The sequence below is a fragment of the Holdemanella sp. DFI.5.55 genome, assembly GCF_020593575.1.
Taxonomy (GTDB): Bacteria; Bacillota_I; Bacilli_A; order Erysipelotrichales; family Erysipelotrichaceae; genus Holdemanella; species Holdemanella hominis.
Window position 1 is genome coordinate 1 of the sequence record NZ_JAJDMK010000002.1, and the last position, 57,010, is coordinate 57,010.

63 protein-coding genes (1 of these 63 cut by a window edge) are annotated in these 57,010 nt (G+C 58.6%); 32 read left to right on the top strand and 31 right to left on the bottom strand.

Annotated features, from left to right (window positions below):
• Positions 1 to 234: 234 nt before the first annotated feature.
• The 4 genes from LJE08_RS00635 to LJE08_RS00650 form a co-directional block, all read right to left on the bottom strand.
• Complete coding sequence (locus LJE08_RS00635; protein WP_227402112.1) at positions 235 to 1,428, bottom strand: site-specific integrase; 1,194 nt, start codon at positions 1,426 to 1,428, stop codon at positions 235 to 237.
• Positions 1,429 to 1,508: 80 nt separating this feature from the next.
• Positions 1,509 to 1,712 carry an excisionase gene (locus LJE08_RS00640; RefSeq protein ID WP_227402113.1) on the bottom strand — a complete coding sequence of 68 codons (204 nt, stop codon included), beginning with the start codon at positions 1,710 to 1,712 and terminating at the stop codon, positions 1,509 to 1,511.
• A gap of 15 nt (positions 1,713 to 1,727) precedes the next feature.
• A complete protein-coding gene (locus LJE08_RS00645; protein ID WP_156684572.1) occupies positions 1,728 to 1,937 on the bottom strand; it encodes a helix-turn-helix domain-containing protein in 210 nt (69 codons plus the stop codon).
• Positions 1,924 to 2,358, bottom strand: a complete 435-nt coding sequence (locus LJE08_RS00650; protein ID WP_227402114.1) for an RNA polymerase sigma factor — start codon at positions 2,356 to 2,358, stop codon at positions 1,924 to 1,926. The genes LJE08_RS00645 and LJE08_RS00650 overlap by 14 nt, the downstream gene beginning before the upstream one ends.
• 345 nt (positions 2,359 to 2,703) lie before the next feature.
• Here LJE08_RS00650 and LJE08_RS00655 point away from each other — a divergent pair, with 345 nt between their 5' ends.
• From LJE08_RS00655 to LJE08_RS00810, 32 genes are all read left to right on the top strand, one after another.
• A complete protein-coding gene (locus tag LJE08_RS00655; protein ID WP_227402115.1) occupies positions 2,704 to 4,350 on the top strand; it encodes a hypothetical protein in 1,647 nt (548 codons plus the stop codon).
• Between the two features lie 13 nt (positions 4,351 to 4,363).
• Positions 4,364 to 4,903, top strand: a complete 540-nt coding sequence (locus LJE08_RS00660) for a hypothetical protein (protein WP_227402116.1) — start codon at positions 4,364 to 4,366, stop codon at positions 4,901 to 4,903.
• Positions 4,904 to 4,918: 15 nt separating this feature from the next.
• Positions 4,919 to 6,901 (top strand): VirD4-like conjugal transfer protein, CD1115 family, encoded by a 1,983-nt coding sequence (locus LJE08_RS00665; RefSeq protein WP_227402117.1) that lies wholly within the window; start codon positions 4,919 to 4,921, stop codon positions 6,899 to 6,901.
• 118 nt (positions 6,902 to 7,019) lie between these two features.
• Positions 7,020 to 7,223: a hypothetical protein gene (locus tag LJE08_RS00670; protein WP_227402118.1), complete on the top strand. Its 204-nt coding sequence runs from the start codon at positions 7,020 to 7,022 to the stop codon at positions 7,221 to 7,223.
• 52 nt (positions 7,224 to 7,275) lie between these two features.
• Positions 7,276 to 7,500, top strand: coding sequence for a hypothetical protein (locus tag LJE08_RS00675; protein ID WP_021420613.1), 225 nt, complete (start codon positions 7,276 to 7,278; stop codon positions 7,498 to 7,500).
• A gap of 18 nt (positions 7,501 to 7,518) precedes the next feature.
• A complete protein-coding gene (locus LJE08_RS00680; protein ID WP_227402119.1) occupies positions 7,519 to 7,959 on the top strand; it encodes a PrgI family protein in 441 nt (146 codons plus the stop codon).
• Positions 7,880 to 10,645, top strand: coding sequence for a VirB4-like conjugal transfer ATPase, CD1110 family (locus LJE08_RS00685; protein WP_227402120.1), 2,766 nt, complete (start codon positions 7,880 to 7,882; stop codon positions 10,643 to 10,645). Before LJE08_RS00680 ends, LJE08_RS00685 begins: the two co-directional genes overlap by 80 nt.
• Before the next feature lie 24 nt (positions 10,646 to 10,669).
• Positions 10,670 to 12,520, top strand: coding sequence for a phage tail tip lysozyme (locus LJE08_RS00690; RefSeq protein ID WP_227402121.1), 1,851 nt, complete (start codon positions 10,670 to 10,672; stop codon positions 12,518 to 12,520).
• 20 nt (positions 12,521 to 12,540) lie between these two features.
• A complete protein-coding gene (locus LJE08_RS00695) occupies positions 12,541 to 13,395 on the top strand; it encodes a hypothetical protein (RefSeq protein ID WP_227402122.1) in 855 nt (284 codons plus the stop codon).
• A 31-nt stretch (positions 13,396 to 13,426) separates the two neighbouring features.
• On the top strand, positions 13,427 to 14,434 hold the full coding sequence (locus LJE08_RS00700; RefSeq protein WP_227402123.1) for a hypothetical protein: 1,008 nt from the start codon (positions 13,427 to 13,429) through the stop codon (positions 14,432 to 14,434).
• A gap of 113 nt (positions 14,435 to 14,547) precedes the next feature.
• Positions 14,548 to 15,825 (top strand): hypothetical protein, encoded by a 1,278-nt coding sequence (locus tag LJE08_RS00705; RefSeq protein WP_227402124.1) that lies wholly within the window; start codon positions 14,548 to 14,550, stop codon positions 15,823 to 15,825.
• 68 nt (positions 15,826 to 15,893) lie between these two features.
• Complete coding sequence (locus LJE08_RS00710) at positions 15,894 to 17,024, top strand: hypothetical protein (RefSeq protein ID WP_227402125.1); 1,131 nt, start codon at positions 15,894 to 15,896, stop codon at positions 17,022 to 17,024.
• 8 nt (positions 17,025 to 17,032) lie between these two features.
• A complete protein-coding gene (locus LJE08_RS00715; RefSeq protein ID WP_227402126.1) occupies positions 17,033 to 18,319 on the top strand; it encodes a hypothetical protein in 1,287 nt (428 codons plus the stop codon).
• Positions 18,320 to 18,335: 16 nt separating this feature from the next.
• Positions 18,336 to 19,445 (top strand): hypothetical protein, encoded by a 1,110-nt coding sequence (locus tag LJE08_RS00720; protein ID WP_227402127.1) that lies wholly within the window; start codon positions 18,336 to 18,338, stop codon positions 19,443 to 19,445.
• 16 nt (positions 19,446 to 19,461) lie between these two features.
• Positions 19,462 to 20,040 carry a DUF3846 domain-containing protein gene (locus tag LJE08_RS00725; RefSeq protein ID WP_227402128.1) on the top strand — a complete coding sequence of 193 codons (579 nt, stop codon included), beginning with the start codon at positions 19,462 to 19,464 and terminating at the stop codon, positions 20,038 to 20,040.
• 41 nt (positions 20,041 to 20,081) lie between these two features.
• Entirely contained in the window at positions 20,082 to 21,515 is a 1,434-nt protein-coding gene (locus LJE08_RS00730) for a hypothetical protein (RefSeq protein ID WP_227402129.1), read from the top strand.
• 3 nt (positions 21,516 to 21,518) lie between these two features.
• A complete protein-coding gene (locus LJE08_RS00735; protein WP_227402130.1) occupies positions 21,519 to 22,115 on the top strand; it encodes a hypothetical protein in 597 nt (198 codons plus the stop codon).
• 122 nt (positions 22,116 to 22,237) lie between these two features.
• The gene (locus tag LJE08_RS00740) at positions 22,238 to 23,122 is read left to right on the top strand and encodes a hypothetical protein (RefSeq protein ID WP_227402131.1); all 885 of its coding nucleotides are present in this window, start codon (positions 22,238 to 22,240) and stop codon (positions 23,120 to 23,122) included.
• Position 23,123: 1 nt separating this feature from the next.
• Entirely contained in the window at positions 23,124 to 23,747 is a 624-nt protein-coding gene (locus LJE08_RS00745; RefSeq protein WP_227402132.1) for a hypothetical protein, read from the top strand.
• A 12-nt stretch (positions 23,748 to 23,759) separates the two neighbouring features.
• Positions 23,760 to 25,949, top strand: coding sequence for a type IA DNA topoisomerase (locus LJE08_RS00750; protein ID WP_227402133.1), 2,190 nt, complete (start codon positions 23,760 to 23,762; stop codon positions 25,947 to 25,949).
• 3 nt (positions 25,950 to 25,952) lie between these two features.
• On the top strand, positions 25,953 to 26,993 hold the full coding sequence (locus LJE08_RS00755; protein WP_227402134.1) for a hypothetical protein: 1,041 nt from the start codon (positions 25,953 to 25,955) through the stop codon (positions 26,991 to 26,993).
• Between the two features lie 83 nt (positions 26,994 to 27,076).
• Entirely contained in the window at positions 27,077 to 27,787 is a 711-nt protein-coding gene (locus LJE08_RS00760) for a hypothetical protein (protein ID WP_227402135.1), read from the top strand.
• Between the two features lie 19 nt (positions 27,788 to 27,806).
• On the top strand, positions 27,807 to 29,267 hold the full coding sequence (locus LJE08_RS00765) for a hypothetical protein (protein WP_227402136.1): 1,461 nt from the start codon (positions 27,807 to 27,809) through the stop codon (positions 29,265 to 29,267).
• Between the two features lie 13 nt (positions 29,268 to 29,280).
• Entirely contained in the window at positions 29,281 to 29,577 is a 297-nt protein-coding gene (locus LJE08_RS00770; RefSeq protein ID WP_227402137.1) for a hypothetical protein, read from the top strand.
• Between the two features lie 79 nt (positions 29,578 to 29,656).
• Positions 29,657 to 30,511 carry a hypothetical protein gene (locus tag LJE08_RS00775; RefSeq protein WP_227402138.1) on the top strand — a complete coding sequence of 285 codons (855 nt, stop codon included), beginning with the start codon at positions 29,657 to 29,659 and terminating at the stop codon, positions 30,509 to 30,511.
• 26 nt (positions 30,512 to 30,537) lie between these two features.
• Positions 30,538 to 31,170 carry a hypothetical protein gene (locus LJE08_RS00780; protein ID WP_156556555.1) on the top strand — a complete coding sequence of 211 codons (633 nt, stop codon included), beginning with the start codon at positions 30,538 to 30,540 and terminating at the stop codon, positions 31,168 to 31,170.
• 47 nt (positions 31,171 to 31,217) lie between these two features.
• Positions 31,218 to 38,921: a VaFE repeat-containing surface-anchored protein gene (locus LJE08_RS00785; protein ID WP_227402139.1), complete on the top strand. Its 7,704-nt coding sequence runs from the start codon at positions 31,218 to 31,220 to the stop codon at positions 38,919 to 38,921.
• Positions 38,922 to 38,996: 75 nt separating this feature from the next.
• Complete coding sequence (locus tag LJE08_RS00790) at positions 38,997 to 39,551, top strand: hypothetical protein (RefSeq protein ID WP_021420636.1); 555 nt, start codon at positions 38,997 to 38,999, stop codon at positions 39,549 to 39,551.
• Between the two features lie 120 nt (positions 39,552 to 39,671).
• Positions 39,672 to 40,460: a class B sortase gene (locus LJE08_RS00795; RefSeq protein ID WP_227402140.1), complete on the top strand. Its 789-nt coding sequence runs from the start codon at positions 39,672 to 39,674 to the stop codon at positions 40,458 to 40,460.
• 181 nt (positions 40,461 to 40,641) lie between these two features.
• Positions 40,642 to 41,694 (top strand): ArdC family protein, encoded by a 1,053-nt coding sequence (locus tag LJE08_RS00800; protein ID WP_227402141.1) that lies wholly within the window; start codon positions 40,642 to 40,644, stop codon positions 41,692 to 41,694.
• A 522-nt stretch (positions 41,695 to 42,216) separates the two neighbouring features.
• Positions 42,217 to 42,546, top strand: a complete 330-nt coding sequence (locus LJE08_RS00805; protein ID WP_227402142.1) for a hypothetical protein — start codon at positions 42,217 to 42,219, stop codon at positions 42,544 to 42,546.
• Between the two features lie 10 nt (positions 42,547 to 42,556).
• Complete coding sequence (locus LJE08_RS00810) at positions 42,557 to 43,003, top strand: hypothetical protein (protein ID WP_227402143.1); 447 nt, start codon at positions 42,557 to 42,559, stop codon at positions 43,001 to 43,003.
• Between the two features lie 346 nt (positions 43,004 to 43,349).
• Here LJE08_RS00810 and LJE08_RS00815 read toward each other — a convergent pair whose 3' ends face one another.
• From LJE08_RS00815 to LJE08_RS00945, 27 genes are all read right to left on the bottom strand, one after another.
• The gene (locus LJE08_RS00815; protein ID WP_227402144.1) at positions 43,350 to 44,237 is read right to left on the bottom strand and encodes a YecA family protein; all 888 of its coding nucleotides are present in this window, start codon (positions 44,235 to 44,237) and stop codon (positions 43,350 to 43,352) included.
• 112 nt (positions 44,238 to 44,349) lie between these two features.
• Positions 44,350 to 45,558, bottom strand: a complete 1,209-nt coding sequence (locus LJE08_RS00820; protein ID WP_227402145.1) for a hypothetical protein — start codon at positions 45,556 to 45,558, stop codon at positions 44,350 to 44,352.
• Positions 45,559 to 45,659: 101 nt separating this feature from the next.
• Positions 45,660 to 46,262, bottom strand: coding sequence for a hypothetical protein (locus tag LJE08_RS00825; protein ID WP_227402146.1), 603 nt, complete (start codon positions 46,260 to 46,262; stop codon positions 45,660 to 45,662).
• A 4-nt stretch (positions 46,263 to 46,266) separates the two neighbouring features.
• Positions 46,267 to 46,482, bottom strand: a complete 216-nt coding sequence (locus tag LJE08_RS00830) for a hypothetical protein (protein ID WP_227402147.1) — start codon at positions 46,480 to 46,482, stop codon at positions 46,267 to 46,269.
• On the bottom strand, positions 46,475 to 46,636 hold the full coding sequence (locus LJE08_RS00835) for a hypothetical protein (protein ID WP_227402148.1): 162 nt from the start codon (positions 46,634 to 46,636) through the stop codon (positions 46,475 to 46,477). Before LJE08_RS00835 ends, LJE08_RS00830 begins: the two co-directional genes overlap by 8 nt.
• A gap of 51 nt (positions 46,637 to 46,687) precedes the next feature.
• Positions 46,688 to 46,885, bottom strand: a complete 198-nt coding sequence (locus tag LJE08_RS00840) for a hypothetical protein (RefSeq protein ID WP_227402149.1) — start codon at positions 46,883 to 46,885, stop codon at positions 46,688 to 46,690.
• A complete protein-coding gene (locus LJE08_RS00845) occupies positions 46,878 to 47,138 on the bottom strand; it encodes a hypothetical protein (RefSeq protein WP_227402150.1) in 261 nt (86 codons plus the stop codon). The genes LJE08_RS00840 and LJE08_RS00845 overlap by 8 nt, the downstream gene beginning before the upstream one ends.
• Positions 47,139 to 47,391: 253 nt before the next feature.
• The gene (locus LJE08_RS00850) at positions 47,392 to 47,865 is read right to left on the bottom strand and encodes a Lar family restriction alleviation protein (RefSeq protein WP_227402151.1); all 474 of its coding nucleotides are present in this window, start codon (positions 47,863 to 47,865) and stop codon (positions 47,392 to 47,394) included.
• Between the two features lie 17 nt (positions 47,866 to 47,882).
• The gene (locus LJE08_RS00855) at positions 47,883 to 48,179 is read right to left on the bottom strand and encodes a hypothetical protein (protein ID WP_227402152.1); all 297 of its coding nucleotides are present in this window, start codon (positions 48,177 to 48,179) and stop codon (positions 47,883 to 47,885) included.
• 95 nt (positions 48,180 to 48,274) lie between these two features.
• Entirely contained in the window at positions 48,275 to 49,546 is a 1,272-nt protein-coding gene (locus LJE08_RS00860; RefSeq protein ID WP_227402153.1) for a relaxase/mobilization nuclease domain-containing protein, read from the bottom strand.
• A 3-nt stretch (positions 49,547 to 49,549) separates the two neighbouring features.
• On the bottom strand, positions 49,550 to 50,164 hold the full coding sequence (locus LJE08_RS00865) for an NUMOD1 domain-containing DNA-binding protein (protein ID WP_227032121.1): 615 nt from the start codon (positions 50,162 to 50,164) through the stop codon (positions 49,550 to 49,552).
• Complete coding sequence (locus tag LJE08_RS00870; protein WP_227402154.1) at positions 50,142 to 50,819, bottom strand: relaxase/mobilization nuclease domain-containing protein; 678 nt, start codon at positions 50,817 to 50,819, stop codon at positions 50,142 to 50,144. Before LJE08_RS00870 ends, LJE08_RS00865 begins: the two co-directional genes overlap by 23 nt.
• Positions 50,812 to 51,240 carry a helix-turn-helix domain-containing protein gene (locus tag LJE08_RS00875; protein WP_195190776.1) on the bottom strand — a complete coding sequence of 143 codons (429 nt, stop codon included), beginning with the start codon at positions 51,238 to 51,240 and terminating at the stop codon, positions 50,812 to 50,814. The genes LJE08_RS00870 and LJE08_RS00875 overlap by 8 nt, the downstream gene beginning before the upstream one ends.
• A complete protein-coding gene (locus LJE08_RS00880) occupies positions 51,227 to 51,643 on the bottom strand; it encodes a hypothetical protein (protein WP_195190775.1) in 417 nt (138 codons plus the stop codon). The genes LJE08_RS00875 and LJE08_RS00880 overlap by 14 nt, the downstream gene beginning before the upstream one ends.
• 372 nt (positions 51,644 to 52,015) lie before the next feature.
• The gene (locus tag LJE08_RS00885; protein ID WP_227402155.1) at positions 52,016 to 52,357 is read right to left on the bottom strand and encodes a hypothetical protein; all 342 of its coding nucleotides are present in this window, start codon (positions 52,355 to 52,357) and stop codon (positions 52,016 to 52,018) included.
• A 10-nt stretch (positions 52,358 to 52,367) separates the two neighbouring features.
• Positions 52,368 to 52,853: a hypothetical protein gene (locus LJE08_RS00890; protein WP_227402156.1), complete on the bottom strand. Its 486-nt coding sequence runs from the start codon at positions 52,851 to 52,853 to the stop codon at positions 52,368 to 52,370.
• A gap of 65 nt (positions 52,854 to 52,918) precedes the next feature.
• Entirely contained in the window at positions 52,919 to 53,239 is a 321-nt protein-coding gene (mihF, locus tag LJE08_RS00895) for an integration host factor, actinobacterial type (protein ID WP_227402157.1), read from the bottom strand.
• A 10-nt stretch (positions 53,240 to 53,249) separates the two neighbouring features.
• Positions 53,250 to 53,492 carry a hypothetical protein gene (locus LJE08_RS00900; protein ID WP_227402158.1) on the bottom strand — a complete coding sequence of 81 codons (243 nt, stop codon included), beginning with the start codon at positions 53,490 to 53,492 and terminating at the stop codon, positions 53,250 to 53,252.
• Between the two features lie 45 nt (positions 53,493 to 53,537).
• On the bottom strand, positions 53,538 to 54,305 hold the full coding sequence (locus LJE08_RS00905) for a DnaB-like helicase C-terminal domain-containing protein (RefSeq protein ID WP_227402159.1): 768 nt from the start codon (positions 54,303 to 54,305) through the stop codon (positions 53,538 to 53,540).
• 2 nt (positions 54,306 to 54,307) lie between these two features.
• Positions 54,308 to 54,802, bottom strand: a complete 495-nt coding sequence (locus LJE08_RS00910) for a hypothetical protein (protein WP_173786324.1) — start codon at positions 54,800 to 54,802, stop codon at positions 54,308 to 54,310.
• Positions 54,786 to 55,070, bottom strand: a complete 285-nt coding sequence (locus LJE08_RS00915) for a hypothetical protein (RefSeq protein ID WP_129980604.1) — start codon at positions 55,068 to 55,070, stop codon at positions 54,786 to 54,788. The genes LJE08_RS00910 and LJE08_RS00915 overlap by 17 nt, the downstream gene beginning before the upstream one ends.
• Positions 55,071 to 55,080: 10 nt before the next feature.
• A complete protein-coding gene (locus LJE08_RS00920; RefSeq protein WP_155234626.1) occupies positions 55,081 to 55,296 on the bottom strand; it encodes a hypothetical protein in 216 nt (71 codons plus the stop codon).
• Positions 55,289 to 55,891 (bottom strand): ParA family protein, encoded by a 603-nt coding sequence (locus LJE08_RS00925; protein ID WP_227402160.1) that lies wholly within the window; start codon positions 55,889 to 55,891, stop codon positions 55,289 to 55,291. The genes LJE08_RS00920 and LJE08_RS00925 overlap by 8 nt, the downstream gene beginning before the upstream one ends.
• 7 nt (positions 55,892 to 55,898) lie before the next feature.
• Entirely contained in the window at positions 55,899 to 56,141 is a 243-nt protein-coding gene (locus tag LJE08_RS00930; RefSeq protein WP_227402161.1) for a hypothetical protein, read from the bottom strand.
• A gap of 5 nt (positions 56,142 to 56,146) precedes the next feature.
• The gene (locus tag LJE08_RS00935) at positions 56,147 to 56,374 is read right to left on the bottom strand and encodes a hypothetical protein (protein WP_227402162.1); all 228 of its coding nucleotides are present in this window, start codon (positions 56,372 to 56,374) and stop codon (positions 56,147 to 56,149) included.
• A 21-nt stretch (positions 56,375 to 56,395) separates the two neighbouring features.
• A complete protein-coding gene (locus LJE08_RS00940) occupies positions 56,396 to 56,545 on the bottom strand; it encodes a hypothetical protein (protein ID WP_227402163.1) in 150 nt (49 codons plus the stop codon).
• Positions 56,546 to 56,592: 47 nt separating this feature from the next.
• On the bottom strand, positions 56,593 to 57,010 hold the 3' portion of the coding sequence (locus tag LJE08_RS00945; protein ID WP_227402164.1) for a single-stranded DNA-binding protein. 17 nt of this gene lie beyond the right edge of the window; only the last 418 of its 435 coding nucleotides appear in the window; its start codon lies off the right edge, out of view; it ends in the stop codon at positions 56,593 to 56,595.

The following is a 57,010-nucleotide window of genomic DNA, read 5'->3' on the forward strand; positions in this document are numbered from 1 at the left end:
TTTAAGTTTTCTTAACCTAATACGGAAACCCTACAATAATTTAAAGCCGGTATTTGATGCGAAATCAACGCGACATTTTCCAGCATGTTCCCATAACTTCCCGAAAGCCGGTGATGCCCGATTCCAAGGGCGTTCCCGGCTTTTTTGCCTTTTGGGGCAGTTCCCGTATCTTGGCGAATCCCGGCGCATCTTGATGGCCGTGAGTAGTAAAACGAGTAGTAAAACGCGTTTTTACTACATCGCGACGCGTCGCATCTCCTCCGCAGCCGTGCAGCCGTCCATATGGGCGTAGTACCCGAGCGTCATCTTGATGTCCTTGTGGCCCATGATGTATTGCAGCGCCTTCGGGTTCATGCCCGCTTTCGCCATCTCCGTGCAGAACGTGTGGCGCAGCGTGTGCGGTGTCATGTCCTCGGGAAGCGGCGCTCCCCCGCCCTTCGCGTACTTGCGCCTCAGCCCCCTGAACGCCCGGTCGTAATCGCCGCCGACCCTCGGCAGCCCGTCCCTGTTGAGGAAGATGAAGCCCGTTCGCCCATCGACGCTCAGGGGCTTCCCCTTCGGCCTCGATGCCATGACATGCTCGAACGCGGCCATCACCTCGTCGGTCATGTAGATGTAGCGCCTGCCGCTCTCCGTCTTAGGCTCATCGACCCGGTATCCCCCGCCGACCGCGCGGGCGAGCTGGTGGTCCACGAAAATCACCCTGTTCGTCAGGTCGATGTCCGCCTCGGTCAGCCCGCACATCTCCGATATGCGCAGCCCCGTCCCGAGGAGGATGACCACCTCGTCGATGTACCTGTGGTAGACGGCATCCGACCGCATGAAACCGAGCAGCGCGTCCACCTGTTCCCGACTCAGCGGCTCCCTCTCCGTCACGTCCCTCTTGATGACGGTCGCGAGCTTGAAATCGAACGGGTTCTTGCGTATGCAGTCATCGGCTATCGCCAAGTAGAACGCCGCCTTGAGCGAACGCTTGTGGTTGGAGATGGTGGAGTAGGCGAAGCCCTTGGACTTCATGCGCTGCGCCCATTCCTTCGCGTCGGACGGCTTCACGCCGCCTATCTCCCGCGAGCCTATCGCATCCTCGAAGAGGAGTCGCTTGAGCTGCGCCCTCGACCTCTCCGTCCCCTCGCGCACGTCGAGGCGGCATCTCGTGAACTTCGCGTAGAGCTGGCTGACCGTCATCTTCTTGCCGATGGGGTCTATCCCGTCCTCAAGGTCACGGCGTATCTCGTGCTCCTTCTCGCGCAGCGGCTTGCACGGCCTCTTACCGGCAGGGAGCCTGTCGGTCTCCACCAGCCGCCATGAGTAGACGAACTTCGGTTTTTTGTCCCTGTCGATGTATTTGAAGACGTAGAGTCCGTTGGTCCTCTGGCTCTCGCCGGTGTTCAGTACCCTATTCCTGTTGTCCCGTCTTTTCTGTGACATCCATATATCGCTCCTTCCATATGGAAAGAGCCTTGGTATGCTACTTCTATTATAGCATATCCAAGGCTCTTTTTCATCCTCTAAATCACGTCCGTCGAGTCGATGAACCGCTCGAACGCCTTGCGTTTGACCTGAACGCGATTGCCGTTCATCACCACCCAGTCAGGCGTCGGCAACTCCGAGGCAAGGCGGCGCAGCTTGCCCTCGCCTATGCGGAAGTACCGGGCCGCTTCCTCGATGGTGAGCGTGTACTTCTCCCATACGGGTATGTCCTTCGCGCCCATGCGCCCACCTCCTCATCACGGCTCGAACCGCAGCATCGCGGCGAGCAGCTTTCCTTGGAGCTGCGTCTTTCTCAGGGTATCGACCCCGTACTCGACGCGCCCGGACTCATCGAGGAAGGCGTGCGTGCAGAGCTGGTCCATGTAACCGTCGAAGTAGGCGAGGACCTTCTGCATGGCAACGGGGTCGCCTGAGACCGCCGCGACCATCACCTCATAGCTCATCATCGCCAATCACCTCCTCTAAACGCGTCCTCAGCGCGAGGAGCGCCTTCGAGCGCCTGAATTGGACCGTGGAGCGAGGGCACCCAAGCTCCTCGGCGATGCGCCTGTCCGTCCACTCCGCGAAGTAGTAGAGCAGGACGATGGCTTGGTCGCCTTTGGAGAGGCCATGGATGGCATCGGCGAGAACGGTGTCCATCACCACGACCTCCCGACCGACCACCTCGAACACGACCTCCTCCGATATGAGGTCATCGGGTGAGGCCAGCCTGTTCAGCTCGCTCTCGTGCATGTCGGAGAACACGGTCTCCCATCGCGCCTCCCGCGCCTGCTTGCGAATGATGTCCGTCCTCGCGTTGCGAAGCGTCCTTCTGCAATAGGCGCAGAACATCTTGACTACCGCCAGTTTCTCTTCTTCTGAAATCATCGTGATTCCTCCTTTCCACAAGGAACACGATACGCCGCCGGTCGTTTGCCGGGGAAAAAGGTTCTAAGAAGGAGAGATGTGTAGAAGACGTGAAGATGCTTTACTTTCAGGCACCGTACTGGACTGAAAAAAATGAGCGATGATTACCGTAGATTACCTCTGATGGCGTTAGATGACATCAGATGCACACCATCTGCCCTCTTCCACCTCCCACATTGGCAACCCTCCGCCCCGCCTGCGTGTATGGGATGTGGGGCACCGACGTGGTGCTCGGATATAATGCAGCGAAAGGGGTGTCGGGACATCCGTCCCCCGATGCGTCCACGAGTAGAAAGGAAGAAGACCATGGCGCAAGATTTTGGAGACGACATAGGCGAGATGCTGTTCACAGGATTCAAACGCTCCTTAGAACGCGCGATTTACGACTTCTGGCGCGATTCACGCAACAACAATAGGGATGAGGAGTGGTATAGGAATAAGTTTATGAAGGAGGGCATGAGCGAGGAAGATGCAGAAGCCGCCGCCAAAGACATGGCGGCTCGCAAGCAGGCCTGTGTCCCCTTCGGCGATAAAAACGATGCCGCTTACTTCGCGAAAGTTTGTCAAGAGAACGGCATTCTCGTCTCTGCCCTCACGGATTCCGATGGAAAGGGCTATGTCCGGTTCGCCAAGGACGACGGCGAGCTTGTCGGCAGTTGCATAGGTCGATATGCAGAAGTGTCAACCCTGCTCAAATGTAAGGAAATTAACGACAGATTCGAGAACGCCCCTTCCGTGACGAAGGAAAAATTCAATACCTTAAAGGAAATCAACGACCTCCCAACCTTGCCCACCTTTGATGACTCGAAAGACGTCACGCTCTTTCCCGTTCAAGTCGAACGTGACGGTAGGAACGAACTGTGGACGTTCGCCGAGCAAGACACGAAAGGCTTCGACATCGACGCGCAGGTGAATGTATCAAGTCAGAGCCTTGAACTCATGAAAAAGATGGTTGGTAAGGAGTTGTCAGGCGTCACCATCCGCTCCGTCGGGGAACCGTACCATGTCAAGGCGATGAAGGTTCATGAAGATGCCGCCAAAGAGCAATCCGCCAAGGAAAAATCCGTCATGGGTCGCGACGGGCGGCAAGGCCATGACCTCGCCAACGACCCGTACAACCACACCACCCTCATTCGAGACAAGGTGCTCGCAGCACGTGAGCAGTGCCGCGACTTGGAGGATTTCAAGGCGATACTCGCCGAAAACGGCATAGGTACCCGCCTCAATGATGACGGAGAGTTGCAGTTCTATGAGGGCCGTCAAGGCAAGGACGGCGAAATGCTCAAGTTCGATAAGGACATGGACTGGCCCGTCAATGCAAAGACCCTCGCGGGTGAGAAGTACCAGTGCGATGCCACCCTCGATTGGTTCGAGAAGAACACTCCCAAGGAGCCGAGTGGCATAGACTCGCTCAACCACGCTCATTCGCCCATCCCACCGCAGAAGGACCTGAACCTCATCTGCAACTCCGTGCGCAGCGACCTTGAGGAGCGCGGTATCCAGACACTTGACCGCGCGGACGGCAAGATGGGGTTCGTCGTTGACCAGAAGTACAAGCAAGATGTCATCAAGGCAGTGGAGGCGCGATTCCCCGGTCTCACGCCGGAGGAACTGGGTATCGAGTTCGATGATGGGCGCAACGACCCGCCGAACCCGCCAACTCCCCCGGCAATCGACGGCTCCCTCGACACGGACGGCAGGACCCCCTCGCTCGACCAGAACATCAAATCGCATGATGGCATGGATACCGACACCAAGACGTTGAAGCTGGAACGCGAGCAAAACGGCACTGACATTTCCCCATCCATGGTGCGTGGCCAATCCGACCGGAGCCGGGAGAGCTACAACCTCAAATCCAAGGCCGATGAGAATCGCGCCGCGAGCAAGCAGCTCTCGCAGACCAACGACTCCCCCGACCGCGACATCTCCGACAAGTTCCAGCAAGAGCGCTAGAAGGGAGCCTGATATGACCCACATGAACGAGTATCTGCCGGAGCGCCTTGCGGCGAACCCCTTGCAGGCCATGGAGTCCGACAGCGACATCGAGGCCATCGCCGATGCGGTGATAAGCGCCAGCGTCCTGCGCGATGAGTGCGACGGGGACGCGGCTTTCAAGAACAGCGCGAGGCAGCTCCTCTACGCCTGTCTCGGCTACCTGCGCGATTGGTGCTCATATGAGCAGCGGACGGTCGGAAACCTCAAGGCGCTCCTCGACGCGGCCTGCCCCTCCGCCCCCGGGTCCACTGCCAACGACCTCGGGGACCTGTTCTACGAGATAGAGTCGGGCTGCAAGCGCGTCATCAGCGCGGACGGCATCACCATGAGTTGGGAGCCGACGGCTCTTGAGCGCAACGACGGCACCTGCCCCCGCGACACCAACGGCATCCGACCCGAGGAGGATTTCTGCCTCGGCTGCTACAAGCGCTTCGCGCAGGGCACCGCGCCGACCACCCGCGCCTCCATCGCCGTCTCGCTCTCCCGTGCCCTGCCGGGTCGCGAGGGTTAGGAAGGAGGGTCGCTTATGGCTCAAAGCAAGGGAAACCCTGAAATCAACAAGAAGGTCGCGACCTCGGCTTTGGTGACGCTGTTGGTCTCCGTCGTAGGTTTCTATCTTGGAAATCGCTATTGGGAGGCGGTGGCGTCCCTCGGCGGGCAGTTCTTCGAGCACTGGGGAGATGGCTTCGCCCTCATGTGGCCCCTCATCGCCGATACACCCACCCATCTCGACATGTCCCCCAACGCCATGCTGGCGGGCCTGACCATGTGCATCATCGTATGGCTCTTCTGGCTGCGCTACCTCGCCTTCGTGGGCAACTTCCGCGCCGGTGAGGAGAGCGGTTCGGCACGCTGGGGCACGCTCAAAGAGGGCAAGCAGTTCCGAGACCTCACCACGGAGGACAACAACCTCATCTTCACGCAGAACTTCGGCCTCGCCCTGCACCGCCCCAAGTTCAACCCAGAACTCGACCGCAACCTGAACGTGCTGGTCGTGGGCGGCTCCGGCTCCGGCAAGACGTTCAACTACGTCACCCCGAACATCTGCCAGCTCAACACGAGCTACTTCATCACCGACCCCAAGGGCACGCTCCTCAAGGACGCTGGGTTCCTGTTCACGGACAACGGCTACAAGGTGAAGTCGTTCAACACCATCAACCTCGATGAGTCCATGCACTACAACCCGCTCAAGTACGTGAAGACGGACACCGACATCCTCTCCTTCGTCAACTGCTACATCATGAACACCAACGGCGACGGCAAGGCGGGAGACCCCTTCTGGGAGAACTCGGAGAAGATGCTGTACACCTCGCTTATCGCCCTCTTGCGCGACTGGTTCCCGCCGGAGGACTACAACCTGTCGAACCTGCTGACGCTGCTCTCCATGGCCGAGGCCCGAGAGAACGATGAGAACTTCAAGTCCCCGCTCGACCTGCTGTTCCTCCAAATCGAGGAGGGCAAGCGCTACATCCCGAGCGAAGGCGGTGCCCCCGCGCCGTCGATGGGCGTCTCCGGCCTCTCCCGCAGCTTCGGCACGGGCAACGCGACCGGAGACTCGGATTGGTCGTGGGAGCCGACCAACCTCAAGCGCAACTCCGACGGCGTGCGCCCCGCCGACTGCGGCGGCCTGTCGCCCGATGAGGACTTCGCCCTCATGAACTACAAGAACTTCAAGGTCGCGGCGGGAAAGACCCTCAAGTCCATCATCATCTCCTGCAACGTGCGCCTCGCCCCCATCGCCACCGCCGGTGTGCGCAGCCTGCTCGAATACGATGAGATGGAGCTGGACACCCTCGGCGACCCGGATGCGAAGGTGGCGGTCTTCGGCATCCTCTCGGATACCGACAAGACGCTCTCCTTCCTGTTCGCCATCATGATGTGGCAGTGCATCGACCAGCTCTGCCGCAAGGCGCTCACCGACTACGGCGGCAAGCTGCCGACACCGGTCCATTTCATCTTCGACGAGTTCGCGAACATCGGGACCATCCCGCAGATTGAGGAGACCATCGCCGTCACGCGCTCCCGCAACATCGGCATCACCATCATCCTGCAATCCATGTCCCAGCTCGAATCGAAGTACGACAAGAAGGCGCAGACCATCGTGGACTGCTGCGACTCCACCCTGTTCCTCGGCGGCAAGTCGAACTCCACCAACAAGGAAATCGCGGAGATGATTGGCAAGCAGACCATCAACCAGATGACCTATGGGGAAAGTACAGGGCAGTCAGGCTCGGCATCTAAGAACTTGCAGATACAGGGTCGCGACCTCATCGACGCGGCGGAAATCGGCAAGATGAGCCGCAGGAAGGCCATCCTGCTCATCGCTGGCACCAACCCGCTCATGGACGACAAGTTCGACCCGCACACCCACAAGCGCTACTGCTACATCGTGGACAAGCGCAACCCGAAGCGCCTGCATGACAAGCCATTCGACTTCAAGCGCTACTTGGAGGGCGGATGCGAGCCGTATGACGACCATGATGACGGCGATACCGGCGAGAAGCGGTGATTTTCCGAGCCGCCCTTGCAAACGGTTATAATCTACGTGACTCGGCGGCGCATCCGCTTCCTGCGGTGCGCCGCGCATGCGGCTCACAGGCAAGAAAGGAGAGGACGGTGAAAGGACATTGGAAGAACTCGTCAGGCTCGCCGCGCAGCCCATCGCCTACATTGGCTGCACGGTCATCTTCCTCGGCATCCTTTACCTCGGGATGAATCTGAGGGACGGGGCGCGAGCGGGAGGCGGCGAACTGCGGAAGGCCATCGCCATGATTGCCGCCGGTGCCGCCGTGACCGGGTTCGCAGCCATCTACGGCTTCACGGGCTTCTGAGCCGCGTGGGGACCCACCATCAATCAACCAATCCAGAAAGGAAGTAAATACTATGCTCGATAACGCAGTGAACATGCTCACGCAGGGCGTGACGTTCCTCGGCGGCGTGCTCGTCGTCTTCGGCCTCATCAACCTCGGCATGACCATCAAGGACGGCATGCAGGGCGGTGGCGGCCAGCTCTCCGGTGCCATCGCCATGATTGTCGGCGGTGCCATCGTCGTGGGTGCCGCCATCTACTTCGGCCAGCTCAACACCGGTTGGGCGGGCGGACTCTAGGAAAGGGGCGGTGCCTATATGCTATCCGTAGCGGTACATAAGGACATCGCCGAGTACCAGCCCAAGGTCGTGGGCAAGATGACCGGGCGCACCCTCGCGTCAATCGCGGGGGCGCTCGGTTGCTCCGTCCTCACCGGCCTCTACATCTACTTCGTGTTGGGCTGGAACGTCGGCGACAACATGATGCTCATCTACGCCGTGAGCCTCCCGTTCTGGTGCTGCGGCTTCATCCGCCCGAAGGGGATGCCCTTCGAGCAGTTCGCCGCACTCTGGCTCAAGGCGAACTTCGGCGTGGAGCGCATCTTCTACGTCCCCTCTATGCAACTCAGCGGTCTCATCGGCTCGCCCGATGGGAAGAACGTCAAGAAAGGAAGGGTCTATGGGAAACACTATCGAAAGCAATGCAGCCTCAAGGGAATCGAAGCCTACTCCCCCCGTGCCGGACGTGTCATCGACTGACACCGAGGCGAACTTCGACATCGAGCAGTTCGTCCACACCTCCGGTGAGGGGTTCGGCAACGACCGCCCCATGGATGCCGATAACGGCTCGGTCGATGTGGCGGCACTCGGCTCCGTCGCCGGTACCCCCACCGTGGCTGGCAAGAAGATGTCCCGCAAGGAGAAGAAGCAGGCCAAACGGGAGGTCGCACGCCTCAAGAAGGAGGCGAAGCTGGCCGAGAAGAAGGCCCGCAAGAGCTACACGTCCGTGAAGTCCCAGCTCAAGGACCGCGACAAGGAACTCACCTCGAAGACGGCGGACGCACGCCGCAAACGCGAGGGCGCGAAGGACGTGGTGAGCTACATCGGCTACAACCGCATGTACCAAGACGGCATCTGCGAGGTCGAGGAGGGCCTGTTCTCCTCCTCCATCTCCTTCGGCGACACCAGCTACCACTCCGTGCGCGACGAGCAGCAGAAATCCATGTTCTCCGCGCTCACGCGCCTGTACGACCAGTTCGGCGCGAACACGCTGGTCCAGATGAGCGTCATCAACACGCCGCTGCTCAAGGAGGAGGTCGGCAACCGCAAGTTCTTCGACGTTTCCCGTCAGGGAAACGACGCCGCCCGCAACGACGCGCAGGTGTTCAACGACATCCTGAACGACAAGGTGCGCGAGGGCGTGTCCAACATTCGCCGCAACCGCTACCTGACCTATTCGGTCACCGCCGAGACGGCGGACGACGCGGCACGCCAGCTCTCCCGCATCGAGACGGAATCCTGCCGCATCTTCAACTCCATGGGGTCGAAGGCCAACCTGATGAACGGCACCCAGCGGTTGTCGGTCATCCATTCGCTCCTGAACCCCTACAAGCCGTTCTACTTCGACTACCAGAAGGACATCTCCGCCAAGCGCGTGCAGACCACCAAGGACTGCATCGCCCCGACGCAGATTGACTGGCGACCGGACGGCATGTTCAACGACTGCTTCAAGCTGGATAACGGCGTGTACGGTCAAGTCCTCGTGATGAAGAAGTTCGGCTCCGAGCTTTCCGACCGGGCACTTGCCGACATCGTTGACCTGCCGCTCCCCATGGCGGTCACGTGGTTCGTGCAGCCCATGGACAAGTCCAAGGCCATCAACTTCGTCCGCACTCGAAGCGCATGGATTGACAAGGAGATTATCGAGGAGCAGCGCAGCGCCGTGAACAAGGGCTACGACTTCTCCATCCTGCCGCAGGAGCTTAAATACTCCAAGGAGGAGACGGAAGACGTTCTCGACCACTTGCAGAACAAGAACCAGCGCCTCTACGTCTTCACCGGCCTTATCTACACCTACGCGGAGAGCAAACAGCAGCTCGACGCTCAGGTCATGCGCATCATCTCCACCGCGCGGCAAAACTCCATCGAGGTGGACACCTACGACTACCGACAGCGCCGGGGCCTCAACTCCGTGCTGCCCCTCGGCCACAACCATGTCGAAATCAGCCGCATGTTCACCACTGCGCAGGTCGCCATCCTCGTGCCCTTCGCGACGCAGGAGCTTGACGATGCCGGTGGAAACTACTACGGCCAGAACAAGCACTCCCGCAACCTCGTCATGTGCAACCGCAAGAAGCTGACCAGCCCCATGGGCTTCGTCTGCGGCAAGACGGGTTCTGGCAAGGGGATGTTCACCAAGACCGAGATGACGGGCACCATCTTCTCCAACCCCACGGATGAGATTTACGTCATCGACCGCGCCGGTGAGTACACGGCCATCGCCGAGCGCTACGGCGGCACCACCTACCACTTCGGCGTGGGCACGAATACGTTCCTGAACCCCTTCGACACGGTGTCCGTTGAGCACATGCCCCGCACCGAGCAGATAGCGTTCAAAATCGACGCGATGCTGGCGCAGGCGGGTGCTTCCGCCGCCGAGTCCGGGCAGTCCCTCTCCGAGGTGGACCAGTCCATCATCCAGCGCTGCGTGGAGCTTGCGTTCCAGCGGGCCGAGGAGCGCGGGGACGGGCTTCCCCCGACCTTGCAGGACTTCTACGACATCGCCCTTGAGCAGCCCGAGCATCAGGCGCAGACCATCGCCCTTCGCTACGAGCGCTTCGTCAAGGGTTCCATGGACTTCTTCAACCGCCAGTCCAACGTGGACTTCAACACCCGCATCGTGGACTTCAACTTGAAGGACCTGCCGGACTCCATGCTGGTCTTCGCCCTCATCAACGTCTGCGAGGCCGTGCGAAACCGCATGTACTTCAACGCGAAGCGCAACGTCCGTACATGGCTCTACGTCGAGGAGATGCAGTCGCTCTTCGCCTATCCGACGGTGCTCAACTACTTCTCGCGCTTCTCCAACGAGGGGCGTAAGTTCGGCCTGCTGCTGACTGGCATCACCCAGAACGCGGTGGCGATGCTCAACAACGAGGCGGCTCAGAACATCGTACTCAACGCCGACTTCATCATGCTCCTCAAGCAGTCCCCGCTCGACCGTATGCGCTGGGTGGAACTGCTGAACCTCTCCGAGCAGGAGGAGGAATGCATTGACGAATCCGCCGAGGCGGGCGACGGCCTGCTCATCGCGGGCAACGCGCGAGTCCCGATTCGCGGCAAGTTCCCGTCGGGCAACGTGCTCTACGACCTGTTCAGCACTAACCCCAACGAGACCAAGGAACTGAATATCGGTTCCAAGAAGAAGGACGGCAAGGTCATCTAAGCCGGGAAAGGACGGTGAACGTCAATGAAGCCATCTGATTTCGTATCGACATCCGGCCAGAAGCAGGACATGTCGCAATCCGTTTTGCAGACGGAGCTGACGGATGCCGTCAACTCCGGCATCGTGGGACGCGCTGACAAGAGCGAGAAATCGTTGAAGAGTCCGCTCTACTCGGTCGGTAAACGCTCCTCGACGGGCGGTGCCGCCAGCGCCGCCCTCGCCGCCGTCACCAACGGCAGAAAAGGCGAAAAGACCGGCTCCGCAGATGGCGGGGCATCCCCAAAAAGCAAAGCCGGAAAGGCCGGTGCCGCCGCATTGGCTAATAGAGCCATTCACGGCGTTCTAAAAGATTCGGAACTCGAAGATGTCGATGACGCCTACCACGCCGTAAAAGGGGCCAGCCGCGCGGCACGGGCCATCGGAAGACGCCTGAGCGGTGGCGAATCTCCCAAACTGAGAGATTCCCTGAAATCGGCTGGTAAGGTCGCTGGTAGAGGAGCGGTGAACAGCGCTCTAGAAGGTTCAGAACTTGAAGGAATAGATACCTTCTATGATGCTGGTAAGACCGCATATCACGCCGTTCGAGGCGCAAAAAAGCGTTTGAGAGGCAACGATGCCCTTTCGTCCGATAAGACTCTGGGTAAGCTCTCGGAGAAGAAATCAGCGAAAAAAAACACAAGCATAGTCGAATCTAAACGTAAAGCGCAAGCGACTGGTTATTTCAAGCGAACCGTGTACTCGTCCGCCGCGAAAGCAAGAACAGCCGCATCGACCGCGAAGAGCGGAGCATCCGTCATCAGGGGAGCAGTCCAAGGGCTGATGGCACCATTCTGCGCAATCGCAGCGCCAATACTCGGATTCATCATGGTCTTCGTCTTGGCATTCGTTCTAATCACCTCTGCAATCTCTGGTGACGATGAGAATAACAACAGCTTCGGAACTCTAAGCGGCGTGCAATTGGAGGTCGCCCAAGCTCTTTCCGATGCGGGTTTTGGAAATGTCCAAATAGCAGCCATCATGGGCAACATCTCGGGCGAATCGTCTGATTGGAATCCAACCTCCGAGTACCATGGGGAAAATGGCGAATACGGATTCGGCTTATTCCAATTCACCGACGCCCCATCGCAGGGCGTCTACAATTACACCGACTTCGCGAATTGGTGCTCAGCCAACGGTAAAGACAAGAACACCGCCGGTGCCCAAACCGAATACCTCATAAGAGGGCTTTCCTCCTCTTGGAGAACCGGCCTCCACTACTCCGGTTATTATTACGCCGCCGCGCCGCAATATAACGGGATGGATGCAAGCTATGATGCTTGGCTGAATACGAACGACGTCGGTTTCGCCACATACTGCTTCATGGCGTGCTATGAACGACCCGCAGCATGGGCCGCGAAGACATCATTTCCGAACAAGCGCCTGCCCGCCGCCCAATCGTTCTATGAACAGCTCACCAGCGGTGGTGGACAGGATTACAACGCCTCTGATGCCACCCAGAAGGCCATCGTGGATGCTGCCAAGCGCACCCCGTCTCCCGGTGCAGGTTACTGCGCCGCATGGGTATCGAACGTCTACGAGAACGCAGGACTTCCCCGCCCCGGTGGGAATGCCTGTTGCCAATACCTGAGCTTCTGCACCAGCACCGACCGCAGCCAACTGAAAGTCGGCATGGTCATCGGCGTCCAGCGTTCCCCGACCAGCAATAGCAACTGGTGCGGCGGGCATCTCGGGTACGGGCATGTCGGAATCTACATAGGAGACGGCAAGGTCATGGAGAACGTCGGCCACATCGCGACCACCGACTTGGATAGTTGGATTGCCTATAACGGCCAGCTCAGCCAGCCCCGATGGGGTTTCCCACCGGGTGTCCACTAACAGCAGAAAGGATGACGCATATGGATAAGATTAAGGCAATTATCTCGCAACATAAGAAGGCCTCTCTTCTCGCCCTGTTCGCCCTCATCATCTTCATCGGGTTCTCCGCCACGAGCGCCATCGACGTGGCTCATCGGCGAGCCGCCGAGGAGTCGGCGAAGACGGAATCCATCGAGAAGCAGGACTCATCTGATGATGGGGATGATGCCGAGAAGAAAGTAGAGCTTTCATCTTCTCAAAAGAAACTCATCGACGGATACGACGATGATACGAAGAAACTCATCGAGACATTGAGTGCCAGCGTGTTCTCCGCCAACAATGGCAGGAACACGCTCCGCTTCCATGGCGATTATTACATGGAGACGGTGAATGGCAAGGAGGAGCAACACCCCTATGCCATCTCAGCCGTCGAGTTCGGCAGCAACGGTTCGGACAGCGAAATCGACCGCATCGTGTTCGAGACGGACACTGGGACCCACATCGCGACCTTCACACTCGTTATCAGCGCGGACAATGCGGCTGCTGGTGAATGCACCATCGCCTCCACTTCCATGTTCGCCCTCACGGACATGCCATATGAACGCAAAGACGTTGTGAGGGAAATCAACGTCACCGGCCTCAACAGCGAAATCACGGAACTCCTCGGCGACACCGCCGAGATGAAAAAAGAGTTGAGCGACTGGTGCTCCATCCATTATCCAGTAGCCACCACGGCAACTTGGATTGGGACTTGCAACATCGACTACGACAAAGGCATCGTTTCAACCGCTTTCACCATCGGCGATGGCAAATCGGATACTGCGACCGGTAATACCGGTGCATCTGTATCCGTCAGCTATGACCGCTCTGAAAAGTCTTACAGCTTCTCGATGTAATCGCATCGTCCATGCGGAAAGGTAAAGTGATATGAATGAAAAACCATTGACATTGAAGGGCAAGAGCCGCAATCTGCATCGCCTTCTCAAGGTTCTTGCTATCATGCCGATTGCATCCCTTCTCTTCATGGCGACTCCTGTCGTCGCACATGCCAACGTCTTCGGCGACCTCTTCGATTTGAACGGTTGGATTTGCGGAGTCCTGCTCGGTTGGTCCAAGGGACTTTTCGAAGGGTATAGCAATTTCATCTCCGCCCTCGGAGACTCGACTGGAATCACGGGAAACTTCGATAACCTTTTCAGCTCTACCGAAATTTGGGGATTCGTCAAAGATGTTCACCAGACGGTGGTCATTCCCTTGGCCGAAAGCATCCTCGCTCTCTTCATGCTCGTCCAACTCGTCAAGGTAAGCCAGCGCATCGACGCAACCAGCACCCTGCCTGCGGTGAAGGACATCGTGTTCCTCGCGGTCACATACGTTCTCTTCCATTGGCTCATCATCAACTCGCTCGATATAATCACCGCCATCTTCAACGAGTTCAATACGATAGCCAAGGAGTTCGTCCCCACGGCGACGAATCCCAAGCCCTTTGAGGACATCGGTGAAATCAAGGGGGAGGATATGGGAGGATGTTTCATCCTTCTGCTCTGCGGGGCAATCTGCTGGCTCACGGGTCTTGCCGCGACCATCGTGTCTACTGTGGTCGTGCTCGCCCGCGCCGTGCAGCTTTACGCAATGGCCGCGTTCTCCCCAATTCCCCTATCCTTGCTAGGATTCGATGAGACGCGGCAGATGGGCATCGGCTTCCTCAAGAACTTTTGTGCCGCCGCACTCGCCGGCGCAGTCATGCTGTTCTTGATTTCGGCTTACCCATACATGGTGACTGCCGCCTCTTTAAGCACATCTAATTTGAGTTCAATCGCCGCCGGTGGTTATGATGGCGTAGCGGTGATTGTCGATTGGATTGCACTGGGCTTCCTGCTCATCTATGCGCTCTTCAAGTGTGGTGGATGGGCCAAGGAGATTTTGGGAGGCTAACCACCCACCGAAAAGACATCGCCATTCACCGAAAAGGGACGGCCCATCGGGTCGTCCCTTCCACTTAATAATATATTATTGGGCAATCGCAAAAGCCTTGGAAAGGAGCCGCCATGCCAAACTACAACGAAGCTCAGGTGGTCGCAGACCTCATCTCCCAATTCGACTTCAATATCATCAACGAGGGTCCGGGTGACTTCTCGACCCAGCACCGCAAGTACACCTGCGAGTTCAGCAAACCCGGCATCGAGTCCTTCACCACCACGTACCAGTCCAACCCCGATGTCCACGGCCAGCCGACCGCGACGGACGTGTTCGCCGCGCTGGCGAGCGACGCGCTCGCGGTCGATGGCTTACTCGTAGATACCTTCGCCGACGAACTCGGTTTCGAGAAGCCGTCTCAGGCCATCCGCGCCTACGAGTCCTGCCATAAGACCCTTGACTGGCTCAAAAACGACCTGCAACTTATGACCTCTGAAATCTCCGACATCGCGGAGACCCTTGACAACGAGCTTGGTGAGGTCAAGGAGCAGGTCGAGCGCGTGCAGGAGGAACGCAAGGCAAAGCATGAGTTCGAGCACCCGCCGGTCCCCGAGGGCTTCACCTCCATCGAGGACTTGCAGGCGAGCTTCGACCTCGGCGAGTACGGCGACCAAATCACGGATTACACCGGCAACATTGGCGACGCTTTCGGCGAAATTGCCGATTCCAACGTAGACCTCTATAACTATGACCTGCTCAAGTGGCTTCCCGACAACTACGAGTGGCTTGAGGAGGCAGATGCCCAAGGCCTGTTGGAGGGCTGCAAGGGCGACCTCATGAGAATGACCAAGATGGCCCAATACGAGTGCTTCACGCAAGACATGTACAACCATCAGGAGGACATCGCCAAGTACGCCGCGCTCGACGGCCTCAAGGAGGCTGGCGTGTACGCGCTCGCGGATGAGGTCTATGACGACGTGTTCGACGGCGGCACCATCGACTTCGATGACAACAACATGGACATCGAGGACTTCGCCACCAAGGCCGAGACCGCGATTCAGGATGCCATGGACGCGCCGCTCTACGATGCCCTCGGTTCAAACGATGAGATTCTTGAAGATGGTGAGCTGAGCGGCGACTTCGAGGCAATCAAGGAATCTGGTTACGATTTCCCGAATCCCTGCGCCATGAGCGTCGAGGCGGTGCGCACGGTGAATGAGAAGGGCTACGAGGCTGCGTTCAACGAGTTCTGGCGTGAGTTCATGCCCGAGAAGGGCGATGATGCGCCAACCCTCTCCGAAACCGCCAAAGAGACCCGCGACGCGTCGGGCAAGCTCGAACAGGAGGGTCATGATGACCAGATGTCCGAGCGCGAGGATGAGCGCGGTAACGGGGATACCGAGCATTAGATAAGACGATGACCGGACGGCGCGGGTTCATCCCGCCCGCCCTTTTCACATGAAGGAGGCGATGAGACATGGCACAGGAAGACCGCGAGGCCTATATCGCATGGCTGCGCGATGAGGTCGGATGGCACTGCAACAGCCGTGGGTGCTACGAGGCCTTTTGGGATTACGACGATTCCGTGACCCCCGACCAGATGGCCGAGGCTTGCGCGAACTACGAGGAGGCGGGCTTCGCAAGCCCGCTCAACTACCTCGATGAGTCCATCATGGAGAAACCCGGCTTCATCGAGGCCTTGGAAAACGAGCTGATTTCGGCGATAACCAGAGATGCGGCGACCGCTCCCGATGGCGTTGGCGAGCAGTGGGTCGAATCCGGGGACATCTGGGGCGACCTCGAATCCGCAGGGTACGAGGGCATCGACGCGAACGTCGAAGACCTGCTCTCCAACTCCTCCTTCAACGTCAACGTCTTCTTCGCCACCGAGGCGGAGGAGAACTTCGACATGGGCAGCATCGTCCACGCATTCGGCAACGACTACCGCGAACCCCGCCTTGAGGACGTGGATGCCGAGGACTTGGACAACGCACTCTCCTATCTCGTGAACCAGCAGGGCCACAGCATCGCGGAGGTGTACGGGAATGGCGATAACGCCTTCATCTGCTCCGTCCGCGAGGAGATAGATGAGAACAGCAGCGAGGCGATGAGCGAGCTTTGTGCCCTCGTGCGCATGGACGGCCAGCAGATGCTCGACTTCATTGAGAAGCAGCACGAGGCAACAGACAGCCTCGTGCTGCCGAAAGATTATGCGACCATGGGCATCTTCAACCAGTGGTCGGGTTGCGGCGGCATGCTCGACATCCAGCTCGAAAAGGACGCGGTGCTGCCGCTCTCCATGGTGCGTGAGTTCCAGATAGAGGGAGTTAGAGGCGACACGAACCTATGGGGTGGCTACACCGTCGATGAGGTCTACGGCCTCGTCGGGTCGGCGTGGATGCCCGTTCACTACCGTGAGGGCACCGAGACCGGCGTGAAGGAGGATTACAGCCTCGCTCTTGACAAGGCTCGCGGCGCAGACGCAAGCGAGGCACATGGGAGTGATGAACCCGTGAGCTTGAAAGCCGCTGCGAGGGAGTCCCGCGAGGCGTCGGCTGCCTTGGCCGATAACGACGCACATGAGAACATCGGGCAGGATGCCCGCTAGGAAGGAGCATGGATATGGATAAGACGCCGAAAGAGCGCATCGTCTTCGATGAGGGCGTGTATTACGGCAACGAGGGCAGCGAGATTTCCATCGAGGACATCACGAGCCGCGAAGGCATCACCGTGGAAGAGGTTCTTGATAGCTATACCGAGGAGGAGATATTCGAGAACGCGATGGACATGATGGACATCGACCGCTCCGAGGAACTTGCCGGATTGAAGGCGTTCCTAGATGGCTCCGATAACCCGCTGTCCTCCTACGATAACCCGCTCGGCGGTAACCGCATCATCGCGCGAGGCTCCATCGGTCGCTGGGATGGCACGCGCCATGGTCTGACCGTGTACAGGGACTTCGATGACATGATGAGCGGCCCCGATTCCGTTTTCAAGGATTGTGAAATCGGCAAGGTCTGGGATGAGAACGGCGGCCTGTTCATCCACGGTTACCATCACGACGGCGGGGTCGATGTCGAGGTCCGCCAGCTCACCGATGCCGGTGAGGAGGCACTGGATGTCATCGAGGACGCGTGGTACGGCGAGCCGTTCACCAGCGGCGGGAAGGAGTACGACGGCTCCCCCGAGTCAGTGGACACCGCCATGCGCGACCTGTGGGAGGACCCCGACCTGTGCCCTACCCCGCGCTACATGGAGCTTGCGTTCGGATGCCCTGCCGAGGAGTACGAGGCACCGGCCATCGACCCGCTTCTCGAAGCAGCAGAGTTCACGCCATCCGCCATCATGAGCGCCGAGGTCGCTCCGGGCGCTGTAACTGCGACCGTGCATGATGTCTCAGGTGTCCCCTATGAAGTCCCCGCAGATGTCCTCAACGGGTTGAAGGACGCTGTGCGCATCTCGGACCGCGCCGCAACCATCGAACCCTCCGCGTCCCTCACCATCGCCGGATGGAATCAAAAGCTCGATGATTCCCTCTGGGCGCTCGACTTCGAGGATAGGAACGGGGTCCCGCCGCAGCTCTCCGATTGGCTCGCGCGGGACGCCGAAGGCGAGAAGGGCAATGAGAGCGCCAAGACCAGCCCGGTTAGTCTGAAAACCGCCGCCAAGGAGGCCCGTGCGGTTTCCACCAAGCTCTCCGAGAATAACGGCGGCACTGATGACCATGACGGCAAGGATGACCTCCAACTCCACATGATTCCCTCCGAGATGCACATCCCCTCTCAAAACGACCACCATCGCGCCCCCTCCCTCTCCGATATAGCAGCCGAGACCCGCGCGGCTTCGGCTGCCATGGAAACGAACATCGCATCTCGCATCGACCGCGAGCGCGACGCCCGCTAGGAAGGAGGACTGCGATATGGATTTCTACGATGCGACCGCGCTCATGCGTCTGGTTCAGGCGGTCGAGAACGACCCCTATGTATCGAGTGGGGCCGGTGAAGCCCTCGCGGACAAGGTGCGCGAGTTCATCGAGGATGAGGCGGAATTGGGCGGCTGGTACACCGAACTGATGAATGCCATCGGCGAGGGTGAAATCACCGACCCTCTTGCCGATTTCACAGTGGGACGCTTCCGCGTTCATCTCGTTCAGGAGGGCGAGCGCTACGGGGCGGGCGGTGGCTTCGTGTACGGCAAGGCCCTGTCGAACGGCAGCTTCGGCATCCCAATCAACGACTGCCAGCTCTACGGCCACGGTCTCCCTCTGGTGGAGTTCTACGACGTGTCGCAGGACCCCGCAAAGTTCCCCGAGGGCCAGTTCGTCACCCGCTACTACATGTCCACCCTGCTCGGCATGGACTCCATCGGCGATAGCATCGGAGAGATGTCGGCACTCGGCCTCGATGGCGGTGTGCCGAATTGGACCATCAGGGGCGATGACTTGCAGGAGGTCTATGCGCACCTCTGCGCCGCACGCGAGCAACTTGAATCTTACACCGAGTGCGGGACTTATAAGGATTACGGCTTCGGATTCCATGCGAAAGAGGGGTCGATGTCGAGTTACGTCATCGGTGAGCCAGTCGAGGAAGGATGGTGGGTGCTCGTCGGCAACTATGACCTCACAGACAGTGACTCCGACTACTACATCTCCGATGACCTACTAAATGAACTGCTCTCCCGTCACGGATACCCCTCGATGGATGCGCTCAAGGAATCCCAAGCCGATATGTGGCGCAACGAGCTTACTGCCATCATCGCCGAGGCGCAGGAAGACAGCCGCTTCGAGGTCCCGTTCCACCTCAGCTCCGATGAATCCATGCTACGCCACATCGTCAAGCGCATGGGTGTGCCGGAGGAAGCCGCACGCACGGCGGTGGCGAATGCCCGCGCTATGTACGAGAAGGACGCTCCACGCCGAGAACCAGAGAAGGTCGTGACGCTTAAGGGCGAAGTGGATAAGGCCCGCCGCGCCTCCGCGAAGCTGGCGGATAACGGAAACCATTCAAATCGCGGGCAGGACGCCCGCTAGGAAGGAGGATTGCGACATGAAGGGTATGCTCATCCCGACAAACGGAAACCCGGTCGAAATCGACATCGAGGTCGATGAGACGGGTTCCACGTTACACGACCTGCAACGCCTCGTCGGCGGGAACATCGAGCCGTTCGATGTCATCTTCGGCGAGGGCATCAGCCTCTACGTCAATGAGGAGGGCCTGTTCACCTGCCCGCCCAACCGCGCGGTGTACGCGACGAAGGGCATGGAAGAGGCCGGGTACCTCTCCATGATGGATTACAGTTCACCGGTCAAGGAGGGAGAACTGTACTCCATCCTCTGCGGCGACCTCGTGGCCGTCGGGTTCGACTTCGAGACCGGAGAGAATCGCGACCTCTCAGCCGATGAGATGTCCCGCGTAGCCGACTACTTCACCGAGGTCAGCAAACCCGGCAGCGGCATCGAGGAGGTCATCGCAATCCGCATGGGACAGCGCCGCGAGGAAGCCCGCTCGGAGGATGGCCGCGTCACCCTCAAGGGGGAGGCTCAGGCATCGCGTGCCGCCTCCGAGAAACTGGCCGAGGGACGCGACACCGGCTCACCGGCACGAGAAGACCCCTCCATCGTGTAGGTATATAGAAGACCATCATGGTAGAAAGGTAGGAAAACACCATGGCATACGACAAGAACATCCCCACCGTACTGCAACTGCTACGCACCGGCGACATCGACGGCACGACCATCGCACGTTACTCCATCGACGGAGATTACTCCCCCCGCTACTTCATCTTCGATGCCCTCGACGACATCGACACCATGGACATCGAAGCGGCCATCGAAGAGACGATGCACGCCATCCTCGATAACGGCGGCACGCCCGACGACCTGTACTCCACCATGGGCCTCGTTCTGGAATCGGACATCGACCCCGACACAATCGAATCCGGCGAGTACACGCCAATCGACCTAGGCTACTGCCTTCCCGGCCAGCTGACCTCCATCGAGGAGCTGTCCGCCAGCGAAATAGACATCCAGCAGGCCTTCGACGCCAAGCATATCGAGAACATCCAGACGGCGTTCTGGAACGTCGCAACCGGGAACCGACTGCCCGTCACGAGGCTGATGGCATCGCACGACTTCACGGAATGGCAGGCGTTCGAGGTGTGCAAGGCCGCCGACATGAATCCTGCCATACTCTCCCCCGCCGCCCTCGACCTCATCGCGAACGAGAACCTTAACCATGCCCAGATGCGCGAGCTGCGGCATATCGCCGTGCATACCGATTTCGCCGACCACGACGCAAGCCCCTATAAAAAGGACGTCTTCAAGACGCTCTCGAACGGTGAGTACACCGCCGAACATCTACATCAGGCCCGTGAGCTTATGAAAACCACCGCCATCCATGACATCGCGTTCCCTCGCGACTGGCTGAAACTCGACTCACGCCAGATGGAGGTCGTGCGTCACGCCCTCAAGTCCGATGTCCCCATGGACGCTTTGGAGGAATACGCGGACGGCACTTACACCGCCGACCACATGAACGTCATCACCATGGCGCTCACCGAAGGCATGGAAAAGCCGGGAATCGAGCGCCTGATGAACCATGACCTCTCCATGGAGCAGGTCTGGGGCTTCTATTCGGCCATCTCGGGTGGTCGCTTCACGAGCGAGCAGCTTGACGTGCTGTGCGACCCGACCAAGCCCGCCGAAGTCATGAACGCCATGCGCACCGGCATGACCTATGGACTGGATACCCAGACGGTGACGCGCTTCGCCGACGGCACCTTCAAACCCGGCCAGATGGAGACCATCTATCATGCCGCAGCCGACAAGAAGTGGGTCACAGATGAGATTCTTGATGTCATCGCCGACCCGCGTTACAGCGCGAACCAGATTGGCGCTCTTCATATCAGCGCCGCTCAGGGCGCGACCCTCGACGAAATCAAGCGCGAGAAGGAGGTCATGGGCATGTCCATGAACCTCAAGGACGATGCCGCGAAGTCCGGTTCCGTCCACGAGGCAGCCAAGGAGTCCCGCGAGGCTTCCGCCCAGCTTGGCTCCGAGAGCCACAGCGCTAAGGCCGTCGAGCGCGAGGAGTTGGAGTAGAGAATGCACGGGCTTTTCTTCAAATACGAGGGATATAAGTTCTTCCTTGAGGGCGATGGCGATTACGAGTTCGATGATTGCCGTCACCTCTACGGTTTTCTGAACTACCTCTACCGCACCGATGAAGCGCAGAAGTGGACGAATGAGATGACGCAAAAAAACGCAGATTTCTGGTTCCCAACTACCACTGCGACTTTGAAACGCGGAAAAAAAGAAGAAACGCTCACACTTGACTTCATAGAGCGCTTTCAAGACATCGAGCATCGAGAACTTCTGCATGACCTCGCGCTCAGCAAGCTCAAAAGTCACTATGGCACCACGAACCTGATGAACAGCAAGGCCGCGAAATACGCCCGTGCTTTTGTCATCAACACAGATACCGAGATAATCCCGGCAAAGACATGGGGCAAACTCTTCAAGACCCTGCCCCCAGTGCTTGAGGCGAATCGGCTCACGTTGATGTCCGCCGTGACGCATGTAGACCAAGGCGTACCTCATTTGCATGGGCTTTACCTGCGGAAGCCGAGGATGCGCGGCAATCCGTTTATGGACGCTCTGCTGTCCTCGGACCTCAAGCCGACCATCGTGACATCGTTCTAGCGGTTTTCCACGCTTTCAATGGCCGGAGGGTTCTCAACCCGACCCGAAGGCTGTTGGAAGGGTGGGAAACCGCCCCAACTATACATATTGGAAACTATCAGACCACAAGGAAAGGAGGCCATATGCCAGATGAGATGAACAAGCGAGAGGTCATCCTGACCATCCGCGAGTACGAGAATTCGGTCGCAATGCCAGATGGCGAGCGCGTCACCTACCTCGACCCGCGCGGCGGCGTGCATCTGAAAGACGGGGACGGCAAGGCACCGGAGTACATGGAACATGCCGCGAAGTGCGCGGAGTACCTTCGCTTCGGCGATGAGGTCGATGCCGTCACCTGCGGGGAGTATCCTCGTTCCAGCGCAGTCAAACTCTGCGATACGCCGGAGCTGTTCGTGCAGGCGGGTTTCCGCCCGTTGCCGATGCTCTACACTCAGCGGCACCTCCTTAAGGCCATAAAACCGAAAAATGAATATGACCCGCATCGCCACGGACTTACCGTCGAACAGTTGAAACGCCTGCCGGAACGCCTCGCGACTCCTGTGATGCTCTGTGACAGCCCCGCCCGCGAGGACACCATGCTCGCAGTGTTATGCGATGTCGATTGCGATGATTTACCGCTCATCGCCGCCATCCGACCGAACGGTCGTGGCTACTACGAAATAGGCGAGATTGAGACCAACTTCATCGTCACGGTCTATGGGAAGGACAACTTCTCCCGTTATTTCGACAACCTCATCACGCCGGATAAGGTCGTATATTACGACAATGAAAAAGGCCGGGAACTCAACGCGCTTGCGAAACTCCAATTGCTTCGGAGCCACGTTGTCGAACCCGACCTTAACAAGGTTATTATACGCCGACCGCAGTGCATAGTCAATAGCGAAACCGCAAGTCAGCATAGTTATAATCTCGCATCAGAAGCCAAATCCGCCCGCGACGCGAGCGCGATGCTGGCAGAGGAGCGCTATGGACATAACAACCACATTCAAGAGAATGAGGAGCGATGACATGACAAGAACATTGCACAAAATAGCAGAAGATGCACTTGAGGAAGCCTTTGCAACTGCAAAGTGCAACAAGCGCGGGCGCGGTCTGGTTGTCAAGAAAGGCAGTAAAGACAAGGAAACCTCGTTCAAGTTCAAGCTCTATGAATGCACCTTCGAGGCATTTATAAATGACGATTCCGTCACTTACTGTATTTACCCACGTCGGGTAAATCTGTCAGATAAATGGTTTGCCTCACTTTACGTCTGGTTCGACAAAGTTCCTGCTACGGAACACTCCAAATTCCGCAACACGATGGTTGCCGATTTCCGTGCTCTCTTCGTGTCTATCTTCAATACTCCTTTCGCATGGGAGGGTGCTGATTGGGAGAGTGGCAAAACTCCCTTCTTTCTCACCGATTCTTTTTGGCTCAATGAGCATCAGACCGCACCCGTCGCACTGGAATACCCGAATCAAACGATGAACAATGGGGTTATCCCCTTACGCTCCCTGTTGAAGTTGCAAGACGGATACAACCATGTCATCGGAAACAAACCTTCCGAATCGGCTGGCAACCTCATGTTCCAAACGTTTCATTCCCGTACTGGCGGTATCAAACTGATGGATGACATAACGATATACGATTAAAGGAGGAATCACATGAAACTGGTAATCGCTGAGAAACCGATGCTCGCACGCGACATCGCACGCGCCATCTGCGGCAAGGAGGTATCGGAATCGGCGCGGCTGCCCATCTCGGGCAACGGGTACACGGTCATCGCCTGCGCCGGTCACCTGCTCGAACTGGTGGAGCCGGATGCGGTGAACCCCGCATGGGGCAAGCCTTGGTCGTTGGACGTGCTGCCCATCCAAATCGACGATTGGGCGAAGGAGCCGACCGAGGACAAGAAAGACTTGGTGGAGCGCATCGACTCGCTTTTGCCGGAGGCCGAGTGCGTCATCAACGCCGGTGACCCCGACGATGAAGGCCAGCTCATCGTTGATGAGGTGTTGGACTACCTCGGCTACGAGGGCGAGGTGCTGCGCGTCTACGTCAACGACAACATCGAGAAGAACATCGTCAAGGCGTTCGAGCATCTGGTGCCCAACGAGCAGTGCCGCCCTGCCGGTGACGCGGCATACGCCCGCCAGATGGCGGACAAGTGCTTCGGCGTGAACGAGACCCGCCTTGCCACCAAGCGGCTCGGGGGCCTGTTCTCCGTCGGTCGCGTGCAGACCCCGACCCTTGGATTGGTGGTCAACCGCGATGAGGCGATAGAGAACCACGTCACCCGGAAGTATTACGAGCTGACCGCCACCGGTGGCTGTGCAGACGCGTCGGGAGCACCGGTGTTCAAGTTCAAGCCGGACAAGGACATGTTGGCCGGTGAGAAGCACGTCTTCGACCGCGATGTCCTCGATGCCGTCAAGGCGAAGCTGGACGGCTCGGGTATGTCCTTCTCCACGGTCATCTCGAAGAAGGTCGAGAACCCTCCCCTGCCCTACAACCTGACGGTGCTGCTCTCCGACATGTCCCGCCGCTACGGCTTCTCCGCATCGAAGACCCAGCAAATCACGCAGGATTTGCGTGATAAGTACAAGGCGATAACCTATAACCGCTCGGACTCCCAGTACCTCAAGGAGGAGCATTTCGCGCAGGCACCGGTGGTGCTTGCGCAGGCCATGGAGAACGTCGGGGCAATATGGCCGCTCGACTACTCCATCCACTCCAAGGCGTTCAACGAGAAGAACGTCACTGCGCACCACGGCATCATCCCGCAGGAGGTCAGCGCCCCCGTGGCCGACATGACCGGGGATGAGGCCAAGGTCTACACGGCCATCGTCGAGCGCTATGCCATGCAGTTCCTCCCACCCGCCACCTACGATGTGAGCTCCAGTGCCTTCGCGGTCGATGGCGGGGAGTTCCAAGCCGTCGCGCGGCGCGTGCGCGAGGCCGGTTTCAAGGCCGTGTTCGGCAACGTCTCCGATGAGGACGGCGATGACGCGGCATCCGGCAACCCTTGGATTGACGAAGGCGACCATCGCCTTGAGCGCATCGAGTGCGCCGTCACCGAGAAGGAGACCGTCCCGCCCAAACCCTACACGGAAGGCACCCTCATCGCCGACATGGCATCCATCGCCAAGTACGTCACCGACCCGGAGGTCAAGGCCATCCTCAAGCAGAAGGACGACGGCAAGAAGGGCGAGCACGGCGGCATCGGCACCACGGCCACCCGAGCCTCCATCATCGAGAAGTTGAAGGAACGCGGGTACCTTGAGGACGTGAAGGGCAAGATTCGCTCCACCGAGAAGGCCCGCGCCTTCTACCATCTCCTCCCGCCCGAGATTCGCGGTGCGGACGTGACCGCCCGCTGGTGGCTCATCCAGCAGGACATCGCCGAGGGCAAGGCGGATGTGAACGATTTGCAGCGCAGCGTCATCGAGGTCTTCAACGGGCATCGGGAAACAGCATATGTCGGCGCGAGCATCGCGCCCAAGGCCACAGTCGTGGGCAAGTGCCCCCTCTGCGGCGCGGACGTGGTTCAGCGCAAGGCGAAATCCGGCAAGCCCTTCTATACCTGCTCCTCGAACAAGAGCGAGAAGCAGGAGGACGGGACTTGGAAACAGGTCGCGGGCTGCGGATTCAAGCTGCTGGGCTGGTGCGGCAAGACATTCACGCCGAAGCAGGTCGCATCCCTGCTCGAAGGCAAGGCGGTACCCCTCAAGGGCTGCAAGTCCAAGACCACGGGCAAGACCTTCGACTGCAAGGCGAAGCTCAAGAAGGACGGTACGATAGAGCCGATGTTCGATAGCAAGCCCAAGGGCAAGTACAACAAGGCAAGGAGATAGCACATGGACATGGTGAATGACGGCAAGGACATCCACCTCGACACGCCGCAGGCGGTCAAGGAGGCACTGGCTTCCGGCAAGGACCTCTACAACCCTCAGACCGGCGAGTTCTGGTGGGAATATAACTACACGGGAAGCATCGCCAATACATACGTCCACCTCGACGACCCGAACCTGCTGGCGGTCATCGACAATCCCGACTTCGACCTATACGAGGACATCGTGGGCGGGTTGAACTACACGGGTTACATCACCGACAGCATCGAGACCATCATCGAGGACGGCGAGGAGAATGCTCCGCTAATCGACCCGCGCGATGAGGTGTTCGCTCAAATCGCCTCCGAGGACGGCTGGGTCATCGCGACCCCCGAGAACGTGAGAAAGGCCGTGCAATCGCACATGACTGAAAATGGGGCCGATGCCCCCGGAAAGGAGAACGGCATGGACAAGGCCGCAGAAATCGCCGCGTGGAAGGAGAAGCACGTCCCCATCGACCGCAACGGCGATGACGCGCTCGTGATGCACAAGATGGCCGACGGCAGCCGCGAGTTCATCATCGCCCACGGCTATGATGAGGAGACCGGGCACTGGGGTCATGGCACCTACTACGACTCCCTCGCCAGCGCGGCGGCTGACCTTGAGGGTCGCGCCATCTCCGCCCCCGGTATGGAGGTCATCTGCCCCGACTTCTGGTACCGCGATGACATTGAATTTGCCCTTGAGGAAGCCGGTCTCGAAGTGAACGATGAGAACGTGGACGCTGCACTCGAAGCCCTCGACCTCGACGGCGAACCGATTCTCAGCAATTTCCATGGCCGCCTCGCCGAGACGGGCAACGAGATGATTGCAGATGCGGTGAACAACATCGAGCCGAACAGTGGCGACGGCGATTCCCCCGAGGCCTTCGTCGATAGGGGCATCTCCCTGAAAGCCATGGCCGAGTCCATGCGCAGGGCATCTCAGGCGCTCTCCGCCAACGGCGGCACCGATGCACCCGACGGCAAGGATGAGTGCCAGCCTTCCTTCACCCCAGACCTCTCTTAGGGTCTCCGATGATGGATGTGAACTCCGGGTACATCGGCTACTCGATGTCGCGACGCGCAGCTGAGGCTTACGAGGACGGCGAGATGCCGAAGAGCAAATGGACGAAAAAGGCCATGGTCGCGGCCATCCAATCCTATTGCGATGAGTTCGACATGCTCTTCGACCCCGACTTGCTCAAGGGCATGCACAAGGATGAGGTGTTCGAGCGGTTCTTCTACGAATCGTCGTGGCACCACACCTCCAAGTTCTTCAACGAGACGGATTTCTACAAGCTCGATGAGGATGCGGTCTGCGGGTCATTTCGACCGATGAACCCGACCGAGGTCGCAGAGCGCGAGGAGCGCCGCGCGGCGGAGCGGCGGGCCATCGAGGAGGAGAGGGCCGAGCGCGAGACCATGCGGGCCGCGGAGATCGAGCGGTTGGACCGTCATATCGCATACCAAGAAGAGCATGGATTCGATGCCGAGACTGTGGCCGCGTTCGCCCATGAGCACCCCGAGTGCTGCGAGGAGCGCATCAACCGCAAGGGCAACCGCGTCCTCTCCTACATCGACCGCCTCGGGCATGAGCAGGTGTGCCCCATTAAGTGCATCCGCAATACGCATCTGCGCGGCTTCGATGCGACCGAACCGGGCAGCTTCGACAGGGCAATCGAGTGTCACCAGTTACACAACGCGCGGAATGCCGGTAACGACCCTATCACCGTCAAGGGAGAAGCCACAGCCATGAAAGCCGCGTCAGCCGAAATGGCGGATGGCGCGGGAAAACATGACATCGGGCAGGATGCCCGGTAAGGAAAGGACGTGATGCGACATGCTCACCGATTACGAGCGCTACCAGCTCGAATGGATGATTGAGCACGGGCACAGTCTCGATGAGCTGATGGCCGAGTTGACTTACTACCAGAACGACCTCGAAGCGACCAGAGGCGTGAACCTCACCGTCAGCGACGTGTTCGATGCGTGGACCTCAGACCGTGGGTTCGCCTCTCTGGAAAACGATGTCATCACGAAGGACATGATTCGCGCGGGAATCGAGCACGGGGTCATCCGCTTCGAGGCGAATCCCGACCCGAACGACCCTTGGAAGACGGTGTGCGCCATCGGTAACGGCTGGTTCTACCATGTGGACACCACGGACATCCCGCCGGATGAATACATACGCATGAACTCCCGTAACGTCGATATGGTCGTGGATGAAATCTACGATGAGCTGAACAGCACCGTCAAGAGCGACTACCATGACGATTTCAAGCGCTATCTCGCCGTTCTGAACGAAGAGCACCACGGCGGAACAAACTCCCTCACCGGCATCCCATTCGACATCAATGAGACGATGGAGAACGGCGGTGCATACTACAATCCCGAGCGCGGCATCGTCATCGCCAGCTTCCTCTTGGAGCAGACATCTCCCCGTATCGAGGCCTACTACGGCTACACACCTTACGCGCTGGCATCGCTCATCGGCAAAAACGCCGACGTGACGGTCGATTCAGATGTCATGGACATCCAAGACATCCTCGCTGACCCGAGCCTCCCCCGCCGCTTCGACCATGAGCTTGCGTCTTTCGATTCAGTGGAAGAACTCATCGCGAGCAGGTGGTCGCCATCCGGCGCGGGATGGCTGGACATGTCGGGCCACGACGGCCTCGCGAGCGCCATGGGAGCGCTCGACATCAAGCAGACCGATAACGTGCGCGAGTGGTACATGCTCGCCTTCCCCAATGATGAGCTGGCAGTGGGAATCAACCCGAGCCTCACATTCGACGATGCCATCGCGGCTATACCGACGGGGGACGGCTTCTACACCGCTCTCGGCGAAACAGCGGACTCCCTCCTGCGCGAGCGCATCTTCGAGGAGCTGTGCAACCGCTATGGATACACCTACGATGAGGTCTATGATAGTTGGCTCAATGAGTCGCCCCTGCCCTCCCCCGCCATCTCGCAGCAGCCTGAGAAAATCGCGGTCGCGGCGGGTTACCGCTTCAACCTCGTGGACGCAAGGGAGACCTCCGGCATCGACCTCAAGGGCTGCGGCACCGTGGTCACCGTGGACGGCCATGATTACGAAATCATGAAGGGCGCGACCTACGAGGACTCCCGCAAGGTCGATGACCTGCTCGACTCCCACGGGGACAAGCCCATCTCCGATTACCGCAAGCGACCGCAGAGCATGAGCCTCAAACAGGCCGTAAGGGAGGCCCGTGAGGCATCCGCCAAGCTCACAGAGAAGAATGGCGGCACCGAGGACCCCACCGGCAAGGATGAGCGCTAGGAGTGATGTGAAAATGGAACTCGACCGCAACGCGATGTCGGATGTAGATGACACGACCGTCTCCATCAGTTCTTCGCTCCATGAGATGCAAACGCCGTCGGACGACGGTTCCGATGCGCATGGCGACGGCCATGCCATCCTGCGCGAATCCGTCCAGACGACCTCGCATGGGCGCGTGGTGTCGAACGCGGTGCATGAGCGCCCCGTGTTCATCCACGGGGAATCGGCCCGCGCCAGAGCGGCTGCCGCCGTACTGGCCGCGAACATGGATGCCGAGAAGGAGGAAAAGCACAGGGATACTGACCGCTGAGCGCCCTCGACCCGACAGCGAGCTTGCGCTAGAATATGAGAATACGACTCATCATGTTCAAGCAAGGAGGATGGTTCACATGGCAAGTGAAATCTTACTGGCGTCTTTTAATTACTATTATGACTACGAGGGCGAGACCAGTACGAATGAGCTTCAATATCTACCGGATACCGTCGAGTTCCGTTTATACGAGTATATATGCGATTACTACGAGCCAGGAGAAGTCGCGGTCCTCGAAAACCGGACCATCTCCCATGAGGATGCCTTGAAAATCCTCAACAATGAGCTTCAACTCTTCAACGATTATGACAGTGTATCTGAGGTCGAAGTCTCTGATAGCAAGGAGGCATTGGAAATCATCGACAACCTCCGCCATGAGGTGGAGAGCGAATGCAGCAATGCAGAAAGGAAGGAAAACACCATGTCAGAACAGGCACAGAACCAGAACACGCAGGAGAAGGCGAAGTACGCCAACGTCAAGATTCCAGCGGCGTTCCTCACGCAGCACGAGTACACCGCCAAGAGCGGTCGCACCTTCGAGAAGGCCTACGTGCATTTCCCGGAGGGCACCAAGGTGAACGGCGTGGACCTCTCCCACTACTCCTGCGACGTGTTCGTGAACGACCGCATGAAACAGCAGATGCTCTCCGGCGGGCAGGTCACCATCGGCTTCAAGGCCGACGAACCCGTTCAGGTCTGGACGGGCCATGCAGGCGATGAGCAGAACCCGTACAAGAAATTCGAGGTCAAGCCTTGGGACTTGGTGAAGGGCATCAAGGCCGCGAACGAGTCCTTCAAGTCCGAGAAGGCAGCCGAGCGCGAGGCGGCCAAGGAGCAGGGCGCGACCCTCAAGGGCGAGTCCGAGCAGATGCGCGAGTCCTCCGCCAAGCTGGCCGGGGACAACACGCCCGAGGAGCATACCAACACCCGCTAGGGTCCAAGGAAGGGGGAATACGGTAGATGAAGGTCGAGGTGCTTTTCAAGAGCCACCGCTACGAGGAGTTCGATTCGTCCACGCAGACGTGCTCGGAGCCGTATCGCGGCAAAGGGCTGAACGTCCTCACCGACTGGAATCTCTATCTCGGCTCCCTTGAGGAGAACGGCATCATCCTCGTGCAGCACTGGTATGACGGGAACCCGGCATCCTCCCAAGGCAAGGTGACCTTGGAGGGGGTCGAGGTTCCCGCCTCCGTGCGCAAGGTCGGGTGCGCCATGCTTCTCGTTTCCCCTGACGAGCTGGACGAAATCGTGTGGCTCAAGAAGGACGGCGAGAAGCTGCTTTGGCGCGAGGGCGAAGACCTCATCAACGGAGAGCGCTTCTTTGCGCAGGAGCAGCTTTGCTACTCCGATGAGACCACCAAGTCCATCAACCGCCGCGCCGTGGCGGTCTACGATTACCTCGCGAACGCCCACCCGACATGGGACGAGGAGGAGGTGGCCGAGAGCATGGGCTACACCGCATCGGCCATCCGACGCATCCGAGATGCGGAGCTTTGCCAAGACCCCGAGTTCATCGAGGTCGAGGACGAAGATGACACCGAGGAGGCCGACGTGGATGCCGAGGGCGGTATCGGCGGCTACAACTTCGGTTAGAGATAGCAATCAGGCAAACTACCAAGCAATCAAGAAAGGAGTCTTTCATGGAACGAATCTTCTGCAAGATTAAACGCGTGAAGCGCAAGCTCGATGGCAAGCGCATCACCGCCAAAGTCATGTCAGCCGTGCTCATCGCCAGCTCCATGCTCAACGCGTTCGCGCCCGTCGCGGCATACGCAGCCGAGCCGGAGCTTGCGACCGTCTCGCTCTCCGAGACCCAGCACGGCAAGCTCTCCTTCGACGGCACCGAGGACATGACTCTGGCCGTCGAGGTCGGCACCGATGTCACGGTGAACGTCACGCCGGATGAGGGGTACTTCTCCGACGGCATCACCGTGTTCAAGGGTGAGGAGGACGGCAAGGCCGTCGATGTCAAGGACGGCAAGGCCACCTTCACGGTCGAGGGCGACACCATCGTCACATCCACCTTCTACCAGAACGGCTCCCTCGGTTCCGCTCCCCTCAAGGCAGCTGATGTCGATGAGGGAAAAGCCGTCAAGAGCGTCGAGGACTACATCCGAAAGAACGCGGATGCAAAGTACGTCGGAAAATCGGATAACCTTGCCCGCGCCGACGTGCTGACCGTCACCACATCCGTGGTCGATGGCTCCAAGCTGCCCGACGCGACGCTCGATAGCCTCTGGGCGGATGACAACGGCGACGGCTTCTCCGAGCACTGGGACGCCCTCATGTCCCAAGCCGTCTCCCACGCCGTCCTGTTCGAGGCGGACCCCGACTCCGACTACTATGTCGGCTGGGCCGGTGCGGACATCACAGATGCCAAGCTCACCGACTGGGGCGCTGCCGAGAACAACGCCGACGCGAAGATGCGCGATGGATTCATCGTGGACGACGCCACCGGCCTCGTCTACGTGCCGAAGAGCTACACCGAGAAGGACGACAGCGGCAAGCCCATGGTCGCCTCCTCCCGCATCCAGCTCCTCTACACCGCCAAGGACGCGAACGCGGAGGCCACCTTCGACTTCGACGCGACCTCCGATGGCGTGTCCGGCGATGTATCCGGCAAGGGCAAGGTCACGGTCCCCGCGACCTCCCCGACCACCGAGGTCGTCATCGCCAACGACGGCGAAGCCCGCAAGGCCGTGAACGGTCGCACCATCGACAGCGTTACGGTCAACGGCATCGAGTACACGCCGGATATGGGCATGTGGCAGTACGACTCCGAGACCGGTGCGTTGGAGTTCGCCATGGCACCGGCTGGCATCCACGCGATGAGCGTGAAGATGTCCGATGGCTTCGGCAAGGATGTCGCATCGTTCTTCCGTATGCCCGAGCCTCGCATGAGCGTGAACGAGATTGGAACCTGGGAGTTCAAGACCGCACCGACCGTGGGCGCGACTTTCGTCACGAAGGGCCACAACCGCTATTCCGGCAAGACCCGCCCCGGCTACACGCTCCCGGCAGTCGAGAACCCCGCAGGAGGCAGGTACGAGAACAAGACCATCAATCAGGCCATGGGCTGGCAGCCCGTCAACCTCAACGCCCTCAAGGCCGGTAACTACTCCATCAAGTGGACTTCCGAAATCTGGGCGCAGGACACCGGCTGGGTGAAAATCGGCAACGAGGCGCGTGTAGCCCTCACCTGCGGCCATATCGGCGTAGACCCGAGCTTCAACAGCAACCCCGGCTACAACGACACCGCCCATAAGGACAACAACCACGGCCAGCACATCCGCGTGTTCTCCGTATCCGGCAACGAGGCCGTCATCGGCGTCACCGTCCCCACGGCGATGACTCAGGCCGGTGCGGGCTTCTTTAGAATCCGCTGGCGTATCGGCTCCGGCAAGCTGAAAATCCACAAGGCCAGCGCCAACGCATCCATCACCAACGGCAACGACTGCTACTCCCTTGAGGGCGCAGAGTTCGCCGTGCTGAACGCCGCAGGCCAGAACATGGGCACTCTGCGCACCGACGCCAACGGCGACACCAACACCCTTGAGCTTCCCGAGGGCACCTACACGGTGCGCGAGACGAAGCCGCCGAAGGGCTATCTGCCCGCCCCCGACCAGCAGGTCACAGTGCGCGGAGGCCAGCAGACGACCGCTCAGGTGAGCGATAAGCCTGCCAGTGACCCTATGAGCATCCTTGTCGGAAAGTATGACGGCGATAAGGAGTACAACGCCAACAACCTCCCGCAAGGTTCCGCCTCCCTTGAGGGTGCCGAGTTCACCATCGAGTACTTCGATACCGTGGATTACGACAGCTACGATGCCATCAAGAAGGCCGGTGTGAAACCGACCCGTTCTTGGGTGGTCCGTACTAATGAAAATGGTTTCGCCCGCCTTGATGAAAACTCATTTGTATCCGGCGATGATTTCTTCTATGAAAATGATGTCATCACCATTCCTCGTGGTTCTGTCGCCATCTATGAGTCCAAGGCTCCCGAAGGCTACAAGCTGAACTCCGATGTGAGTTTCCAGAAGATTCAAGAGAATCCTCTGGATGCAGTTATCACTTTTAACGCTCCAAAAGTTCCCGAATCCGTGAAGCGCGGCGGCGTGTCCGTGCAGAAGCTCGACTCCGAGACCGGTAAGACCCCGCAGGGTGGAGCATCCCTTGAGGGCATCGCATTCTCCATCATCAACGACAACGAGAACGCCGTGAAGGTGGACGGCAATACCTACGCCAAGGGCGAAACCGTGAAGGTCATCACGACCGATGCCAAGGGCTTCGCCACCACCGGTGCCGACACCCTCCCCTACGGCGATTACATCATCCGCGAGACGGCCACCAACGACGGTTACCTCAACACCTCCAACGAGATGCGAGTGACGGTCTCTGAGGACGGTAAGATGTACTCCTTCAACGCCAAGGACGACATCGTTCGCGGCGGTGTGGAGATAACCAAGCACGACATCGAGACCGGCACCGGCGACCCGCTCGGCGGCGCGTCCCTCGACGGGACCCAGTTCCAAGTCAAGAGCCTCAACGACAAGCCCGTTATCGTGGGCGGCGTGACCTACACCAAGGGTCAGGTCATCCAGCCCCTCCTCACCATCGAGGACGGCCATGTGTCCTCCGATGCGCAGTGGCTCCCCTTCGGCCTCTACTCCATCCAAGAGGTCAAGGCCGGTGAGGGCTACCTGCTCACCGACGGCGAGGAGCACCGGTTCCGCATCTCCAAGGACGGCGCTCTGGTCAACCCATTCGACGGGGCGTTCGAGAATCAGGTCATGCGCAGCGACCTTGAGTTCACCAAGAAGGGCGAGGACGGTCAGGACCGTCTCGCGGGCGTCGCGTTCAAACTCACCTCCAAGACCACCGGCGAGAGCCATGTGGTCGTGACGGATGAGAACGGCTACTTCTCCTCCGCCTCCTCTTGGAATAAGCACACCCATGAGACTAACGCCAACGACTGGGCGCTTGATGCCGAGGGTGTCATCGACAGCTCCAAGCTGGACGCCACCGCAGGCGTCTGGTTCGGCGGCACCACGCCGGATGACTCCAAGGGCGCACTGCCCTACGACACCTACCTCATCGAGGAGCTGCGCTGCACCGCCAACGAGGGCTATCAGCTCATCGAGACCACGGTTATCGTGAGCCGCGACGGCAAGGTGTACGACTTCGGCACCCTCACCGACGTGAAGGCGTCCATCACCACCAAGGCCTACGACCCGATGGACGGCGATTCCCTCGTCGGCATGGGGGAGGTCAAGGTCTCCGACAAGGTGACCTACGCCAACCTCTTCCCGAACCGCGACTACAAGCTGACGGCGGAGCTTCACGACTCCGCGACCGGCGATGTCCTGCTGGACGCCTCCGGCCACCCCATCACCGTGGAGAAGCGATTCACGGCCCAGTCCCCCACCGGGTTCGAGGTCGTGGAGTTCACCATCGACACCATCGCCCTCGGCGGCAAGACCATCACGGTCTATGAGAAGCTGTACGATGATGGTGGCTCCCTCATCGCTGAGCACACCGATAAGTCCGACGTGAACCAGCAGGTGACCGTCATCGAGCCGGAAATCGGCACCACCGCCGTGGATGGCGCGGACGGCGACAAGAACGTGGCGACTGACGACAAGGCGACCGTCACCGACCGTGTGGCCTACAAGAACCTCATCCCCGGCAAGGAGTACACCGTCAAGGGCACCCTGCACATCAAGAAGACCGATGATGAGGGCAAGGTCACCGAGGAAATTCTGAAAGTGGACGGTAAGCCCGTGACGGCTGAAACCACCTTCACGCCCGAGAGCGCCGAGGGCACCGTGGACGTGACCTTCACGTTCGACTCCCTCTCTCTCAAGGACAAGACGCACCTCGTCGCGTTCGAGTCCCTTGAGCACGACGGCCATGAACTCGCGTCCCACGCCGACATCGAGGATGAGGGGCAGACGGTCACCGTCCGCAACCCTCGCATCTCCACCACGGCGCTGGACGGTATCGACAAGGATAAGAACGTCGTCACTGACGACGAAACAGTCATCATCGACACCGTGGCATACGAAAACCTCGTACCCGGCAGGGAGTACACCTTGAAGGGTTCCATGCAGGTGAAGGCCGAGAAAGATGGCAAGCCCGTGGCGAAGCCCCTTGAGGTCGGCGGCAAGCCCGTCAAGGCGGAGACGACCTTCACCCCCGAGAAGTCCGACGGCACCGCCAACGTGACCTTCCGGTTCAGCTCCCGCGACATCGAACCCGGCACCGAGCTGGTCATGTTCGAGTCCCTTGAGCGCGGCGGCAACGTGCTCGCGACCCATGAGGACATCGGGGACGTTAACCAGACCGTCACCGTGACCGCCCCGGCAATCTCGACTTCCGCACGCGATGCCATCGACGGCGACAAGGATGTGGTCGTGGACGATGTGGCCACGGTCATCGACACCGTGGAGTACCGGAACCTCGTCCCCGGCAAGGAGTACACCCTGAACGGCAAGCTCCACTCCAAGAGCAACGGCAAGCCCCTGATGGTGGGCGACAAGCCCGTCACGGGCCAGACCACCTTCACGCCCGAGAAGGCCGACGGCAAGGTCGAGGTGACCTTCACCTTCGACTCCCGCGACCTTGAGGACAAGACGGACATCGTGGTCTTCGAGAGCCTTGTACGCTCCGGCACTGAGATTGCGTCCCACGCCGACATCGACGATAAGAACCAAACCGTCACCGTGACCCATCCTGAAATCGGCACCACCGCCGTGGATGGCGCGGATGGCGACAAGAACGTCATCACCGATGACTCCACCGAGGTCATCGACACCGTGGAGTACACGGGCCTCATCCCCGGCAAGGAGTACACCTTGAAGGGCACCCTCCATGTGAAGGTGACCGATGAGGAGGGCAAGGTAACGGAGAAGCCCCTTGAGGTGGACGGCAAGCCCGTCACCGCTGAGACCACCTTCACGCCCGAGAAGGCCGACGGCAAGGTCGATGTGGTGTTCCACTTCAACTCCCTGACCATCCCCCACGACACGGAAATCGTGGCCTTCGAGTCCCTTGAGAAGAACGGCGTCGAAATCGCCGCCCATGCGGACATCGAGGATAAGGCGCAGACCGTCACGGTCAAGCACCCGTTCATCACCACCTCCGCGTTGGATGGCATCGACGGCGACAAGAACATCGTCACCGATGACGAGACGGTCATCGTGGACACCGTGAAATACTCCGGCCTCATCCCCGGCAAGGAATACACCTTGAAGGGTTCCATGCAGGTGAAGAAGTCCGATGAAGACGGCAACCTCACAGCGGAGCCTCTTGAGGTGGATGGCGAGCCGGTGACGGCTGAGACCACCTTCACACCCGAGACCGCCAGCGGCGAGGTCGAGGTGACCTTCACCTTCGACTCCCGCGCCATCGCCGACAAGACGGACATCGTTGTCTTCGAGTCCCTTGAGCGCACCGGCGTTGAAATCGCCAGCCATGCGGACATCGAGGACGGCAAGCAGACCACCACGGTCACCCGTCCGCAAATCGGCACTACCGCGCTGGACGGCCATGACGGCGACAAGAACGTCGTGACCGACGGCAAGACCACGGTCATCGACACCGTGGAGTACAAGAACGTCATCCCCGGCAAGACCTACACCTTGAAGGGCAGCCTCCATGTGAAGGTGACCGACGAGGAGGGCAACGTCACGGAGAAGGCTCTTGAGGTGGACGGCAAGCCCGTCACCGCAGAGACCACCTTCACGCCCGAGAAGAGCGACGGCAAGGTCGAGGTGACCTTCACCTTCGACTCCACCGGCATCCCGCAGGACACCGAGATGGTCGCATTCGAGAGCCTTGAGAAGAACGGCGTCGAGCTTGTGGCCCACGCCGACATCGAGGACGGCAAGCAGACCACGACCGCCCATGTGACGGGCATCTCCACCACGGCCACCGACGGCCTCGATGGGGACAAGAACGTCATCGCGGATGCGGAGACCACCATCACCGATGATGTGGCCTACGAGAACGCCCTGACCGGCATCGGTTACACCATGACCGGTATCCTCATGGATGCCGAGACCGGCCTTCCCATCCTCACGGGCGATGGCAGCGAGAAGTACACCGAGGCGGATGTCGCGGCGTTCATGCAGCAGCTCCTCGACGTGCTCGGACTCTCCGCGCAGGATGAGGATGAGGGTATCGCCGACATCGTGGTCTCCGATGAGACCGCCGAGGACGGTTCGGTGAAGAAGTCCCAGACCGTGCGCGTCCATGCGGACGGCACCTTCGAGGTCATCGACACCACCTATGAGACCGATGAGGACGGCCTGACCTCCGCCACCGTGGACGCATCCGGCAAGGTTGGCTACGATGCCCTGACCGATGAGCAGAAGAAAGCCATCTCCGACGTGGCCGTGCTCAAGGACTCCGGTATCGTGCTCAACTACTCCGCCACCGGCGAGCTGCCGGTGTCCATCGACATGGATGCCCTCGGCAAGTTCATCGCCGACAACGAAGACCTCATCTCCCATCTGGTCTACCAGACCGCCGAGTTCACCCCGGAGAAGTACGACGGCACCGTGACCATGGACTTCCACTTCAACGCCAACGATGTCATCGACCGCCTCGGCGGCGAGACCAAGGACATCGTGGTGTTCGAGGTCATGTCCAAGAACGCGGTCGCGGATGAGGAGGGTTCCGCCCCCGTCATCGTCGCCTCCGAATGCGACCTCGACTCCGAGGAGCAGACCGTGAACCTCGTGCCCACCGTCATCGGCACCACCGCCACGGACAAGTCCGACGGCGACCACACGCTGATGGCCGGTAAGGATGCGGTAATCACCGACCGCGTGACCTACGAGGGCCTGATTCCGGGCAAGGAATACACCCTCAAGGCGACGCTTATGGACAAGAAGACCGGCGAGATGCTGTCCATCAACGACCAGCACGTCACCGCCGAACTCAAGTTCACGCCCAACAGCCAGAACGGCACCATCGACATCGACCTCGGCAAGTTCGACGCCTCCTCCCTCGACGGCCACGACCTCGTGGTGTTCGAGGAGCTGTACAAGCAGACCGAACAGGGCAACGAGGCCACCGAGGTTCTGGTCGCCGAGCACAAGGACATCGACGATGAGGGGCAGACGGTCACCGTGACCACCACGCCTCCCGGCGGGTTCTTCGGCAAGACCGGCGGCAACGACTTCTTCATCGTGGTCTCCATCGCGGCACTCGCCGTGCTCGCGTGCGGCTGCGCCTACTACGGCATCAAGAACCGCCGCGCCGCGAAGGCCGAGGATGCCGCAGTCGATGAAGGCGGCGACACTGACAACGGGGATGTCTCGGGCGACTCCGAGGCCTAACCTACTGCACATGCTGCGGGTGCTCCGTCCATGTAAATGGGGAGCGCCCGCCCTATCCCAGAAAGGGGGACACCCATGGATGACAAGAACCGTCTGAACGACGGAGAGAAACCGCAGACCCCCGCCGACCGTGAGGCCAAGGCCAAGCGTCGCATCCTCGTCGGTATCGCGACGGGTGCCCTGCTCGTCGCCGGTCTCATCACCGGCGGCATCTACCTGTCCGGCAGGCAAGGCGGCACGCCCGCAGCTCCCGGCTCCGGCACCCCGACCGGCCAACAGGAGCAAGTCGATGGCGAGAAGCCCTGCGAGCACGACTGGACGGTCACCTACAAGACGGTGCATCACGACGCGGTGACCCACACCGAGAACGTCCCACCGGTCTACGAGACCAAGACCAGCTACCACACCGTGTGCAACGACTGCCAGCAGACCATCGACGGCATCGCCGATGCGCATATCAAGGACACCGGTCACTCCGGTTACTCAACCAACGTGCCCATCACCGGCGAGGTGCTGGTAAGCGAGGGCTTCACACGCGAGGTCACCGATTCCCCGGCCTACGATGAGTCCGTGCCGGACAAGCTCGTCTGCACGCTCTGCGGCGAGGAGAAACCGGCGACTGCCGAGTAGCGACCCTCTCCTTTTCAAGACCCGGCATCCTGCAATCGGGGTGCCGGGTCTTTCTCATGGAGACGATTCAGAAGCCAGAAACGACGGATGATATGATTAGAAGCTAGGAGGTGAACGGAATTGAAAAAGAGAACGAAATCGCGCATAGCTTTCGCGGCCTCAGCTGTCTTCCTGCTGAGCGCCGCAGCGATGTTCGCCTTCCTCCTCTATTGCAGGCAGGCGGCGCATACACCGCCCTCGCCAGACGCGGCCCACGAGTCCATGGTGGAGGACGGCGATGGGTTTCCTGCGGTCGATTGGGATTACTGGCAGGACATCAACCCGGATGTCATCGGCTGGGTCACCATCCCCGGCACCACCGTGGACTCCCCCATCCTTCAAGCTCATGGAGACGCCCCCGGCTATTACCTCAAGCACGACGTGTACGGCAACTACAACCCAGCCGGTGCCATCTACCTTGATGCTGATTGCGAGGAACTGGGGCTGTCCAGCCGCAACGCCGTCATCTTGGGGCATCATTTCTGGAACGACAAGAAGGTGGCCCCAATGGGTACCGTCGCCGATTATAAGGATGTAGACTTCGCCCGCGAACACTCCCTCGTCCTCATCCAGACCCCAAATACGAAGATGACCTACGAGGCGCGGTTCGCGCAGATAGTCAACGGGCGCGAGCGCAACAAGCGCATCAACTTCGAGGGCGAGTCGGACTTCCGTGCATGGTACGGCGAATCTCGTGAGAACGCCGCCATGGTGCTCGATGCCGAGACGGAGCCGGAGCAGGTCATCTCGCTCGTCACCTGCTCCTACAACATCTGGGTCGATAACGAGCGCACCGTCCTCGTCACAAGTATGCAGGAAACGGGCAAAAACCTGCCAGAATATGCACAGACCGCCGTGGACGCATCCTGAGCCTCTTTAAGGCGATTCAACATACGGCTGGCATCAGCCATAGGACCCACCCTCTCAACGCCCCGCAGACGCGATTCTGCGGGGTCGTTTTCTCTGCGACCTTATTTTGAAAATCGGCATCGGGTCGCCATCCATATGCGTTGATATAATGATGACATCGTCTGACGCGGAAAGGACTGAAATGAAAGAGCAGAAGAAATCGAAGTCGCTTGAAATCGTGGAGAAGCAGCGTGCGCTCGTGGTCGAGAAGATTATCGAGGACATGAAACGCGACGGACTCCACTGGTCGGAACCCTACATCCCCTCACTCAGCCCGCACAACCCGGTATCCGGCACGGTGTATCAGGGCGGCAACCGTTTCCACCTCGGTTTCGTGGGCTACATGCGCGGGTTCACGGACAACCGCTGGTGCACATTCAACCAGATTCGCGATAGCAGCTGGCACCTCAAGAAGGGAGCCAAGGCCGCGCTCATCGAGAAATGGCGCGAGTTCTCCATCAAGGAGGAGAACGAGGACACGGGTGAGAAGGAGGTCACCGGACACTACCTGCGCTGCGTCGGCTACTGGAACGTCTTCAACGCAAGCGAAATCGAGGGCATCCCCGCCCCACCGGTACCGGAGCATGTGAGCGACCGCACCGCCGCCATCGCGGACGACCTCATCCTCTCCTCCCGCTGCCCCATCGTGGAATCCATGCGCTATCAGGGGAGCGCCGGTTACGCCCCCGGCTCCGACCGCATCCTCATCGCCCCGCGCGAGACCTTCCTATCGGATGAGACGTTCACCCGCGTACTCCTGCACGAGATGACCCATTCGACCGGGCACCCATCCGCCCTCAATCGCGGCTGCAATACCAACTTCGGAAGTCCCGAGTACGCGCAGGAGGAGCTTGTGGCCGAACTCGGCTCCCTTTTCCTCTCCGCAGACCTCGGCATCCAGAACACCGACTACGAGGGCGAGCATTACGAGAACCACGTCTCCTACCTGCAATCGTGGATGCACGCGCTGGAAGACGACCCATCATACCTGTTCAAGGCGGCGGCGAAGGCCGATAAGGCGGGCACCCTCATCATCGGGCGCTACAACGATGTCTTGGAGAAGCGCCGCGACCGCGACGTGGAACGTGCACCCGAGAAGGTGTCCCTCAAGGGCGAAGTCACAGCCATGAAGGACGCGGCGAAGAGCCATGATGAACAGGCCAAAGCGACTGAAATCGCGGTCTCCGCGCGGTAGAAAACAGTTGTGGAAATGGCTGGAATGTAGTATAATAGTAGTGTAGAAAACTATTATACTTTAGATATAGGAAACGACTAAAGGAGAGATAAAGCACGGCAAGTGAGGTGAGAGCTTATGAAATATAACATTGTCAATAACCGTAAAATACCATCCCTATCAAAAACGAAGGGGTTCAAACCAATGTGGTTTGTCCTCGGCTTTATCTTCCATTTCTTCTCTCTCCCTATAGCCTATCTTCTTTATGCCGTTCGCTACCCTCGAATCGACACAATCAGAAGAAAGGCATTTAAGTTTGCTTTTCTCGGACTTGCATTGCGATTTGTTCTATGTATCTACTTCCCTGCATACTTTTAGATACTTATGTTCTACATCCCATACATATGAATTTGAAAGGAGGCGATGGGATGCACATGATGAGCAGCGAGAAGCTGCTTGAAGTCCTGTTCGCCCTGTCCTTTTACATCTAAGCCCGCACAAGTCGGCGATTCAGCTAAATCATCTATGAAAGGGGAAATCAATATGGGAAACACAACGAAATCGGTTCCGTGGAGCTTCACCATCGAGTTCGATGAAGAGAAGGCGAAGCGCAACGGATATGACATCGAGACCCTGTACGATTACGTCGGCAGGAATGTGGAGAAATACGGAGTCACCCGCATCGGGCATGGGACATGGAAGGCGAAGGTTGGCGATGAGGTGGAATCACAATGCCTCGCGCTCTCCATGCTCTCCAATGCGAAATGGGTCATGCGAAACGTCAAGTCGCTCGTCGCCTTCGAGGATGACACCGATGCCATCGACTGCCTTGACGTCTTCCGCAAGACCGACCCTCAATGCCTTTATGCGTAAGTGATATGCCATGGCAAATCGTAGAAAAGCATTCCATTTCGATTTGGATGAAGATAGGTTGAAATCCCTTTATCCATCTGAAAGTAAGACGGGCTACAAAAGCGCATGGGGCAAGATACAGGCCTTCATGGAAGCGAACGGCTTCGAGCACACCCAATATTCCGGCTACGAATCCATTCATGGAATGTCCTACTTGCAAGCGTACAAGGTGTTGGAGGGTTTGCAGAAGACATATCCGTGGTTCAAGGATTGCGCTCAAGTAGCAACGCTCACCGAAATCGGTAAGCGTCACGACGTACTGGAACATCTCGGCAATGGCAAAGACATTGAGGAACCGGATGTCAGTCACTCGGAGCCTTTACGGCTCAAGGACGAAGCTCATGCCATGCGGGAATCTTCGAGGGCATTGGAAGCATCTCGTGAAGACCAAGCATATCATCAAGAAAACGAACGATGATAAATTAGCAATAATCTGAGGCCTCGGTTATAAACCGGGGCTTTTTCCTGCCATCAATCGGCGCGGAGCCATTGTCAACGGGAGCGTGGAATACCGGAGTCTTGGCGAGGATATGCCGCGAAAGCCCGTTTACAGGAGGCTCACGGGAAATCCTTTTGGTAAAGGAAAGGAGGCCTCCTGCTTTCCCTGCCCTCCGGCGAGGATGGGTTCGGGTGAAACCCGAGATACGGGTCAAGGGACTCGTCCCTTGCGGGGTTCGGGGTGGAATCCCGAGATGGATTGCATGACATTGATATGACGAACCCCCGGTTATCAGCCGGGGGCTTTTTCCATGCCCTATATAAACCTAGAAGGGGAACAGCTCAATCGGTTTCAAACCATGGCACTTCTTTAACTTCTTGCCGCTGCCGCAGGGGCAAGGGTCGTTTCTCTTGAACTTTGACAACCATCCCTCGCGATTCAGGCCCACAGCGCGAGCCAGTGCCTCGCACATCATGATATAGTCCTCATGCGTCCCACCCATCGCCGTGTCGAATATCTTCTTTCGCAGCTCATTGAAGCTATCCCACTCATCACGGGAAGTCTTGTCATCCTTGTCGCAAATGAACGGTATGAAATCAACTACGCTGTTCACCTTCTCATTCACAACGTTCCAGATAAAACCGCCTAGATAAGTGACGAACATGGTCTGGTAGAGAATCGCGGTCATATCATTGCCGTTGCACTCTGATTCCCAGTTGCCCGATGATAGGATGTCATGCATCTCTTGCCGTACAAGGTTCTGACTGTATTCGACCACGCGGGCACCAGCTTCACTGACCTCTCCGTCCTGTGTCTTACATCCGAAGGTATCCTCCTCGATGAGTTGCTTGATGTCGATGACCTCTATCTTCTCCTTCAAACAGCTCTGAGGCACCACGTATTCGGAGAAGCGTTCGTCCACATCATCGAACATGGTGGCGAACTTCCCATCAAAATCGACATCTCGCGGCAGAGTGAGGATGTTGTTCCATGTCACTGCATCGAATCGGACATATTCGTTCGTATCGAAGAAGATGAGGCATTCAGGTTTGCAGGGGGCAGCGAGGAGCGAGCGAAACCGGAACTCGTCAGCCGTCCGCGCTGGAAAGCAGAAGACGGGATACTCGCCGCCGAGTTTATCACGGAAGCAATCATATCTCGGGTCCTGCCGAGAAGATTGGGGTTCTTTGGGCTGGTAAGTTGCGAATAGCATTCTGCCTTCTTCCAAATAGGTTCATATACAAATACAATTATAGTAACCCATATTACGGAACATAAAAAGAACTGTGACAATCAACCGGAAATTGACGCACAGCTCTTTGAGGTTATTTCACTGCACCACAACCAGAACAAACATAGCCAGTGGTTATAGTCTCATCCCAAGCGGGTGAGATTTCGACTGTCTCATCCCAAGCATCCTGTATCACTATATTGCTAGGATGATAGCTGCCGCACGCGTAATTTCCTGCAAGGAGTTGAGATTCACTATGTGCTCCCCAAGCGTTGTCCGTATCAAATTGTGCGTTACAGCCGTTACAGATACAAACGGTTTTATATATAGCATCGTGATGAACAGTTTGAACCTGCGCCTCATGGTGCACGACCGTGGTCTGGGGAACCCAGTTATGGACATGCTGGGGTTTGCTCTCGCCCCCGCCATTTGAGCCGGAGTTCCCACCGCCAGCGCTATCGCCATTCCCACCACCAGACGAACTGTTACCTCCGGTCTCGGGCTTGGACTCGCCGGTGTCGCCATTTGACGGCTCGTCGGTCACTTCATCTTCGGCCTTCTGGCTCTCCTCCTCGACCTTCTCCTTGTCGGCGTTCGGGTTGGCCTTGGCGTTCTCCTTGACCAGCTCGATGACCTTGGTGCCGTTCGCGCCGGTCAGGGTCTCGTCGCCCTTCTTCACGGCGTCGCCGACGGACTTCACGATGGCGTTGAGTGCATCCGCGTCGGCCTTGTCAGCTGCGATGGGCTTGAACTCGAAGGGCAGGTCGGTCTTTGCCGCCTTCCCGTCTTTATCCTCCACCTCGGCTTTCACCTTGGATGCCTTCGGCACCTCATAGATGGAGCCATCCTTGTCCACGGGGCTGATGAAGGAGACCTCATACTCGCCCTCTGCGGGCACGCCGAGCGAATGCTGCTCGTTCGCATCGTAGGCGTGGTAGTAGTCCACCTTCTTTTCCTTGTTCACGATGTGGGCGATGACCGGCGAGGACTCGCCCTTCACCCAGCCGTCCGCCTTGGCACCGAGCTGGATGACCTGCTGCTCCTGCTTCTCAGTCTGCTCGATGGGCGTAGGCTCCTTCGGCTCCGGCTTTTGCGAAGCCGCGTACCAGACACCGCCTCCGATGAGGGCGATTGCCAGCAGCCCGCCGAGTCCGGCCAACACGGCCTTCCTCTTGTCGAACTCATGGCCGAAGAGCACGATGGTACTTTTCTTCCCAACCTCCTCCCCATCGGCGGGAACGTTCGGCATCTGCTGCGTGCCCATCTCCTGCTTATCCTTATCGAAATCCTTCTTGTCTTCCATGACCAATCTTCCTTTCAATCCCACGCCGTCCGGTCGGCGCTTTCTTTAACCTGAACTTATATGTATGCTCCCGCATCATCCGCACAGGATGTAATCACTTCTTATGAGAACATCTGCCAGACGATGTGGACCAAGATGAACAGCACGAGCATGAGCGCCGTCCACTTGAGGAAATGGAACATGCGGTCGGGCAGGGTGACCATCGCAAGGCGCTCGATGCGGCGCTTCGACTCCAAGACCATCGTGTCGATGGCCTTCTTGCTGCGCTCCGTCGCCTCCTCAAGGTTGTGCAGGGTCATCTCACGCGCCTCCTCTTGGGCCTTGTTGACACCGTTGAGCGCGGCCTGCTCTGCGGAATGGGTCTCGTCCTTGGCGCTGTTGTACAGCTCCTCGACCCTATCGACCAGATTGCGCATCTCGTAAAGCGTCTGGTCCATCTTCTTCACAGCGCGTTTATTGTCCAGTCTGAAACCGGCAACCTCCTCACGTAGCTTGATGACCACCCCCACGATGTCATCCTCTACTAGGTCGCTATCGGCATCCGCCAACTTGCGCCCCGCAGCACGCGCATCGCGCACCTCCTCGGCAAGATGGATGACTCCGCTCATCGGCGGCTCTGTCCTATCATCTTCATCGACTTCCGGCTTCCTCAGATGCCTTGGCGCATGTCCACCGCCACGAATATCCTCATTGTCCAGTGCCATGTGTTTAACCCTCCTTCTCGCCCACCAGTCTGGTGCGGGTGTGGAAATCATCGCTTATAAGGCTGGTGCGCATGAAGTTCTGCAAAGCATCGGCCACGGTGATGGCGGTCTGGCCGTCATCGCACTGAGCTACGCAGCACCAGTTGCCCGGTCGATGCTCCAACGCATGGGCACGGCGCACCTCCACGACCCACTTCTCCGTCGCCTGCTCCTTACTCATAGAACTCCTCCTGCTCGTCATAATCCTCGCAACTGATGTATTCCGGGCAGTTGGACGGGTTTATGCGGCATCCATCCAAATCAGGGTATTCGCATCCCAGATTTCTGCCGAGCCAATGGGCGCAATCCGCCTCTCTGCATTCATTGTCAGCCATTCGTTCTCCTTTCCAAGCAATAGTATTATACCATACTATATCAATAGTAAACTACTTTTCTCCAATTTTACCTAGCTCCGACCGAAGCTCGAAGATGTTCGCCAAGATGAAGGCGATGCCGAAGTGGGTCATGGCATCCGACCCCTCGTATTCGCCACTGAGCCATCGCGCTATCGCGATGAGCGCCCAGATGGCGGCTATCGCGTACCAGAGGACGCTCTGGATGAGGTCGCCGTCCACCTTACTCATCGGTGCGGACCTCCCCTGCCTTCCGCATCTTATGCCGCATCACCTGTATGGCACGCACGCTCCTGCCGGTCATGCGGGAGATTTCCCTATCGGGCATATCGTGCTCCATCACCAGCCTCCTCTCCCAGTCCTGCCACCTCGTGTGACGGACATCATCATCGCCGGGGCACAGGGCATAGTTCCTCTTCCGCTGTCGATTGCGGTACTCCCGCGCCTTCGCACTGTCCGCAAATCCCATCAATGACTTCGGCATTCACGCCTCCTCGAACTCGCCGCACCAGTCGGCATCAGCGCTGTACACGTCCTCACCCGTGGTACGGTCACAGGTAGTCAAGTGGGCGCACCGCGTGCAGGGGAACAAGTACGCCGCAGAGCACCTGCGGCTGCGAACCAATCCGCAGTGCATGAGGCAACCGCCTGTGCAGAAACATCGCCCATCGGTCAGCCCATCGACCCCGTTGTCTTCCAGCCATTCCGCGACCATATCCACCACGGTCGCCCCGTCCTTATCCATGGACTGCATCTCGCCCCTCCCCCATAACACCCGTCCCGCAAAACGGGCAGACATTAAGCGGCAGCTCTGGTTCAGGCTCGATGAGGTCGGCGAGGCGGCGATACGACGCGTCGGCCAGAATGAGATTGAAGTCACTTCGCCGTACACCTATGATGTCCTCAATATCCTGTCCCGTGAACAGAGGCTTGCCGATGTGCTTCCACAGCCGCTCCGCCACATCGCGCCGCTCCTTGTCAAACGCCCCTTTCATCACCTCCTTATCAATGGAAGCCGTCGCAGCGGCTCGGGCGTTCCATCGCTGTATCAGCTCATCTATGAACTCGCCGGTCATCTCCGCACCGCAATGGATGCAGGTGATGCCGAACAGAGGTGGCGACTTGCGCGTCGCCGGTCTGACCTCGCCGGACATGGGTTCATGACCGCAGAAGGGACAGGGTTTCAAGTCGCGTTGCCCGATGATGTTCATGTGTCCGTCCTCCCACTCTAATACATGAGGAGGGAACCGCACTTCGGGCAGAAGGTCGGCACGTCCTCGGCCAAGATGTCGAACTGCGGTTCCGTCACCTCGTCCAAATCGGTCATGTCCTGCGCGATGACACCTGCCCAACCGCAGTGCGAGCACCAGATGCCATCAACCGGGTTGGCCGAGGACTTATTGGCGGAGTTCACGCGCGGCACGTACCTGCGGCTTTTGAAGCGCGAGGATTCATGGCTGACCTCGATGTGCTCGGGCCACTCATCCTCGCGCCAATTACCGGGAAGAATCTCGTTCAGATACATCAACGCCCCTCTCATAGTCGTGTGTGTTGCTACTATTGTAGCATACCATAAACCCACCAATGTAGAGACGTTGGGTATCTTCACGGGGACGCCACTTAACGCACGTCCGGTCGCTCATGCCCGCGCTCATCCTTGCCCATGGACGGCGCTTCGCGGCGCGGCTGGGTACCGGACCCGCTCGTGCCGCCGCCCTTCTTGGGTTTGCGTGCATAGGGGACCTCGGAAGCCATCTCGACGCGCAGCTCGTCGGCACCGCGACGATATGCGAGCCACAGGCGCTTCACCTCGGGGTCGTCCACGACCTCCTTGGGCGGGCGCTTGAGTTCGAGCTTCGGGAACGCGGCGAGGGCGGTGCCCTCCAAGCCATGCGCCTTCTTGCGGTAATCGAGGTAAGACTTCCGCATCTCCTCTAGGTAAGCATCGCGGATGCCAGTGACACGCTGTCGCTCGGCCTCGACGGCAACGCGCTCTTCGTGCGCTTGTCTTCCCTTCTCGCGAATGTCCGCGACCACGTTGGCGCGAAAAGTCCGGTTAAGGCCATTCTGATTCAAATCGGCATCGAGCTTCGCAAGGGAGAAGGAGTATTTGGAGTTGTCGGTGTCGGTGACGTAGAGCCTGCCCTTACGGAACTGGGTGTCAACGCCCCAGCCTTCAAGCATCTCCCGGTACTCATAGATGTCCTGCGAGCGCTCCGCCGCGATGCGGCACAGCTCGCGCAGGTTCGTCTTATAGGACTTGCCGCCGCGACCCTCAATCTCCTTTTCCACCTTCGACGGCTGCTTCTTATGGACGGAGGAATTGCGCTCGTCGCGCTCCACCTGCTTCAAGCCCCATGCCTTGTCCATCTTGCGGATGCGGGAGGCACGTTCGACCTTGGCCGACTTGCTGAGGCCTTCGGCGAGCCGCTTCCCCGTTGAGAGGTCGCTGCGGTTGATGACCATGTGGACCGCGTAACGATGGGTCTTATCCTCTTTGCAGTATTCGTTATGTAAGGCAAGAACCACCTGTTGATTGGGGTAATGCCTTTGCACGTACTCTTTCGCGTATCTCATGCAGTCCTCTGGCGTGAGCTTGCCGCCGTTGATGTCACACTCATCCGGGAGGAAGGCGAGAATCTGATGGTACATAATCGTGTTCTTGGCCTGCACCAACTCGCCAGTTTTCTTGTCACGGACGCGGCGTGCCGCCTTGTCATGCCCGAATGCCTTTCGGGTCTCCTCCATGAAAGTCGCCCAACGGTTGAGGTTCTTGCAATCCTCCATGTTCTGGGAATCACGGAGGAGAACCTTCTTGTCATCGTTGATGTAGGCACGGAGGTTGCGCTGGTGCCCTCTCTCCGTGACGGCACGCTGTTTGATGATAGTCATTGGTCATTCCTCCTTCCTACACGCTTCGCGTTTCCCTGCCTCAATTCCCCGCACATCAAAGTGAAACCCCTTCACGGGAAAACCCTCTCTAATCGCGCTAGTTATATAGGCAGCTTTGCATCCAATGGAGATTGCCGCATCGTCTGCACTTTCAAACAGTTCTCCGGTCTCAAGGCAGACAATAGGTTTACTTCTCTTATATCCGCCGCGCTTATGTTCAAAGAGTAGGTCATCCGGCTTCGGTTCATCCGCATAGTAGTAATGCAATCCATGAATGGAATATCCCTTATTCAGCGCTCTCCATAATCTCCTGCCATCACATCCCAGTGACTTCTCCACAGCATTCACGCTATCGAAGTGCTCTGATGTCTCAAGGCAAATAACCGGTCTCTTTTTTCCCCGTCCTCTCCTATCACTCGCGATAAAGAAAGACTTTTCCGGTTTCTCCTCACCTGCAAAATAGAAATGCAGTCCATTTGCCGTGACCCCAATCTTAGCTGCCCGTGAAATACACTGATATGAGATACCGACTGCATCCGCCGCTTCTCTAAGGCTATTGAATGATTCACCTGTCTCCAAGCAGACAACGGATTTTTTATTCACTGGCATCTTGCTCATTGCCGACCTCCTTCGTTGTATATCTCGGCGGTTGCTTCGCGTGAATCTGCGAGTTTGCCGCGCCGTTCCTCACTTGACGCAACCCCCAGCTCATATCCATCGCGCGGATTCTGTTAGCGTGCATCTTCGCCACGGCATCAGCGCAACCCTCGTTCATGCGCTTGCCGTTCGACAAATCGCTGCGGTTGATGAGGAGATGGACGACATAGTTCTCGATGCCGTCAGACACATAACGGTATTTGAGGACCGCGTAGACGACTTCATGAGTCGGGTAGTACTTCTCGATGTACTCCTTGGCGTAGGCCATGCAATCCTCCGGCGTGAGCTTCCCGCCGTTGATGTCACATTCATCTGGGAGGAATGCAAGAATCTGATGGTACATTATCGTGTTCTTGGCTTGCACCAGTTCGCCGGTCTTCTTATCACGGACATGGCGCGAGGGCTTGTCATGCCCGAACATCCTGCGTGTGCCTTCCATGAGGGAATCCCATTTGCGCCAAGACGCGGAGCCGCCGTTTATCGACGGCAAGAACTGCTCATCGCGAATCAGTATACGCTCGTCCTCGTTCATAAGTTTTCGCATGTCACCGCGCGTCGAGTTCGTGATTGCCCACTGCCGGATGATGGTCATCGGTAACTCACTCTCTTTAATCAAACGTATAGGTGTCTTTCCAATCCTGATACTGCTCTTCGGTTATCTCATTCTTTTTCAATTTGAGAGACATCTGAAACCACTTATCCATCGCCTCTTCCATCTTCTTGCTACCTGCTACGACCTCTCCATAGCAATTTATAACAATGCCAAATTGGTCTTCTGCCCTGAACAGCGCGTGAAGCAACTCAAGTTCAGTCGTAATATTACACGTGTCGAAACATTCAAGCGGAACGGCGAGTGCTTTGGCAATCCTCGCTATGCCATCTGCCTTGGGATAACGAGCACCAAGCTCATAGCTTCTCAGCGAAGATTCGCTGAGACCGCTTAGTTGTGCCAACTCCTTTTGGGTGAGGTTACGCCTCTTCCGCAGAGTCCTGATACTCCTCCCCATCGCCAGCGCCCTGTCTTTATGAGTCCCCATCTTCAATCTCCTCTTCCATATCGTCACTCAACCCCAAATTGACTACGACGTTTCCTTTCCGTGCCTCCTCTGCTATCGAGGACAGCGCCGCTTGAGTTTTCGCAAACACATCCCTCTCGTTGTCTAATATCGGGATGACATGGCTCTCGTTGAACGCATCAAGCCCGTAGGTGTTGCAAAACTTCATAAGCTGATTCAGGTTCACGCCGTGCTTGTGCAACTCGAAGAGCGTCTTGCCGAGAACCGAGGTGTCGATGACGTTGATGGTCAGGTTGTCCGAGTGGATGAGCGAGCTGCGCACGAAATCGGAAACGGTGAGGCCGACTTTCTTGGCTTTGCGTTTCAGGATTCGCCTCTCCTTGTCTGTCACTCGGACTTTCAGCCATATCTCTCTATTCTCCAATCACTTGTCCTCACTTTCATGAATCAGAACTTGTAAAACGGTGCCGCCGCCCCTATTTTCTGGCCGGGAAGGCGGTGTCTCCCGGAGCTTGCGGAGGGAGACAGGAAGGTGGGGTGCCGCCGCCCCACCTTCCTCAGATTTGCGAAACGCAGACACATGATTTTGTTTTACGGACTTGGCAGTCATGTATTTTCAGACGCTCGCGAATGGATGGATGCACTTTGCCTTGGCATGGGAACGCCGCCCCGCGAATCTGCAATCGTGTGATTCTCAAAATCGGTCGCGCCGTTTTCTGGATGGCGGTGAATCGAAAATCTCGAAGGGCGATGATGCGAAGCGGCGAATCTCAGAAGATGGTTTCAGGCCACGGGTCTAATCGAAATTGGAAACGTACCAACGGCCATTCTCGACCACGATGCTGCTCCTGCCGAAATCGACATCGACAAAGATACCATCATCCTCGATGACGCGAATGTCCACGCCATCGAAGAAGTCAAAATAGCCAACGATGTCGCTGTGAAGCTCATCCACGCACATGTCGCAAACGACCTTGCCGTTAGATTTATCGTAGATGAGGAACCCATCGTACTTCTCAGGGTCGGTGACGTAAGTGTCAAAGTCGATGATGCCGTTCTCGGTCTTCTCGGCGAAGCTGTTCAACATGCCGATGATGAAGACGGGCGCGTAATCGTGGAACATGCGATGTCCTTTCAAAATCAACCTGTTACTTGTCGAGGGCTTCGGCGAAGACGCAGCAACGGTAGCCCGCGCTCGACATGTCGCCCTCCTTGGGCGGGTCGTTGTGCTTATAGAGGACCGCACGCCTGCCGACCCAGTAATCCGTCCCGTCATCGTTCTTACGTCCCCACAGCCACTCCGCGACCTTGCCGAGGGGGAAGCCGTTGAGGAGCGGCGAGGGAATCATCTCGTCCTCGTCCCTCCCTAACGTGCGGTAGGTGATTTCGTATTTGTCGGAATTGGCTTTCGTGGGAACTCGCTTCACGCCGACGATGGTGCAGTGAATCTTGGTCGCCATCGCCACGCGATAGGCTAGGTTGTTCTCATCCTCGGCATCAACGATTGCCCTTGCGCATAGACCCACTTCTACGGGTCTTGGTTGACGGCCCTTCACGATGGCGGCGGTCATGTAGGCCACCGGAAGAATCTCACGATAGCGTTCATCGGTCATCTTGTTCTTGCGCTCGTCCATATTGCGTCTCCCTTCGTCGCGGACGGCTGATATGGGAAACCGCCCATACGGGCGGCTCCATATTCCTACTTCAACTTCGCGACAAGCTCGATGATTCCCTCGCGCTGTCGGCTACCGAGACCCTGCACGCGGCGGTTCTCCGCGATGCCGAGCTTGCGCATGATGTCATCGGCCTTGGCCTTGCCGATGCCGGGGATGCACATCAGGAACTCGTGGACGCGGATGCGCTTGGCGCGGTCATCATCGAGGGCGTCGGCAAGGGAAAGCTCCCCTTTCCTCACGAGGTCCTTGAACTCCATGCGCTCGCGCCGCGCAGCCAAGGAGCGCTCAAGTGCGGCCTTGCGCTTCTCCTCAGTCATCTCGGGCAGGTGGTTGTCGTTCTCCATTTCTATCTCCTTACTCTCCGGCATTGCCGGTTCGCTTGTTCTCAGATGCCGCCTTGCGCAAACGCCAGCGGCGGTTCGAGATGGACTTCATCGAACGCTTGATGATTGGTGAAAGCTCGCTATCGGGAATCCTCTGGATGAGAACCAACTTATCCTCGTCATCCGTCCACCTTCGCCGCTCGTACTTGAAGGCGGTCTGTGCGTAATAACGCTTGTGCTCGGCATGTCTGCGTTCACGTTTCGATGCGCTCAACTCGCTCAACCCTCTCATCTTCTGGAAATCTCGCCGATGCTTCTTCTAAGAGACTTCATGCTCATCGCTCATGTCCAACTCGTAAAACTTCGCGTTACGCGGTAGAAACACCAACCGCACGGTATGTCCGCCATAGTAGAAGGGGCCACTGTATCGGCACTTATGGATGGACAGCTCCGTCGCGGCCTCGTCCTCATCCTGCGCGATTGACAGAACGGCATCGCAACGCTCCATGGCATTCTTCACATCAGCGCTATCGTGCCAACCGTGCGCAGTCAACACGACCGCCGCATTGCAAGAGTCCGCGCACTTCTTCAAACAGTTGCAGAGGCTAGTGGGGCTGCAATCAAAATCATCCAATCCGTCTACCACAATCACGGTCGATTTCCCGCGCCCGGAATTATCGACATACGCAAACTCGCTGATAACATTCTCTAGCTCAACTACAGTAGATGGAATATCACGAAGTTTTATATCCAATTTGGAGAGGTCTTCTAAAGCAGTCAGAATCTCATCGCTCACGACATCGGCATTAGAATGCAATCGCAGGGCTGTATGAATGGAGGCGAGAGATTCTGACGCAAGCATCTTCGCAAAGCACAAATCGACGCCATCATGTGTAAAGAGAAGACACCTATGGCCGTGCGCGGCGGCATTAAGACAGATGTTCATCGCGAATGCGGATGTTCCCATGCCGGGTTTCGCAAGAACAGCCGTCACGGTCTTCGACAGCAGCCCACCGTTAAGTTCGGCATCTAAACCCGGCCAACCCGTCGGGATGAAAATCGACTTTTCAAAATTCAGCTTCAACATGTCTACGCCGTCCACTTCTTGACCTCGACCACATCGTAGGTGGCGGCGAAACCGCTGGCCTTCGCACCGAGGGTGAGCGCGTCGCAGACGGCCACCGCCTTGTCGAATGACTCGCACCACGCGACGGCCACGCCGCCGACCACCATCACGACGTAAATCTTGTCGAGTTTCGCATCTGCCGTTGTCGCCATGTCGGCTCCTTTCACTTCGTCCTTCTTGAACGGTTCCGTGTATGCAGGCTTCTCTTTCGGCTGTTGCGCCTTCGCCTTGGGCCGCACCTTCTCCTCCATCTCCTCCAAGATTCGCGCGTCCATGTCGGCGCACCAATCGGTGTAGGCTTTGATGGCGTCCTTGTTGGTGGCGCAGTTGAACATGCGGCGGTCCATCTTGCCGTCGGGCATCTGGTACGTGCCCATGTACGTCGCCCCATGAGTCGGGCCGTAGAGCTTCCCGCGTCCGCCCTGTTGGTTGAATATGGGCTTATCGGGCTTCGACATCCGTCTCCTCCTTCACCTCGACCGCGACGCCCTCCTCGGCGGGCACGAGCCACGTGCGCCATTTAGAGGTAAACTTGCCCGCCTCGCCGTAGGCCGCGCGGAAGTTGCAGACGACGCAGATGCGCCCATCGCCGCCACGCGCGACCCCGATGACCGTGCCCAGACCGAACTTCTGGGAGAGGATTTTGCCCCCGATGCGATAGCGGTTCCCGTAGGCATCGCGGGGGAGCGCATGGATGTACTTGTATACCCCGGTTCGCTTTCCCATCGCGCACCGCCTACGCGAACTCGGCTTCGAGGAGGCGGTTGATGAGGACGGTCATGTTCTCACCCGTCTCCACCTTGTGATATTGGAGCTTCGTGTGCATGGACTTCGGGATGCGGACGTTGATGCACACCAGCTCATCGACCTCCGGCTGCGCGTGCTGGATGGAGGCCTGCTGGCGCTTGGACTTCTTCGCGGAGGCCATGAAGGCGTTGCTGTTGTTAGACATACTTCTTCTCCTTCTCATTGATGATGGAATCTGCCAGCTCCTCAAGAGCCGGGATGACGTGGCTGTGCGGGCTGTGCTCCGCGACCGACTTGCCCTCGGCTGCGGCCTGCGAGAGGGCGACCGCGCGGGGCACCTTCGCGATGACCGGCACCTGCTCGGACTCAAGGAACTCCACGAGCTGCTTGTCGAGCTTGCCGAACGCGTAGAAGTTATTGACCACGAGGCGGATTGCCGCACCTGTGCCGGAGTCCTTGGCGATTTGGTAGGTGCGCATGGTCGGCTCCACATCGCGCGTGCTCGGGAGCATGGGGATGAGGATGACATCGGCGGCGCGGCACCAATCGCCCATGCCGTCGTTCAAGACGCCCGCCGTATCGACAATCTGGTAATCGCAGGACTCGGCGTAGTCCGGGTCATCGCAGACCTCGTGGACGGAGCCGCCCTGCGGGTCGGTGGATACGAACGCCACCGTGGAGCCTCGGCGCTCAAGCGCGAACGCCAGCTCGTCGGCGAGGGTGGTCTTGCCGACACCGCCCTTCTGGTTGAGGAACAGAATCGTGAACATATACATCAGTCCTTTCATGTCTTGATTCATGAGTCGCTTAATCAGCGAGGCCGCTCTTGCGGTATTCCAAGCAAAGGGCGCGAACCGTCACGGCGTAGATGGTGAGCAGCGCGGTGAACAGGAACGCGACCGCGAGCACTTCGGGTGCGCTCAGGCCGATATAGCAGCCCAAGGCGAGGGAGACGATAGCGCCCATCGGTGCCGCAGCGGCCACCATGATGGCGAGGCCCCCGTCGATGGGGCGCGGGTTCCGGGCCATATGCCCTCCCTTGGACTTCATCCACATCACTCTCCCCACCAGTCATCGGCCCCGTCGGGGTCGGCGGCCTTCGCAGCCTTGCAGAACGCGAGGGCGAAAAGGAGCAGGACGGCGACCATCGCCATCGCCGCCACGGACCAGACCCAACCGCCCAGACGCCATGCGAGCGCGGCGATTGCCGCAAATTCCACGAGGATGGTGGCCGGGACCACGTATTCCGCCATTCCGACCTTGACCTTATCCGAGATAGCCATATGCGGGACCTTTCATAGATGTCAGACTTGGAACGAGATGAGGATGAAGATGAGCGCGAGGAGGGCGAACAGGGAGATTCGCAGCATCCGTGCGCGGGTCATCCTCCTCCGCGCGAAGATGTAGGCGGCGTCGTGGGCGATGCCGGATGCCGCGAGCACGACCGCCAGCATCAGGGACGCCCAACCGACCGCGAATAGGACGGGTCTCACGACCGGACCTAGAACGGGATGTCCTCGTCATAGAGGTCGAGTTCGGGTTCGGGAACCGGGGCGGGTGCCGCGTGGGACGGCTCGTAAGGGGTCGCTGGCGCGTCGCCTGTCTGCTCGCGCTTGCCGCCGCTGAACTCAAGCTGGTCAACGATGACGCTCAGCTCATGGCGCTTCTCATCGTCCTTGACCCACTGCGAGTAGCGCAGCTTGCCGTCGATGGTGACCTTGGTTCCCTTGAGGAGGTACTTGGACAGCTTCTCGGCGCGGGTGCCGAACAGGGAGCACTTGACGAACACGGGGGCATCGACGTACTCGCCCTCGGCGTTCTTGCGCTTCTCGTTGACCGCGACGGTGAACCCGGCGACCGCGAGGCCGCTGGCGGTGGCCCGCATCTCCACGTCGCGCGTCAGATTGCCCTCGATGATG

Bases quoted from the DNA above. Each gene is read 5' to 3' on its own strand.
- LJE08_RS00655 (WP_227402115.1), top strand. From the start codon at position 2,704: ATGGCGCAAGATTTTGGAGACGACATAGGCGAGATGCTGTTCACAGGA.
- LJE08_RS00680 (WP_227402119.1), top strand. From the start codon at position 7,519: ATGCTATCCGTAGCGGTACATAAGGACATCGCCGAGTACCAGCCCAAG.
- LJE08_RS00910 (WP_173786324.1), bottom strand. From the start codon at position 54,802: ATGTCGAAGCCCGATAAGCCCATATTCAACCAACAGGGCGGACGCGGG.
- LJE08_RS00840 (WP_227402149.1), bottom strand. From the start codon at position 46,885: ATGAGTAAGGTGGACGGCGACCTCATCCAGAGCGTCCTCTGGTACGCG.
- LJE08_RS00690 (WP_227402121.1), top strand. From the start codon at position 10,670: ATGAAGCCATCTGATTTCGTATCGACATCCGGCCAGAAGCAGGACATG.
- LJE08_RS00750 (WP_227402133.1), top strand. From the start codon at position 23,760: ATGAAACTGGTAATCGCTGAGAAACCGATGCTCGCACGCGACATCGCA.
- LJE08_RS00835 (WP_227402148.1), bottom strand. From the start codon at position 46,636: ATGGCTGACAATGAATGCAGAGAGGCGGATTGCGCCCATTGGCTCGGC.
- LJE08_RS00820 (WP_227402145.1), bottom strand. From the start codon at position 45,558: ATGGAAGACAAGAAGGATTTCGATAAGGATAAGCAGGAGATGGGCACG.
- LJE08_RS00915 (WP_129980604.1), bottom strand. From the start codon at position 55,070: ATGGGAAAGCGAACCGGGGTATACAAGTACATCCATGCGCTCCCCCGC.
- LJE08_RS00905 (WP_227402159.1), bottom strand. From the start codon at position 54,305: ATGTTGAAGCTGAATTTTGAAAAGTCGATTTTCATCCCGACGGGTTGG.
- LJE08_RS00875 (WP_195190776.1), bottom strand. From the start codon at position 51,240: ATGGGGACTCATAAAGACAGGGCGCTGGCGATGGGGAGGAGTATCAGG.
- LJE08_RS00940 (WP_227402163.1), bottom strand. From the start codon at position 56,545: ATGCTGGCGGTCGTGCTCGCGGCATCCGGCATCGCCCACGACGCCGCC.
- LJE08_RS00710 (WP_227402125.1), top strand. From the start codon at position 15,894: ATGGCACAGGAAGACCGCGAGGCCTATATCGCATGGCTGCGCGATGAG.
- LJE08_RS00920 (WP_155234626.1), bottom strand. From the start codon at position 55,296: ATGTCTAACAACAGCAACGCCTTCATGGCCTCCGCGAAGAAGTCCAAG.
- LJE08_RS00925 (WP_227402160.1), bottom strand. From the start codon at position 55,891: ATGAATCAAGACATGAAAGGACTGATGTATATGTTCACGATTCTGTTC.
- LJE08_RS00675 (WP_021420613.1), top strand. From the start codon at position 7,276: ATGCTCGATAACGCAGTGAACATGCTCACGCAGGGCGTGACGTTCCTC.
- LJE08_RS00745 (WP_227402132.1), top strand. From the start codon at position 23,124: ATGACAAGAACATTGCACAAAATAGCAGAAGATGCACTTGAGGAAGCC.
- LJE08_RS00760 (WP_227402135.1), top strand. From the start codon at position 27,077: ATGCCGAAGAGCAAATGGACGAAAAAGGCCATGGTCGCGGCCATCCAA.
- LJE08_RS00635 (WP_227402112.1), bottom strand. From the start codon at position 1,428: ATGTCACAGAAAAGACGGGACAACAGGAATAGGGTACTGAACACCGGC.
- LJE08_RS00815 (WP_227402144.1), bottom strand. From the start codon at position 44,237: ATGCTATTCGCAACTTACCAGCCCAAAGAACCCCAATCTTCTCGGCAG.
- LJE08_RS00700 (WP_227402123.1), top strand. From the start codon at position 13,427: ATGAATGAAAAACCATTGACATTGAAGGGCAAGAGCCGCAATCTGCAT.
- LJE08_RS00640 (WP_227402113.1), bottom strand. From the start codon at position 1,712: ATGGGCGCGAAGGACATACCCGTATGGGAGAAGTACACGCTCACCATC.
- LJE08_RS00825 (WP_227402146.1), bottom strand. From the start codon at position 46,262: ATGGCACTGGACAATGAGGATATTCGTGGCGGTGGACATGCGCCAAGG.
- mihF (WP_227402157.1), bottom strand. From the start codon at position 53,239: ATGGAGAACGACAACCACCTGCCCGAGATGACTGAGGAGAAGCGCAAG.
- LJE08_RS00730 (WP_227402129.1), top strand. From the start codon at position 20,082: ATGGCATACGACAAGAACATCCCCACCGTACTGCAACTGCTACGCACC.
- LJE08_RS00645 (WP_156684572.1), bottom strand. From the start codon at position 1,937: ATGATGAGCTATGAGGTGATGGTCGCGGCGGTCTCAGGCGACCCCGTT.
- LJE08_RS00780 (WP_156556555.1), top strand. From the start codon at position 30,538: ATGAAGGTCGAGGTGCTTTTCAAGAGCCACCGCTACGAGGAGTTCGAT.
- LJE08_RS00830 (WP_227402147.1), bottom strand. From the start codon at position 46,482: ATGAGTAAGGAGCAGGCGACGGAGAAGTGGGTCGTGGAGGTGCGCCGT.
- LJE08_RS00865 (WP_227032121.1), bottom strand. From the start codon at position 50,164: ATGAGCAAGATGCCAGTGAATAAAAAATCCGTTGTCTGCTTGGAGACA.
- LJE08_RS00855 (WP_227402152.1), bottom strand. From the start codon at position 48,179: ATGTATCTGAACGAGATTCTTCCCGGTAATTGGCGCGAGGATGAGTGG.
- LJE08_RS00810 (WP_227402143.1), top strand. From the start codon at position 42,557: ATGGCAAATCGTAGAAAAGCATTCCATTTCGATTTGGATGAAGATAGG.
- LJE08_RS00770 (WP_227402137.1), top strand. From the start codon at position 29,281: ATGGAACTCGACCGCAACGCGATGTCGGATGTAGATGACACGACCGTC.
- LJE08_RS00935 (WP_227402162.1), bottom strand. From the start codon at position 56,374: ATGGCTATCTCGGATAAGGTCAAGGTCGGAATGGCGGAATACGTGGTC.
- LJE08_RS00660 (WP_227402116.1), top strand. From the start codon at position 4,364: ATGACCCACATGAACGAGTATCTGCCGGAGCGCCTTGCGGCGAACCCC.
- LJE08_RS00720 (WP_227402127.1), top strand. From the start codon at position 18,336: ATGGATTTCTACGATGCGACCGCGCTCATGCGTCTGGTTCAGGCGGTC.
- LJE08_RS00765 (WP_227402136.1), top strand. From the start codon at position 27,807: ATGCTCACCGATTACGAGCGCTACCAGCTCGAATGGATGATTGAGCAC.
- LJE08_RS00695 (WP_227402122.1), top strand. From the start codon at position 12,541: ATGGATAAGATTAAGGCAATTATCTCGCAACATAAGAAGGCCTCTCTT.
- LJE08_RS00740 (WP_227402131.1), top strand. From the start codon at position 22,238: ATGCCAGATGAGATGAACAAGCGAGAGGTCATCCTGACCATCCGCGAG.
- LJE08_RS00805 (WP_227402142.1), top strand. From the start codon at position 42,217: ATGGGAAACACAACGAAATCGGTTCCGTGGAGCTTCACCATCGAGTTC.
- LJE08_RS00790 (WP_021420636.1), top strand. From the start codon at position 38,997: ATGGATGACAAGAACCGTCTGAACGACGGAGAGAAACCGCAGACCCCC.
- LJE08_RS00685 (WP_227402120.1), top strand. From the start codon at position 7,880: ATGGGAAACACTATCGAAAGCAATGCAGCCTCAAGGGAATCGAAGCCT.
- LJE08_RS00930 (WP_227402161.1), bottom strand. From the start codon at position 56,141: ATGAAGTCCAAGGGAGGGCATATGGCCCGGAACCCGCGCCCCATCGAC.
- LJE08_RS00775 (WP_227402138.1), top strand. From the start codon at position 29,657: ATGGCAAGTGAAATCTTACTGGCGTCTTTTAATTACTATTATGACTAC.
- LJE08_RS00785 (WP_227402139.1), top strand. From the start codon at position 31,218: ATGGAACGAATCTTCTGCAAGATTAAACGCGTGAAGCGCAAGCTCGAT.
- LJE08_RS00725 (WP_227402128.1), top strand. From the start codon at position 19,462: ATGAAGGGTATGCTCATCCCGACAAACGGAAACCCGGTCGAAATCGAC.
- LJE08_RS00845 (WP_227402150.1), bottom strand. From the start codon at position 47,138: ATGCCGAAGTCATTGATGGGATTTGCGGACAGTGCGAAGGCGCGGGAG.
- LJE08_RS00800 (WP_227402141.1), top strand. From the start codon at position 40,642: ATGAAAGAGCAGAAGAAATCGAAGTCGCTTGAAATCGTGGAGAAGCAG.
- LJE08_RS00850 (WP_227402151.1), bottom strand. From the start codon at position 47,865: ATGAACATCATCGGGCAACGCGACTTGAAACCCTGTCCCTTCTGCGGT.
- LJE08_RS00665 (WP_227402117.1), top strand. From the start codon at position 4,919: ATGGCTCAAAGCAAGGGAAACCCTGAAATCAACAAGAAGGTCGCGACC.
- LJE08_RS00860 (WP_227402153.1), bottom strand. From the start codon at position 49,546: ATGACTATCATCAAACAGCGTGCCGTCACGGAGAGAGGGCACCAGCGC.
- LJE08_RS00650 (WP_227402114.1), bottom strand. From the start codon at position 2,358: ATGATTTCAGAAGAAGAGAAACTGGCGGTAGTCAAGATGTTCTGCGCC.
- LJE08_RS00890 (WP_227402156.1), bottom strand. From the start codon at position 52,853: ATGGACGAGCGCAAGAACAAGATGACCGATGAACGCTATCGTGAGATT.
- LJE08_RS00735 (WP_227402130.1), top strand. From the start codon at position 21,519: ATGCACGGGCTTTTCTTCAAATACGAGGGATATAAGTTCTTCCTTGAG.
- LJE08_RS00755 (WP_227402134.1), top strand. From the start codon at position 25,953: ATGGACATGGTGAATGACGGCAAGGACATCCACCTCGACACGCCGCAG.
- LJE08_RS00715 (WP_227402126.1), top strand. From the start codon at position 17,033: ATGGATATGGATAAGACGCCGAAAGAGCGCATCGTCTTCGATGAGGGC.
- LJE08_RS00705 (WP_227402124.1), top strand. From the start codon at position 14,548: ATGCCAAACTACAACGAAGCTCAGGTGGTCGCAGACCTCATCTCCCAA.